A 55,415-nucleotide genomic window follows, 5' to 3' on the forward strand; every position below is an offset into this window, starting at 1 on the left:
GGACTCGGCGGAGGTGGTCGCCGGTATCCGATCGGTGGTGGGGCCCGGAACGGATACATCACCATCGCGGACCAGCGGGTCGAAACGAACGCGTCTGGCGTCGCAATCGTGACTGTGGAGCAGCCGGGAATCTACACCGCCCGGTATCACCCTGGGTCGTGGCTTGGCCACAATCCCGCTTACGTGAGTGATACGGCGACGGCCCGCTGGCATCCACTCGGGACGATCGAGGGCTGGTTTGCCCTCTTCGTCGAGGTCGGATGGCAGCTGCTCCCCTTCTTCGTGATGTTCTACGCCGGGAAGCGGCTCCTGCGAATGCTCGGCCCCGAAGACATCTTCCAGAACAATCCATGACTCGAGACAACCACCACCTCAGCAGACGGACCGCCCTCCGAACAGTCGCCGGCGCCGCGCTCGCGAGTGTGGCCGGGTGCCTGGACAGTAACGGAAGCACCACCCCGAATGGGAGCGAGAGCCCCGCAGATGGCTCGGGTGCGTTTCGGCAGGTGACCGTCGATGGAACAGCACTCGTCGTCGAGTTCGCCGCCGACTCAGAGTTCGACCAGATCAACCTCATTCAGCCGAATGGGGAGCTGTACGGTCAGCGGGAAGTCGCTACGGGGTCACAACAGGTGTCCTTCGATCTCGGAACGAGCTACGCACCCGGCGAGTACGAGGTTGTCGCACTGAAAGGCGAAGAGGAAGCGGGGGATGCGACGGTTGCAGTTCAACCAGATCTACAGATCCGAGAGGTCGGACTCTACCGAAACAACCCCGACAAACCCTGGGATGATGTCTACGGCGATACCGAAACGGACCGGCTAAAGAACGGGGAGGCTTTCGTCACAGTTGAAAATACTGGTAGCGGCCCTGATGCTGCGATTAAACTGATCTTCTCGGGAGACGTCCCTAATCCAGTTGATGATCCCCGCGGAAGTGGGATGTACGAGACTGAGCAGGTCCTCATCCCTCCGGGAGAAACAAGGGACTTGTTCAGCAATTCGTACCCCTTCGGTTCCGAATCTGACGAAGGGATGGGATGTTCTCCCGAGGGGAACTCGGGACAATTCACCGTAACTGTCGAAACCCAGATTGGGGGGAATCAGGTCTCCAACTCGTTCGATGTACAGTACTCTGGATCGACTGAGATGAGCGATTGCGAGGTCAGCATTACGGAGGCCTAACGATGGTAGACCTCATCGACGTCGTCCTCGAAGGGATCAAGGGCGTTGTGGACTGGTTCATCGGCCTGTTCATGGACGGGCTTCGGTCGGGGTATCAGACTCTGACTGAAGAGATGTTTGGGACTCCCACTCCCCACACTGATGGAGCGTTCATTTTCGGACAGCCGAGCAATGCACCGTGGCCGGCGATTCAGGAGGGGCTCGTGGGTGGCGAGATAATGCTAATCGCCCTGTTGTTGCTCGTGATGAGCGTTCAGGGACGCCACACTATCCGAATCTTCAACATCGGGAGCGCATACGAAGCTCGGAAAACCAAGAAGACCGCGTGGGTGGGTGCGTTCCTAATAATCACTTGGTACTGGATTGGTGCCCTCACCCTCTATCTCGTCGATGGATTCACAATCGCGTTGATGCCCGAACTGTCCTCCCTCGCAGCAGCGATGCTGCAATTCATCGCTGGTTCAATCACTAATCCTGGGTTGGGTCTTCTCTTTGCTCTGCTTGGCGGTATCTCCATGTGGGCGCTTGAGGCGCTGTTCTACATTCGACGGATTCTCCTCTACGTATATCTGTATGGGATGCCCATCGCGTTCGCTCTCGCATACGGAAACATCCCGGTAATATCAGACGTAGCGATGGGGTTCAGCAAACGGTTCGTTCCGCTTGCTGTTCTCCCATTGCCTGCAGCGATGGTTCTGAAGGGGTATGATTTGTTGTACTCCGGCGGAACCCTAACACCAGAGACAGCGTTCCTCAAGTACTTAGTCGCGGCTTCGCTCCCGCTGGTTGCGCTGTACGTCACCTGGAAGACGTTCAAGTACGCGACCCCGGTGACCGCGAAAGTTCTAGGTGGCGCTACGAAGGGAGTTGCTCTCATCGGCGGCGTGGCTGCCGGGGCCTACGTTGGTGGGGCTGGCGTCGCGACGACCGCAGCCCGATGGGGGCCCAAGGCCGCCGCAGGGCACGCGGTCGCCCAGAAAGCAGCAGCTCGAGGGACGAACGGTGACGAAGACAACGGGACGCCGTCCTACCGGCGGACCGAGAACGACCCTGGAAGCTACTAACAACCCATGTCGATAGATCAAGACGCAGCCGCACGGCGCATCATGGACCAGTTCGGTGAGGAGAGTCGTATCCCCTACCTCAACATCGAGGAGGGCGACGTGGGCGTCCTGATCGCCTTCCCGATCGTCGGCCTGTTCATCGCCGGCCTCACGGGCATCGAATCACTTGCGCTTCCGTTCGTCGCCGGCGGCTTCGGCTTCGGCGTCGCCATCGTCTACGTCTCTCCCGATCACCTGAATGCGTGGACGTGGACCAAGGACGTCTATCGGTACGTCAAGCGGCCGCAAACCACCTTCAGTGCTCCCGAAGACGCCGACGGGAGCACCAACGAAACAGAGCGCAACGAGGGCGGCCTAGCGAACTACACGCCATTCAAGCCGGACGAGCGAACACAGGACCTCACGAATATCGAGCGGGCGTGGCCGGGCGCAGGAGCCATTCAGCGGGACGACGGGACGATGGAGGCGTTCATCGAGATCGACCCCGACAACATGGATTTCGCGATGTCCGACGACTGGGCCCAACTCCAAGACGCTGGCGAGGACTTCGCCAACAAAGAGCTGGACTCGAAGCTCAAACTCCACGCGACGACCCGCTCGTTCCCGGTCGAACAGATTACGGAGAACATCGAAGACCGCCTCAACGACGAAGACGTCACGGAGAACCCGATCTTCAAGGAACTCCTCGAGGAGTACCGGGAGACCCGACCGAAGGAGATGCGGGAGCGCGGCATCCAGCAGGTGCGATACTACATCGGCGTCCAGGTCAGTCCGTTAGAGGTCTACGACCGCTTCCGCGACGAGGGCACGCCCGCCGAGAAGCTGACGCAGTTCCCCGTCATCGGCTTCCTGTTCAACCCGTTCGTCACCCGTCGCGAGGACCTCACTGACGTCGAACGTCGCGCTCAGATGTTCGAGAAGCTCGACAGTCGGGTGAACGACGTACGATCCGAGTTCATCCAGCAGGCGTCGGGCTGGTCTGCACGCCGGCTCAGCACGGTCGAGTTGTTCGTCCTGAATATGGACTTCTGGAACGGTCGCGAACACGATTACGACGAGGCAGAGCGTGTCGTTCGCGAACAACCGATCATCGGCCAGTCGCGCCGGGAGGATGCGTTCGATGCGTAGCGCGGTCCTTCAAGCAGGGGGCGGCGTGGGCAGCCAGCTCGTCAGATGGCTCTCCAGTCCGACCTCTACGGAGGGCGCAGCGCTCTATCTCCTCATCGTCGTCCTGCTCGGTATCGGTGGGAAACTCCTCTGGGACTGGTACACCGAGGACGACACTGAAGAAGTCGAGTTCTCGGATGTCCTCAACGAGGAGACACTCGAACAGGGCGAGGCCGAACGTCAGCTCCTCGACGACATCGCCGAGTCACACAAGACGGTGACCGCGCCGGCTGCCGCCGAGTGGGAAACGCGAGCCGCACGAGTCGGCGAGCAGTGGACGACGACGCTGTACATCGCCGACTACCCGGACTACCCCAACGACGGTTACCTCAGCGATCTCTTCGAGATGACCGACGTGCAGTTCGACCTGACGGCCCACATCACGCCGAAAAACCAAGAGCGGGCCCGGAATGAACTGCAGGACATCGCTGACGACCTCCAAGTCGACGCTGACTTGGAACAGAGCGTCCGGAGTGCCTACCTCCAAGAGCGGGCCAACGAGGCCGCAGCGACGTACACAGCTGTCGAGAACGGCGCGAGCGTTTTCGACCAGGGGATGTTCATCACCGTTCGGGCCGACGAGAAAGACGACCTCAGAGACGCCGTCCAGAAGGTCAAGAGTGCGCTTCGTGACGACCCGGCGAACCTCACGCCGAAGACGGCAATCTGTCGGCAGGACCTCGCCCTTCAGTCCGCCGCGCCCATCGGCGACAACGAGTTCGGCCGCACGTCAATCGCACTCGGCGGCGCCGTCGGCGCATTACTCTCCTCGCCGCACAACGCGACGATCCTCGAGGAGGGCGGCGTCGAGTTCGGGATTCACAAGGACAACCAGAGCCCTGTGGTCATCGACCCGTTCGCACGAGACAACGGGTACGCGATGTTCACCGTCGGCGACACGGGCTCGGGGAAATCGTTCAGTTCCAAGCAGAACTTTATCCGGTCCATCGAACAGAGCAAGGACCGTATCGGGATCATCCTCGAACCGCTGAACAACTGGGCCGGTGTCTCGGAAGCCCTCGACGCCAAACGGATCACGGTCGGCGGGACGCTCGGTCTGAACCCGCTGGAGATCCGGGAGACCCCGGAGCACGTCCAGCGGGCGATGGGTGAGGACGCGAGTCCGTTCAACGAGAAGCTCGACGACGCGATGAGCTTCCTCACGAACTTCTTCGCGCTCCGCGGTATCTCGCTTGGCGACCGGCGGACGACGCTCGAACTCGGGCTCAAGCGCGCCTACAAGCGCCAGGACATTACTGACGACATCTCCACGCACAGCAATCCGAGCCCGACCATCCGCGATATGATGGACGTCTTCGAGGACATGATCGACGACCCCGAGGAGTTCGTCGTCCGGTCCGACGAGGAAGCCGGGAAGATCAAAGAGGACGCAACGTGGCTGCTCGACCAGCTCCGCCCCTTCGAAGACGATGGTCGCCACGCGAATCTCGGCCAAGAATCCGACTTCGACATCCGGGACGAGAAGGTCATCTATCTCGATCTCGCCCAGCAGGAGGGGAGCGTGGACAGCAGCACGGCACTAACGATGCAGCTCCTCATCTCGCTGGTGTACGAGCGAGCGAAGGTCTCGGACAAGGAGGTCGTGTTCTACATCGACGAGGCCCGCTACATCATGCAGGACGCCGCCAGTCTGGCGTTCCTCGAGACGGTGTTCCGCCACCACCGCCACCACGACCTCTCGATCCGGCTGGTCACCCAGACCGTCGACGAGTTCTTCGAGCACGCCGAATCCGAGGCGATTCTCGATCAGTGTGCGGTCAAACAGTTCCACCGTCTCGACGGGATGGACGAGGAGTGGGCCGACGAGTTCGGTCTGAACTACGCACAGATGCGGTTCGTCCAGGATGCGGTGCCCGGCAACGAGGACGCCGGCTTCTCCGAGGCCTTGGTGGGCGTCGACGGCGAGTGGCGCGGGATCCAGGTCAAAGCGATGCCGAAGGAGAAACAGGTCATCGACTTCGACCCGACATCCCAGGTTCGGTCCTCGCTCCCCGGTGCCGGCGACAGCGCTGTCGATAGTGAGATGGAGGAGTTCCAAGCGGAGCTTGAAGAGCGAGTAACGAACGGAACGAACGAAACGAACACCAGCGAGGATGAATCCGACGCCGTCGCTGCCGAGCCAGACGGCGGGTCAACGGAGGAGACCAACGATGGCTGACTACCTGCGCGTCACTCCGACCTCTGAGCAACTCGATGCCGAGAGCATCCCCCGCGTCCTCGACAGTCTCCACAAACTGACGACGCCAGGGTCGTCAGGCCTCGGGGCGAAGCTGAACCCGCTCAACAGCGAGACACCGCCTCGGTTCGAGTTCCTCGCGATCAGTGATGGACCGGATGAGCCGGTGGAGTTCTTCTACGGCGCCGATGCTCACCTCGATACAGTCGAAAAGCGGCTCCGCTCGATCTACCCTTCCACGTTCGATATTGAACGCGTCGACGTCGATGTCGCCGCCCGGCTCATTCAGCCGGTCGAGTTGACACCTGAGGAATTCGTCGAGCACTATGAAGCCGGGCGGCTTCAGTACGAGTTTGGCCCAGGGGAGCAGTACGAGCACGTCGACGAAGAGCCGGCTGACCGCGACGCAGCCAATACGGACCCGGTCGTCGACGGCGGCACGGTAGCCGCCACAATTCCCGACCATCACGTTGTCCTCGGCGACTCTGTTCTCGAACTCGCCCCACCCGAAACACTCCCTGAGGACGAGCAGCGGCCATCGATCGAGAAACCGACGATGACGCCGAGGGGGACAATCCTGGCACGGCCAGCCGAGGACGCCGTCTCCCCGCTCGGTGTCCAGTGGTGTGGGTCCGCATCTCGGAAGCAGGATTGGATGACGTCGCTGACGCCGTTCACAGCGGACGAGTCAGACGGGAATCTCTCCTCGGTCGACCAACCCGGTGCCGCGCTCGCGACGCTCATCGACCACCTGATGGAGGCGACAGCACCGACTGCGTTCCAAGTCGTCTTCCAGCGACGCAGCAGCTGGCAGTCCGACGCGGAAGTGCGGAAAGAGGACCTCGTCGACGGCCGAGACACGTTCTTCCAGGAGGTCGTCGGCTCGTTCCTTGAGGTCGAGGACCATCGGAGCGACCAGGACGAACGACAACTCAGTGAGTCCGTCGAGAAACGGATCGAGTACATCGACGCGAAGAACGCCAAACGGTCGTTCACAGCCAACATCCGCGCCGTCGGCGTCCCTGCTGATGGCTCTCGCGAGGATCTCGATGCTCGCATGGATTCGCTCCTCCCGGTGTTCGATACGCTCGATGGGCCGTTCTACGAGGTGGAGGGACAACGGCTCCGGGAGAGTGGTTTTCGTGAGAAAACGAAGGAGAAGAACGCACGGGCCGCGCTCCAGCGTCTGCTCAATCGCGAGTTGACGACGGGACGGGGGAAGGCCCGGCCTGAGCTGGTCCTCAGCGGGACGGAGCTCGCGAACTTCGTCCTTGTCCCTTCCTCCGAACAGTTGACCGTTGAGGGAACCCGGGGAACCAGAGCCGAACAGCAGAGCCGCAATCCGCTCCCGTGGCCGAATCCCGACCTGATCCAGCAGTTCCAGGACGGGATGGAGATCGGGTACGCCCTCGACGATAACGGGGAGCCGCGACCGGATCCGATCCAAATCCCGCCAGATCTGTTGCCCACGCATTACGGGCGGTTCGCGTCGACTGGGGGCGGGAAGTCGAAGGCCATCATCAACGACGCCCTCTCCCTGCGCGAGTCGACCGGTGGCCCTGTCGTCCTCGTCGATCCGAAGGGTGACGGGATGTGCGAGAACTACCTGCGCTGCCACTACGAGCGGTTCGGTGGCCTGGACGACGTCTACCACTTCCGCGTCCCCGAGACGATTCCCGCGTTCTCGTTCTTCGACATCCGCCCCGCACTCGAGGCCGGTCGCAACCGGGAGGACGCGATTCAGGACAAGGTCGACCATTTCCACGATATCCTCCGGATGATTATGGGACGCGAGCAGTACGGGCAGGCGTTCGTCGCGAACGAGATCCTCAGCTACCTCATCAAGGCGCTGTTCGACGAGGAGTACGGAAGCGACGTGTTCGGCCTAGACGACCTCTTCGCCGCCTCCCTCCGGATGCAACGCGAGCAGACGATCCCTCCGGTCTCGGCGGACAACCAGAACATCGAGGAGTCGCTGACGCGCCACTTTGCGAAGGACAACCACCAGTTCCAGGTGTCGCTGGACGCCGTCGGGAACCGCCTCGACAAGCTCAAAGAGGACGCGCATCTCCGGCGGATCTTCAGCCACGTTCCCGAACAGAACGACGCCGGCGAGTACGTCGACAACCGGTTCGACTTCCGCGAGTTCCTCGATGAAGACGCGACGATCATCTTCGACTTAGGGGACCTCCGTCCGGAGGCCCAGCGTGCGATTACACTCCTCTTGCTGAGCAATCTCTGGGACGCCGTCCAGGTGCGCCGACGCGACGGCCAGACGGACTACGAGAAGCTCACCAACCTCATCATCGAGGAGGCGGCGCCGGTCGCGTCGACGAAGCTCGTCTCCGAACAGTTGCTGCCACAGGGCCGGTCGTTCGGCCTGAGCATGGGCCTCGTGATGCAGTTCCCCGAGCAGGTCCGGAATCGGAACGAGCGGGCCTACGACGAGGTGCTGAACAACATCAAGACGAAGCTCATCGGCAACATCTCGATCGAGCGAGACCTCGCGGAGTCGCTTGCCCACGAGGACCTCAGCCCGACCGAACTCCGCAACCGGATCAACACGCTCCCGAGTGGGGAGTGGATCGCCCAGCTCCCGAGCCCGTCGTTCGGAGAAACTGGGCCGCCGCCGTTCTCGCTGAAGCCGCTCCCGATTGCGCCGGGGCATCCAGAAAGCGCCCAGCCGCTCACAGAGCCGCAGGAAGACCATTTCGAGTCCGTCTCCCGGCCACGGATGGTCGAGCGCACAGCAGCCCAGTACGGACTAACAGCGACGACTGAATCGAGCCCTGCTCCGGAGGAGACGGGCTGGGGAAGTTCAGGAGCCGACCCGGCGGTCTCGTCGGCTGATGGAGATACGGGGAACGACCCGAACCAATCCGCGTTTATCAGCCAAGCGACGAGCGAGGACGGGTCGACGTCGACGACTCAACCCGAGACGGACAGCGAGTCCGATGGAGACCACGGGGAGTTCAGTTCGTTGTTCGGAGACCCCGCTGCTAGCGACGAGGACCCAGCTGGCAACCAGCCGGAGCAACCGGCGAACGGATCGACGCCCGTTCAGGACAGCGGCGTACCCGTTCCCGATGACGAGCTTCGAGAACGCGGGCTTAGTCGCGATGACGTGCGATTCCTGAGCCGAGTCCTCGACGTGATGAACAGAGAGGACGACGAGTACACGCTCTTGAAGAGTATGCGCCAGCTGCGGGACGACTACGAGGACCTCAATCTGGAGCGGCTCACGGAACAGGAGCTACTGGACGAGGGATCTGCAGCGGGGCGCAAGTACTACACCGTGCTTCCGGCCGGACGAGATCTCCTCGGCAAGGAACTGAACGCCGGCCCCGGCGAGGGTGACCTCGGCGAAAAAACCCCGCACAAGGTCGGCGTCCGGCTCCTCGAGTCGTGGCTCCAGCAGCAGGACGACGTGGTTCGCGTCGAACCGTACTACGAATACGACGATGGAACGGTACTGGATGTAGCCGGGGTCGACGATGAGGGCAATCTGGTCTGGGCAGGTGAAGCGGAGCTCGCGAGTAACAACAGGCACGCCCCAGTCGAGGATTACGACAAGCTCAGCGCCGTGGACGGCGACGCAGTCTGGGCGTTCAACACTCGGGAGACGGCCATCGAGGTGCTTGGCGCGCTGGCTGACGCCGACAGGATCGACGAGCCTGTCAGTGGGCGGTCGGCGCGGTCGTTCGCGAACATCAGAGACGCCGTCGACGAATTCGATGCTGACGGCCTGACCACCGTTCGAGGTTTCAAAAATCTCAAAGAGGAACTCGAGTCATGACGTGGCGACAGGCAACTCGTGAGGAGATTTACGCCTACTACGCCGAGGAGTTTCCCCGCTATGTCGATGACCTGCCGGACTTCATCTCGGCGACGGGCCCGAAGCAGTACGCCGTCGCCTTCCGCGAGGCCCACCCGGTGCGCACCGACGAGGTGCCGGATAAGGACTTCATCCGGCGAGATACGTGGCAAACGGATCCATCGGGAGATCGAACGACTGCCGAGTTCAGCAGCTTCGAGGAAGTCGTTGAGTTCATTCGCCATCCCGCACGGAACGACCCGCTCGGTCGAAGCGAATTCGCACTCGCTGACCCAGAAGTCTTGGAGCAACCGGATCCACGCCCCGACGCTGTCTACTACGCACTCGATCACTGGGAGCGACCGTGGGTCCTCCTCGTCGATATCGACGCCAAGGAGATCGCTCGAAAACGAGCCGCGGATGCCGTCTCGGACGACGTCGATGATCGAGATGACGAGGCGCTTCTTGACGCCGCCGGCATCCTCGACGCCGAGCCAATCGGGTATCCGTACGCCTTCGAAGACGTCGACCAAGCCATCGAGTACGGGTTCGAGGTGCGAGACATCTTTGAGGACGATTTCGACGCCGAGGAGACGATGGTCGTGTACAGCGGGCAGGGTGTCCACGTCTACCTCCTCGATACGGACACGGCGCACCGGTACGACGAGCAGAGCCGTGAGGTGTTGAACGACCTCCTCCTCGAGACGTACGACATCCCGATCGACCCCGTCGTGACGGCCGACCGCCGGCGCGTCGCCCGCCTGCCCTACTCGCTGCACGCCGACGTCTGTAGCATCGTCCAGCCCATCGAGAGCCCGGCGTTCGACGTGCGGTCGGCCACACCCGAGGTGATCGACGAATGAGCCCCAGTACGCCCACTGACGACGAGGACGCAGCGTATCGGGTCGCAGCACTCCCGTTGGAGTACGGCAACACCCGCATCAATCAGCTGTTTACGCGTGGCTACAACCGATACGTCGTCGAGGGTGAGGATCAGCCCGAGGACCTCGTGAACGATCTCGAGCGGTTCGGTACGGCGGCGTTCAAAGAGCAGGTTCGTGCCGACGCCGCGAAGGAGCCGTTCGTCGACGAGCCCGGGACGCTCGCCGTGCTTGCAACGCTGAGTGCGATCTGTGTAAAGGAGCACCCGAAGTTCGAGCACGCGTCGCCACGGAACATCCAGGTGCTCTACGACATCCGGGAGCTGTACGTCAACAACCTCGCCTCCCTCATCCGTGCTCGCGGTGATGGGGCGCTCCAGCAGGACATCGCCGACGTGCTGTACAGCAAGGAACCCGGCGAGGATGGGCCGCATCCCGGCCGGGTCTGTACGGGCATCACAGAGATGCCGGAGTTCGGGGAAGGCCTCTACCTCGAAATCCCGATGGCCGCAGCGTCACGCAAATGTCTCGTTCGGGAGGACCAGGGGTCGACGGGGAGTGACGATGGCGGGGAGATACTGACGCGAGTGAAAGACAACAAGCTGTACGTCCCGGTCGGTGATTTCGACAGCAAGTATCGGGACTACGCCGAGCGGGCGTTCAAGAAGCTCCTGCGGGTGCAAGAAGACGGGCTCTCCGACGACCAGCTGACGTGGTTGACCACGAACCAGTCGGCGATCACGGAACGGATCGACCGCTTTCTCGAAACCGGTCATCACGAGCGTATCTGGCGGAACTGGGACCGTGGGGAACGAACGATCCGAGTGCTTCGTCGGGCGCTGAGTGACGCCCCTGACGACGTCGCCCAGAAAGGAGAGTTCCATTCGGCGAAAGAGCTCTATCGAGCGGTGGAAGCGTACGAGACCGAGGACGACTGGGAATCATCCGTGACGGATTGGATATCGAGTCCGAGCAGTCTCGCGAAGACGCTAGCCGACCACGAGTCCCACTCGGCCGTCACCATCGACCGCGATGGGCGCGTCAATACGTACCGAATCGGGCGAGCCGGGACTGGTGCCGAACAGATCGAGGTGCGGGAGATTGAGGATCTCTTCGAACTCCCCTGTATGGCGAATATGGAGGAGCGGTTACACGAGAAGAAGCCCGTACGGAAGGACCTCTACAACTTTGCGCGGATGGTGATGTGGCTCCCCCAGTATCAGGACAGCAGCCTCGGCGAGATCGTCGCAGACCTCAAGGATGTCTTCTCTCGGTGGCCGTGGTACGACGAACAGGAGACCGAGTACCAGGTTCGATACGAGTTCTCGAACACGATCGACGGCGACACGCCGTTGCCGATGAACTGCGATAACGACGATCTGCAGCGCTACTGCATCGGCCAGGACCAGTGTCCCTACTCCATTTGGGGCAGCCTCCCGTTCCCGGACGAGATGTACGATCAGGTTGAGGAGGAATCCGCTGGGCCTACTGAGCAATTCTAATTCATAGGCTTCCCTCGGGACTCTGATAACTGTGGTACAGCCTATTGCCAGACCCTTCTGGTTCCCCGTCGAGCAATTTCAGTGGCTAACACGACCATAATCGAGTGAATCGGGGTATTTCAGGATTCGAGGCACTGAGTTGAGGAACTTCGAGCGATCCAGAGTGGGTAGAGCAGCGACCCAAAGAAATCCAGATGTGCGCGATATTACCGTCGTCACCCAGTCGTCGAGCAATTTTAGAACTGGCAGAATTAATCCCGAACTCGTCGAGGTATTTTCTACCGCCTCAAATCAGCCCGACGGAGTTCTTCTGCGATTTGAGGCCGTCATAGCGTCTTGCATATCGCGGATTTCGTCCAAAGAAAGAGGCGATATGCAGTGTGCGAAGGCCGCCGGCTCTCTCAGGCCGAGGGACCGTCATCCAGAGTTTGGATTCAGAAATGTATCAGATTTAACGCATAGTTTCAGCGGGTGTGTTCAGGTGGAGTCTGTTGCCCCCGCGAGGGGGTGGCGGGGCGCATCAGGTGCCCCCGATAGACGATGGCTTCGGAACGACGCAGCAAGACACGAGCAGCGCATCAAGCGGCAAGTACCCCAGACGACCAGGCACCGTGGGCGGACCTCGAGATGACGGTTCCGACCGACCGGGGTCACGCGTCAGTCGTCGCCCTCGTGGAGTGTACTCTCGTCGAACTCACGCACGAAGCCGTGGGCGCCGTCTTCGTCTCCCGGCAGGTCGGACGGTCGTCGCGGACGCAGTACGTCGCCGGCGACGACATCGGCGAGCAGTTTCAGAAGCGGCACTTCGACGACCGGCTGGGCCGGCACGAGACCACCGTCCCTCGCCGAACCGTTCGCGACGAGCTCATCACTCAGCTCACGCGGTCGGCATCAACGACGGCGGAGCGGTCAGGTGAAGAAGCAGCCAGCGAGCCAGATACCTTCGTCGTGAAGCCAGTTCGAGAACTCCGAACGCCGTAGCGGCTAGATTTAACCAACATTCCGAACCGATACCGACACACTGTTGGTTAACGTTGAAGGTGGGTCCACTCCCTCGCCCCCACCCACCGCCCTATACCCCGAGTGAGTGTATCCTGGCGGCCGGTCCGCTCGAACGGCAGTCCCGACGGGTTTTATCGGGCCGCTGTTCGTCGAGAGCGAGTATGGTCGTCGTCGAGGAGGTCACCAAACTGAGCGAGCGCCGCACCCAAACCTCGTCCGAGGCGTTTCCGGATGAGTCGCTGGCGTCGATTCAGACGGCCGTCGAAGCCGTTCCGACAAGCGTTTTCGACGGCTCGACGAAACACACGGAGGTCGGCGGGTTCGATGCTACAATCGCCGATGAGCTCTCGCAGTACGAGTACGAGGGGGACGCCGCCGGCGGCTACAACCCGAACTGCAAACTCTGGTCGCATCAGGGGTTTAACTACAGCGTCGACCTCTACGACGCCGACGCTCGCATCGCCATCGAGGTTGAGAAAAGCGAGCGGAAGAACGTCAGCGACGACCTCCTCAAGTTCCAGAAAGGGTACCGCACCCAGAAGGATGGCCGGCCGAAAATCGAGTTCGGCTGTCTGGTGGTGCCGGTGAACTACCTTGGCCGGCATAACCTCTACCAGCACAGTCTGACGAAGCTCGACTTCATGAAGGGCGTCTTGTTCATCGACGATGTCGCCGTCATCGGCTATCGCGACCCCCGACCGGACTGACGCTTCTCGCGCAGACTATTTATCGGCGCCGGGAGGCGTGCAGCGCGCGACAGTGTGCGCGCCGTGACTCACCATGCCTGGTCCCGATCCTCACGACGACACGAGTCGTGACTACGAACAGTTCGAAAAAGCACAGCTCGCCCAGGACCGCGACGCCGCCGGCGTCGACACGGCGGACATCGACGACGCGACGGCCCAACGGCTGGTCAACGACCTCGTCGACGCGGAGGTCGTCACTCCGGTTCCCGAGGACCACGTTCTGGTTCACGAGCCGAGCGGCGCCGCATTCGACTCTTCGACGCAGCTGGCCGTCTTCCACCGTGGCTGGACGGCCGGCCGCGACGCCGACGCGGAGGGAGAGTGATGCAGCAAACGCTCGTCGGCTGTGCGTTCTGCGACGCTCCGCCCGGTACCGAGACTGGCGAAGCCCACACCTGGGGACAGGACGAACGGGTCACCCACCCGATCTGCGTCGACTGTGCGATTCAGACGGAGCCGAATCCCGAGGAGCGCGATCACGTCGCCTGTGACGGCTGTGGCCTGGTCGTCGACACGCTTGCGGCGCTCACCCGGTTCCGGGTGGAACTCGGGCACCTCGAAGGACCGTTGCAGCTGTGCGCCCGCTGTAGTCCGGGCGGGCTCGCGACGTACTGGACGCGCGACCTGGAGGAGCATATGGTTGAGCAGTAGTTAGCTTCTCACCCGATAGCCCCGCGCACCATCACGTTGAAATACGCCGATACACCTAATACACTCACCGACAAAGAAATACATATGCCCATCGACATCGAGACCTTCGAAGCCTCCCCCGAGGATCACCTCCAGCGCTCCGGGGAGACGAACGCGGACCGCGTGATGCGCTTCCTCGCTGCGCACCCTGACCAGGCGTTCACGCAGAGCGAGATTCGCGACGCAACTGACGTCAAAGCAGGGAGCATCAGTGTCGTCCTCTCCCGCCTCGAAGACCGAGGGCTCGTCCGGCACAAGGGCAATTACTGGGCGCTCGGTGAGGTCGATGATGTCGCCGCGTACGCCAGCATGCTCGAGAGTACGCGAGCGGCCAACGACCGTTTCGGTGAAGAGGACATAGACGAATGGTTGGAGCACGCTGTCGACGACGAGGACGAGGCGACTGAATGAGCTATCAGCGTGGGGATGTCGTCTGGGGACCTGACCCGTTCAAGTCGGGAGAGAACCCTCGTCCGTGGCTGATTCTCAACAACGACACGCATCCATTCGGTGACGAGGAGTATATGACGGTCACACTCACGACGACACCCCACGACGAGGGGATTCCCCTCGACGACACCGACTGGGTCGAGGGCGGGATGCCTCGGCAGAGTTACGCCTCGCCGTGGGCCATCGCGTCGCCGAAGCACGCCGCGATTGTTCGACGCCAGGGCCGCCTCGAGGAGTCGTTCGTCCAGACCGTCGTCGACGCACTCGAAGCGTATCTCGAATCACCGACCGAGGACTGACCGATCACACGACCGTGTACGACGTCCAAGAACGAACTGGCAATTCCGCGCATCCATCTGTCGACAGGGTTTGTGAGCGGCTGCTCGACCGTGCGGCTACTCCGCGAACGGATCACCCGGATGCACATCTCGATGAAACGATGGCCACGGTTGTCGATCGATACGGGGACGCAGTCGTCCAGGCGGTCATCCGTCGGATCCTCGTCGACGGCGTCCCGTTTCGGACGGCTGCTGCAGATCACGATGTGGCGGCACTGGATGGTGTTCGGATCGGAACTGTCGCAACACAGGTTCTCCGTGAACTGAACACGGACTCGTAGGCGTCTTTGAAAGCCCTCGGCCGCTCGACGTCCCGCGACCGCCGCTGCGCGCCTCGTGCCTGCGGTGCTTGCGGGGTCGGGGGACGATCGAGACGGCCTCGCCCTTTCTGAGTCCGCCAGGACTGTAGATGGCCCACCGAGCGACCTAGCCGGCTGGACAGGTGCGTACGTGACGGCCCGCCCCGCTCGCCGCTGCCGCCCTCCGCGTCGCTCGCGACCGACCATTCCGGGCGTGCGGGCGCTCTCCGCACCGCCCGCGCCCGTTCCGGGCTATAATGAATCTGGTCTCGACGCCAGCGGGTAAGCGCGAGGGGTTGCGCGGCGTGGCTGCTCACCCCCCACGCTTACTCCGCTGGCCGCTCGCTCCGGGCGGGTCGGCGCGCGGTGCTGGTTGGGGTCACCTCATGCAGGCGCGCTCTCGCTCGCGCCCGGTAGGGCGCTCGCGAAGGCGCGAGCGAGAGCGCGCAGATGGTTCTGTCGGTCGTTGTCGTCGGAAAACCGCGATGTAGTAGCATCGCGGTGTCGGCGCGTGAGCGCCTTCAGTGGTACCTTGGTGTGATACCAATGTCTAGTAACAACGCAAGCGGAAAGGTCGTTTCGGTCGATGAACAGGCATTCGAGAAAGCGGGCGGTCAGACGATCGATGAAGACGGCTTCCCGGTCGTCGACGAGACGCCGGAGTTCGAGGCGGCGGTCGAGCAGGAGACGCAGGCGAAGGTGGATGCGAACCACCCGGACGGGATCGCGGACACGAGCGAAGACCGGATTCACGGCGTCACCCTCGAACAGGAAGAGCGCATTCGGGCGCGGGAAGCCGAACTGGAGCGCATCAGTGCCCAGGCCGAGCTGGGAACGCAGGAGGGCCGGGAACAGCGCACGCGAGAAGTCGTCAGCGAGCTGTGTGGCCGTGACGAACCGGCGCCGGCGGAGCGCACGGATCCCCGTGAGAAGCTGACGCAAGACGTACTCGCGAAGGTGAACAAGCAGGCGATGCGGATCAGCGACGAAGTGAAAGGCGGCTGGTCGAGAGCGGTCGTCGCGAAGCAGCTGGCCGAGAAGGTGGCACGCGGTCGGGACGTCACGAAGGCGGTGCTGGAGACCCTCGAGGAACTGAAGGCAGCGCCGGGGGCGATCGTGCCCATCGCGGACGTGCCGGACGTCCCGGTCGGTGAAGTGACGGTCGAAGGAACAATCGAGACCCTCTGGGAGCCTTCCTCCTCAAGCATCCAGCAAGTCGGGCTGATAGCGGATGATAGCGGGAAAATCAAGTTCACCTGCTGGGAGAAATCCGGGCAGACAGTGGTGCGTGAAGGTCAAAAGGTGCGGTTCCGGGCAGCAGCCAAGAACTGGTACGAAGGTCGGTGTTCAATCGCGCTGACCGGGTGGTCCCGGATTGAGTTCCCGGAGCGCGGTCGGTGGTGGGAAGAATAGCCAGTCGGGGCGATCCTCTTTTTTTGCTGTGTGCCGGACCGGCCCAGACCCCGCCGCCCCACCCTCCGCTCCGTGCTCGCTTCGCTGCGCGCGCAGCCACGACCGGTCATTGAACGAAAACGAAGTGATGTAGTCTACCTTTTTAGTGCGAATATCGAAAAAGGGACTTTGAAGCCGGTACCGTATTCTAACCCAAATTAATTACTCCGGAGGACCTCCGAGGCGATTACACCAAGGTATGTCTATAGGATTCACTCGCCGTCTCGTCGAACTCTTGTGGTTTGGACGGCAATCAGCCGTCATTGCTCAGACATTAGTTGCAACAGTTCCTATCATTATCACACTCCTCCTCGGTCAACAGCCAGTCTTCTTCCCTTCCTACACAACCTATCAGTTGACTATTCTTCTTGTAGTGGCGGTAAGCGTTACTGTGTCTATCAATTTCTGGCTCTTGTCCAGGGCAGGAGCGAGTACGTATTCCCCACTCCTACATTCCCCCAACTATATTCTCAAATCAGTAGTTCTCAATCTTCTTGTCGGGTGTGTGATTGTATATATCGGATATCTTCTCTTGATATATCCAAAGACAGAGCTTATCATCCCCACGAATGATGACCTCTTGGCGGGGGGTATACTGTCATCGATATATTCAGTCCTGTTGGCTGGTGCAAATGCCACAGCTTCCTTATCAAGGACGGACAAAAACAGGAAGAAAAATTTGATTGACAGATTTCTCTCGGAGTGTCAAAAGCTACAGTCCTCAGCAAAGGGGGCAATCGAAGCAGACACCGACGCTATCGACGGGGCCGTACTCTCACTCAAAACTGAGTTCTCTAACGAGCCTATGCATGATGCCTTGGAAGTTGAGCAACGTCTTAATGAGTGGTATGAGGAATTTCAGAAGTATAACACAGGCGGCCAACGAAAAATGGTTGGTGCGGATGTTGGTTCGGTTACTGAAATGAACGAAAAGTGGGAGACACTCAGTGAACAATATCAGTTTGTGAGGAAGCAATTAAGTGACATGCAGACCTCGGCCTTTAACAGCGTCACAAATGGCCAACAGAGCAACGATTGACCCTGTCGAGGAAGGCGAAACTGTCGAATTTCATCCGGAAGGAGTTGCTCTGTTCACGCCGAATAGTTCGTGCTATGGGATGTCGCTTTCCGAGATCGTGAATGAGGTACAACCACACGTTACCAATTACGGAGATAGTGTGATTCTTGAGCCTCATGCTGGGTGTCTCTCTCAAGCTATTGAAGGAGGAATTGATGACCACCGTCTTCTATACGAGAACAGCATCTGGCTGATCGACTGTGACTGTGTAGTTGAACAAGACTTATTCTCGGACTTCAAGTACCTCATACGCACGTTTCCGTGGGAAGGGAATGTCATAATCTGGGTGGACTCTCAGATTCACGATTTAACCGATGCCGATGAGACCGAACTTGAGACCTTCTCAACTAAGCCAGACATTGTCTATAGTGAGCAACGCCTACTCACTAAGGTTGAAGACTACTTGGAGTACAGCGCTAACCCCACCTTTGGCTGTGGGAGCATCATCGAGTGGAGGAATGAAGTTCATCGAATCCAGAACAGCCTAGGATAATGTCACGAAACTGGAGAGCCCCCGAACGAGTGGGCGAGCAACTCGGTCTCTCAGGCGACGATCTCTCCAGCTTCTTGTCCATTATTCGCGAGGTCCATCAGGAGCAACGAAACGCAGACTCATATGATCTCAGCAATGATTATTTTGAGTTTCTCAACAGCGAGGTCTTCTCTCATCATCGTGTGGTCGGATATCTTCAAGAAAAAGATATTGCGGAAGAGACGATAGCCACGTTTCGGGAGGGCGCCGTTGATATTGAAGGTGCGTTCGACTCCTCGTATAAACTCAAGTACAGGCTTGACCAGATCGTGGACTTCGTACTTCTCATTAAATTGGTTCGGGATTACCTCGATTACACGGGGAACGACAGTCTGGAGCCAAGCAACCGTCTTCATTATTTGGTGTACCTCACGAACAACGAGCTAAAGGAAACACCAGTCCATTCCGCCCGCCACCAACGGACAGACCTTGGCTCGTTGGAGTTCACGGGTTATCGGTACACATTCCGCAAAAAAGAGGACGGACTACACTCGACACGGCTCTCTCGTGACAAGGACAGGCTACTAGCTTGGACGTTGTTTGAACAAAAAGTGAGCAATGAGTACGACCCAAATCAGTACACGCCATTCGAACTCCAGTTGGGGAGTTCTGGGGAGATGATTACAATGAGGTATAATTCAAAATTCGATGGGCTGAGGAAGGCAGAGAGTGACCTACTTCGAGAATGGGTCATCAGTCAAAGAGACATCATAGAGCGTTTCGGGGATATGCCAATCGATGAACTAAAAGACCATGTCACAAGCATTAATGAGTTTTCTACGACCCCGAATGGTCGCGTGCTACTGACTGGACGTCCTCGGTTCTTCGATCCTGAAGAGGGGGATATACTCAGTACTATTGCAGGGGGGATGCAAATTGCCTGAATTGAATCCTATTGAAGAAATTGAGTCCCGTCTTGAGGATGAAGAATCACTGGACGAGGAGCAGGTAGACGAGTTTCTGGACTTTGTCTCCGAACACTACTCTGAACTCTCATACGGACCGAGATCGGTGAAGCTGCGAAGTTTGTCAGCCCAATCATTCCAGAACATTTCAAGCAGATCTGTCTATTTCGGTGGAGAGAGTAAAATCATCCATGGGTTGAATTCGCAAGGGAAGACTAGTTTCATAAATGCGATACAGTTCAACCTCCTTGGACTCCCAGATGACAAGCAGGCCCACCGAATGACGGAGTTGATTCGAGATGGGGCCGACGAATTGTATACGCGCGGAGAGTGGGTTACCAACACCTCGTCATTCCTGATAGACAGGAGCATGACGAGGCGAGGTCGAGGCGGGGGGCTGTATGACTATGATGAGCCTACTATCACAGAAACGTCGGGGGAAGATGTAGTTCCTCCTGAAGAGCGTGATGTTCCTCAGGATAGACATAACCAGCCGAGTGAGGTTTTCGAGCGAATAGGCATCTTGCCGTTCGTGAACCGAGGATACGAAGTCTATGAATTGATGTCACTGTATTTCCTGATGCCACACGACTTCCTCCACTTCCTCAATTGGTCGAAAGCACCTGAAGTGATTGACATCAGTTTCGGAATCTATCTTACAAACGTACTAAATGCAATCGAGAATTGGCGGGAACAGGAAGCCGATATCTCTAATGAAATGGCGGAGGCCCCGAGCCAAATTGAGCAATTGGAACATGAGTTAGAAGACGCTCGGGAGAGACTAACTACGTTTCAGCGTCAGAGAGAACAGCTGGAGAATCAAATAGCAAGCAAGACCGAACGTCTTGAATCGCTCAAACAAGGCTCAAATGCCGAAGAGCGGCTGAACGAACTGCGGTCACGTATTGGCGTCTTACAGTCTAAACGTGCCGACTTGAAGACGCAGCGGGCAGAAAAAGTCTCGGAGCTGGGGGAAACTGAGCGTAAGATCCAGCGATACGAAGACTCCGAGCTGATTGACGATATCGGAGATATCGGTGAAGAACTTCGCTCACTGATGACTGTACCAGACCGATGCCCTGTCTGTACGAATACAGTGGACGGTACGCAGCGTGAGCGCCTTCTGCGAGACCAGCAATGCCCTCTTTGCGATAAGGATGTTGATGATGAACTCATTCGTGTCGAAAAGGAGCATCAACCAGACGGTTCAGTATTCGACAGACGAGAAGAGCAGCGTGAGGAACTGGAGGAGTTAGAGGCACAGAGAGACGATCTTGAATACGAGATTGAGCAGCTAGAACAGCAGATCCAATCCACAGAAGAAGAAATTGAGGAGGTGAGGGAAGATATTGAGGAGCAGGACTTCGAGGACGTGATTCAGCAAAGAGAGACACTAGAGCAAGAAATCCGAGATCTCCGCGAAGAAGCGGCTAGTACCGAGGTTGATATCGAATCAACTGAGAATGACATAGAACGACTGGAATACGAACTCCGTGCCAACCACCATCTAGCCGACCTCTTGGAAGAGCGTAGAGAATTGGACGAAGCGCTGGAAACGTTACACGGCATCGTGTATAGAGTGAGGAAAGACCAGCGAAGGGAACTCAAAGCAAGGCTCCGTGAGGAGATGGAAGAAGAGATTCTGCCTAAGTTTGAGCGTGGGACTTTCGCCGAAGCGAGGGGCGTCACCTTTGATTCAGAAAACAACTTCCATTTCACGCTTCACTCTCCGGAACAACAGTTCAAATCTAATAGAGCAGAGCGTGAAACTGCTGAAGCAACGCTCCACTCATTACTCTTCCACTCGGCGGTACTGAACCTTCTCACAGAAGAGTCGAATGCACCGGCGATTCGGATGCTGACAATTGATTCTCCCATGACGAATGACATGGATGAGAACAATCGCCACGACGTGACTAACCTGCTTACGAGCCTCCCCGAATATCTGGACGAGTACCAGATAATCATATCTATGGCCGAGTCGGATTCGTCCCTCATGAGAAGGCTCGAACAGAGCCGCATCTCAATGAAGGAGTTCAGCAAAGCGGGGGAAGGCGACCGTGAGGAATCCGAGAGTATGGGAAGTGATGAAGAGAATTCTGCGGGCAGTGGGGTGGCTACCTAATATTCAAGATACGGATGTGTCGGTAAAGTGTCTCTAAGACTGCAAAAGACGAAGCGAAGATGGCCTGAATGATTCGATAAGTGAACTGCGCGACGACGAACATAAAGTAAAGTGTAGTAATCGCTGTGCCTGGATGATCTAGTTCACACACTCGACTAGCGTTTATTGCCCCCTCAATGGGTGAGGGGCTCGCTGTACTGGCGGGTTCCCGAAACACGGTGAGAACGATGGCAACTAGAGACATCTACGAGAGCGGATTCGACGAAGACGTCCGAACGGAGTCGAGCGCGAACCAATGTCCCGAGTGTGACGGCCGGGTCACCACGAACACGGTCGAAACGGTCTGCGAGGACTGTGGCCTGGTCATCGACGAACAGCGCATCGATCACGGGCCGGAGTGGCGGGCGTACGACGACGAGAAGCGCGAGCGAACGGGTGCTCCACTCACTGCGGCCCGCCACGATCGCGGCCTGTCGACGGAGATCGGTCGCGGTACCGACGCGAAAGGGAACGAACTCTCGGGGCAGAAGCGACGGCGACTCGCGCGGATGCGCCGTGAGCAGACCCGGGGGCGCTGGCGGTCGAAAGCGGAACGAAATCTCGCCCACGGACTGGGCGAGGTGCGTCGGTTGGCGAGTGCGCTCGAACTCTCTGATTCGGTCCGCGACCAGGCGTGTCAGCTCTTCCGGAGCGCTCAGAACGAGGATCTGCTTCGGGGCAGATCCATCGAGGCCATCGCCGCGGCCAGCGTCTACGGAGCCTGCCGGTGCAACGGCCTCTCGCGGTTGGTGGGCGAGGTCAGTGAGATGGCCCGCGTCGCGGAGTCTCGAGTCACGAACGCGTACAAAACGCTGAACGAAGAGCTGGGCCTCCCCGCTGAACCCGTCTCCCCCAGCATGTTCGTGCCGCGCCTCGCCTCGGATCTCGAGTGCGCGGACGAGATCCGACAGCGGGCCCGAGCCCTCGCGGAACAGGCCGAGGAGCGCGGCGTCACGACGGGCGTCCATCCGGCCGGGTTCGCAGCGGCCTGCCTCTACAAGGCCGGTCGCGAAGAGGGGCGATGGTTGACGCAATCCGAGGCCGCGGACGTGGCGAACGCCTCGAAGGCGACCGTCCGGGCACACCGGGATACGTTGGAGGAACAGGTCGCCTGAGGCAGCCTACTGTTTCTCCGTCTGTATTGCATATCGTTCGACCCACGCTACGATTTAAACACGAAGACGAGCGAAGTTCTCTGTAGACTACTCTGTAAGCTAACCCACCTAAAGAGGCGGACTTTCACCATGGACTCCCGCTCTAACCGAATCTGGTACGGGTTTGACCCCGTTCGCGTTCAGCATCCCGGTGTTCAAGCGCACGCCTACGGGTGCGCCTCCTTCGCCGCCAGTTTGGTTGCGAAGGAGTCGATAGCCGATGTTCTTCGCTGCGTTGTAGTCCGCGTGGTTCTCGTATCCACAGGACTGACAGCGGAAGGTGTCCTGCGACGGGCGGTTGTCCTCGTGGGTGAACCCACACGACGAGCACCGTCGGGACGTGTTCTTCGGGTTTACCTGCTTAACCTGAATCCCGCGTCCCTCGGCCTTGTACGAGACGTAGTCGTACAGACGATTGAATGCCCACTCATGGAACTGGCGGGCGTCGGGCATCCGATCGCGGATATCCGTCAGGTCCTCGAAGGCGATAACCGTACAACCACTCTCGCTCGCTTCAGCGAGGATGTCGTTCGCGATACGGTGAAGATACTGCTCGAAGCGCCCCGTCTCCTTGCGTCCGACCGCTTGGACGTTCTCGTGGGCCCACCGCGAACCACACTCCTGCAGCGATTTGCGGCGCTGGACGTACTCCGTTCGCCAGTGGTTGAGTTCGTCGGCAGACCAGAACGCGCCAGTCGAGGTGACGGCGATGTTCTCGATCCCGAGGTCCACACCGAGAACCGTTCCGTTCTCGGCCGGTTTGGGATCGTCCACGTCCGCCTTTGTTCGGACGTGGAGGTAGAAGTCACCACGGCGATAGTGGAGTGTCGCGCCTGTCGTCTCCCATCGTTCAGAACGCAGGTACTTCGAGTGGGGCGTGTCACGAGTCTTGTCGGGCAAGACGTACTCGGCGGTGACACGCCCATCGACGGTAGACAACACGGCGTGGTCGTCATGGAACGTGGCGTTGCGCTGGTTGTATTCGCAGAACGGCGAGGAGAACGTCGGAATCGAAGCGTACTCGCCGTTCTTCCACTCGGCGACGACGCTCTTAAGCGCGTCAACAGCACGGTTACGAGCCGATTGGACGTGGTTGCTGTGGAGTCGCGTCTGCTCGCGAACCTCGTCATAGGTCATCTCATGCAGGACGGACGAACGGGTTTCAGCCCATTCGCCGTCCCACGCAGCGTCCACGACGTAATTGGCCGCCCACAGGAACTCGTCAATCGTCTCGTGAAGCAAGTCCGCCTGCTCGTCGGTCACCTCAAGTTTGACCGGGACAGTTCGACGGACCTCCATACAGCTCACAACTCGATCTATGCTTAAATGTATTAATATAGTCCGGTGGAGAATGGAGCCTTCCACCGACAACGGCAGTAGCGTAGGCAAGCGAACACACTCCTTCTCTCAGCTGCGGGGATCGGTTTCCAGAGGGTTGTATCTATGAACGGTCGTTACTCCGACTTTGAGGAACTACGGCCGACCGGCGAGGCGTCCCACATTCCGGACACGAGGCTGGACGACGGCTGTGAGGGTGCCCCCCGGCGGCAACGCGTCGCGACGAGCTCTGGTGGCTACCCCGATGCGCCGACGGTAACCGACGGCGAGTGCCGGTCCTGTGGGGCGTCAGTCCCAGACGGCCAGACGAAATGCCGGTTCTGTCTCTCTAACCATCTCGGAAGTGACGCCACTAGCACGAACGAGGCAGCGTCGACGACGTGCCTCGGCATCGTCCACCTGGTCGTCGAGTCGACCACGTTCTACGGCGCCGTGGCGAAGGGCGGCGCGGCGGCGAACCTCCTCTCCGCTAACGAGGCGGAGCCGGCCGTCGACGACTATACGCTCATCTACGATCTCGACGAGGCGCCGGCGCGCCAGCTGGCCGAGCAATGGCCCTCACTCCCCGACGCGGTACAGGTGTCGTCAGCGGAGGGAGAGCGGCTTCTCAGTGCCGCCCGTGACCGGACTGGGTGGCACGGGCAGGAAGCGCCGGAGCGTCAGGAGCAGGCCACGACGCGGCTCTACGACCAGCGTGGGGACGGCATCCGCGACGCGTCGCGTCTCGACGCGGTCCTCGACGACGCCGTCGACGCGGTGTGGCTGGTTCCAGCGATAGCGCTGACCGAATCCGCCGGCGAAGCTGGGGCTGATCGGCAGGCGTCGTCGGTACCGACGTCGCAGGAACTCGACTGTGAAACCTGTGGACGGGGGACCGACCATCGGTTCAAGACCCGCGAGTCGGTCCCGGATGCGGCGTGGACGGGCCAACCGATCTGGGAGTGCCGGGTGTGTGGCTCGGGTCGCTACGGGCCGAGTCCATCGACGCACCGTTCGTCTTAACCAACAAAATGGCTATATGATTCTCAATGTTGGTTAATAGGCGCACTCAGTTCCACAGCTACCCGCAGCCGGAGAGGTTTCTCTGCGCCGTGAATCGGCGAGGCGCTTCAAATGGACCCACGCAACACACCCGGATATCGACTGCATCGCTCACTCACCAATCTCAAGCGCATCGAGACGGCCGGACTCGACGACGCAGATCAGGAGCGGATCGAGGCAGCGAGAGCTCTCCTGCAGGACGTGAGTCTGCTCACCCAACCGCAACACAGCGGGGACGCCGATACACAGATCGAGTCCTGATCGACGTCGCAGGCCGGAATTCGGGTATCTCGTTCCAGAGGCTGTTTATTGCCCCCCAGAAGGGGTGCGGGGGAGAGAACCCCGAGGCCAACAGATGACCCACCTCACTGAACAATTCCATATTACCGAAAAGTAACAACGAAGGTGAATCACAAATGGACGACACGCTACGACGTACGGTACGAATCAAACTCGACGTACCCAGAGAACATCGTGGCGATCTCCATCAGACCAAGACTCAATTCCTCCACTGCGCTAACCGAACGAGCGAGTGGGCGTGGCGGTACGACGACGACTGTATCACCAGCAAGAGCAGGGCCGAAGAGGCCCTGTATGACGAGTTGAGGGAGGAAACCGAGCTCACCGCTAACCTCGTTCAGAAAGGTATTCGTCGCGCTATCACAGCCGTCAGGGCCGGCGTCGAGAAATTGACGCAGGGCAAGAAGACCAGCCAACCAAAGTTCGACTCGTGGAGCATCGTGTACGACAAACGCTCCGCGACGTTCAACGACGACCACGCTACCCTCTCGACGCCGAACGGAAGAGTCACCGCCGAATACGTTCTCCCACCTGAAAATCAGCGAGAGAACACGCCGTTCGGACGGTACTACGAGAGTGACAACTGGAATACGTCAAGTGCCACGCTCCAATATGACGAGAACGAGGACACGTTCTACCTGCAAGTTACGCTGAAAAATCCCGATTATGGGAGTGACGGACCGGAACGCCAAGAAAGCGAGTCATGTGATGATCTCCCCGAGAACGGAGTGGTTCTCGGCGTGGACTTGAACGTGACTGGCGCGTTCGTCGTCACCTCCACAGGCGAGTTCATTGGCAGTGCAGACTTCCTCACCCACAAGCGCGACCAATACGAGCAACGCCGCGGCTGCCTACAACAGACGGGTACTCGATCGGCCCACCTCACGATTCAATCTATTGGTAGTCAGTTCAGCGAGTGGTCATTAAACTGGCTCCACAACCAGGCCAACGACCTCATCGAGGAAGCCGGTGATGCGGATGTAGACGGGATTATTTTCGAGGACCTCACTCACATCCGCGAGAACATTGCGAACGGGAGCAAGTTCCAGCAGTGGGCCTACGCGAAGTTCGTGGAACTCGTTGAGTACAAGGTCGAATCTACTGATTTGTTCGTCGATTTCGTGAACCCAGCGTACACGAGCCAACGTTGCTCATATTGTGGGTGTACCCACGAGGATAATCGCGACGACAAGCAGTTCGAGTGCCGGTCATGTGGGTATGAGGTGAACGCTGATTACAACGCGGCGAAGAACATTGCAAACCGATACTGCAAGTATATCCATCGCGGGCAGAAGTCTCGCGGTGGATGGGCCACCAGTCAACTGGCCCTGAAGTCAGGGATGCTGAACGTGAATGGTGAATACACGCCTTCCGCCTAGCGCGGATAGAGCGGGAGTCCACTGACAAGTCTCTGGGCTTGACCCGGAGACGGTTGACGAAGTGCCGCTTTCCCATACTGCCAAACCAGTACGTCGTTCGCGACGGCGAAGTCCTCCACGCGGACCTCAGTTCCCCCGCCCCGATCGACGAGTAGCGTTGTTCGTCCCCCGGAAGGGGTGCGGGGCGATCCAGTCGCGGTCGCCCCGTGAGGTGATTGCTCGATGGGACATCGCGCACTCGTTGCGTATGAACGCACAGACGGACAGTACACGCTCCACTACAGCCATTGGGGTGCAGCGAACCTGAAGCTCAAGCACCGAATCTCGGCTGAGTCGCCGTTCGGTGGCGACGACGCCGACTCCAAGTGGGCGAAACAGCTGCTGGCTGAACTGGTCGATGGCCTCGAGGCAGATGCGGTCGACGGCTATCTCGCCGACGAGGATCGACCGTCGACGGTCGTCGAGCCGAAGCCCCGCGCCACCGGGCTCACCCTCGACGAGATCGTCGCTGACCATCTCGACTACCTCCACCACGAGGCGTTCTTCGTGGTGTCGACGACGTTCGAAGTGACCGCCTATCGGACGCTGTGGTTCGGGCTCCAGTACGAGTCGGAGACAGTCGAACAGGGGGAGACGGTCGGGAATGGCGCGCTCGCGACCGTTTGGTGGCACGACGGCGAGCCGGTCGGTGACGGCCACCTGCAGGGACAGTTCGCGGCCCTCAAAGACGTCGTCGGCGATATGCTCGACAAGGGCGTCTTCACGCCGTCGACGGCGAGGCAGTACCTGAAACGGAAACTCGCCGAGCGAGTCGGAGACCGACAGGAGCTGCTCATTCCGACCGGAGAATCACCCTTCGAAAAGGCGAGTCTGAACCACTTATAGTTGGCTCTGTTGAAATCCTTAGCCGCTGATAGTTTGCTGAGGGCCTGCTGCATACAGCGCGCGTATCTTGAAACCGTTCGTTGTCGAACGCCCGTTTTCAAGGACTATTATTGCAAAAACGTAACACCATCGGACAGCGTATGGATACAGTTGAGGAATCATGGAGATCGTCATCTCAGCAGACGGCACGCCCATTGCCTACGAACGAACCGGCAGCGGCCCGCCCCTCGTTCTTGTGCACGGGAGCGCCGATCTCCACACGTTCTGGGATTTGGCCGGGGCCCGTTCTGCCTTCGCGGAAGACTGTACGGTGTATGCGATGGACCGGCGTGGACGGGGTGAGAGTGGTGACGCTGCCGAGTACACACTAGAACGAGAGGCCGAGGACGTGGCAGCAGTCGTTAATGCGATAGACGAACCAGTAACGTTGCTTGGTCATTCCAGTGGAGCGCTTTTCTCTCTGGAGGCAGCCCTGCACACCGACAATTTGCGCAAACTCATCCTGAACGAACCTCCCGTAGCGGTCGGTGATCACGAACTCAACGTTGAAGAGACCGTCACTGAAATGAGAAGGTTACTGGAAGACGGTGAGCGCGAGCAGGCGCTCGTTCTGTTCCTGCAAGAAGTCGCCCAGCTCGCGCCGGAGGAACTCGACGCGGCTCGCTCGGCATCAATCTGGAAGGAGATGGTGAATGCTGCCAATACATTGCCCCGCGAGTTGCAAGCGATCGCTGAGTACGAGTTTGATGCTGCCCGGTTTGTAGAAATGACCACGCCGACCTTGGTGTTATCCGGCGGTGAAAGCCCGCCGTTCTACAAAGATGCAACGGAAGTGGTCACCGGCGCGCTTCCAAACAGCCGACTCGTTACCTTCGACGGGCACGCCCACGAACCCATGAACACCGCACCGGACCGCTTCGTTGACGAGGTACTCGCATTCGTCCGTGAATCAAACTAGCCGGGCCACAACCGGTCTCCGATCCATTTTCCGGCGGAGTTATTGTGACGAGCTGGCGTCAGCAACGAGAGGATCGCCGACGATCTCGATCCCGTACTGTTCGAGCTGCTCGATAACGCGGTTCATCTGTGCTTCCACCTCTGAATCATCTGGAATCGTCCATGTGTCGGCTGGGCTCCCGACCGACGCCCAGAGCTGTTCGAGGCCGGGTTCGTGGACGAACATAAGCCACCGCGTTTCTTCTTCAGTGAGGTAGCTGTGTGGCCGTCCGTGAGGTGCAAAGACTGTCGAGCCATTCGTCGCGGTGAAGCGCTCGCCATCAACTTCGAACGTCACTGTCCCGTCGATGATGTACCACATCTCATCATCAGATTGGTGTACGTGCATCGGCGGCGACTGTCCCGCAGGGACGTGCTCTTCGATCATCGAGAACGAGCCGTTGGTATTCTCCGCTGTGGCCTTCAGGACGGTGAGCGACCCGAGAGACCAGTACGCATCACCTTCTTGGGAGTCGAGCATCCACGCTTGCGGTTGTTCGTCCGTGTCCATGCGTCCATTACGTCTCCTCATAGTATAAGCGGCTAAGGTGGCTATTGCTGAATACCAGCCTCTATATTCAGCACGCTACATCTATCCGGTCCTGAGGGTTTCAACAGAGCCTACTAGTTCGATCTGCTTCGTGGCAACTGCTGTTTTTCAGGGGTCGGAATGGGTGAGCCCCGCCATAGGCTCGTGATTCGATGACCTCAGAGGACGACCCGTTTCACGACTGCGAGTTGGGTCCCGAGGCAATCCTCGGGACACGCACCTTCGAAGGCGTCCTGTTCACCGACAAGACGGAAACCCCGGTAAACGTGCTCACCGGCGAGACGCCCGCACATTCGCAGGCCACTGTCGAGGAAGCGAAGGCGTTCGCTGCGAGTATCGACACGGAGACGCCCCAGATCGCGCTCCCCGCATCCGTCGAGTCGCAGATCGAAACACAGAGCAAGCCCTACACGGCGGCCGCATTCTTCCACTTCAAGGCGACTGGCTCGCTCGAACGCCACCGCGCCTACCACGCCGCCTATGAGGCGGATGCGTTCGCGGTCGACTTCGAGGCAGATTACGCGTCGGGCGACCTGACCATCACTGTCGAACGAGCGGACGAAGCCTAAGAATCCGCCGTCACGAGGAGAGTTTTTCGAGCGCCGGCGATGGGTGCCGGCGCAGCTGGAGCGAGCAACGATTCCCGGTGCGTCGGCGTTTCGAGGTGTTCGAGATGCATATGGTGATTTACGCTCTGGTAGAGGCATCGGCGCACGACGACGCGCTGGCCACCGGAAAGTCAGTGTTCGACCGCTTGGTCGGCGCGGACCCACACGCCGGCGCCGTCTTCGATTACTATGTGACCTTCGGCGAGGAGGACACGTCCGTTGCGGGGAAGGCACGATGGGGGGAGTTGCCGACGGCAGCCCCCGTCGACTCCGATGACGGCCAGGACCTGCTCGAGCGTGGCTGGGAGGCGACGAAGGAGGAATTCGAGCGTAATCTCGACCGGGTGAAGGAGGCCATCGACGAGCTCTCCGACGAGGAGATCATGCGCGACGAGGACCTCGCCCGGCACGCCTTCCACCAGGTCGGTGCGTACGACGGCCCGACGGTCTTCCTGTACACCGAACACGGAACCGGCATTCGTCACCGTGGACAACTGGATCGACTCCTCGAGGAGAGTGAGGAGCTCTGGATCGTGCCCGCTGACGTCCACTTCTAAGAATGTCCCGTATCACCAACTGGCGACGCGAGAGCTGCTCGCCGACGCTCGCGTATCGGAACACCGAGACCGGTGCGCGAGCCGTCCTGCATCGAGCCCCGGATTCCTACCGGTACAAGTGGCGCGGAGCAATCATCGTCGACGGCTACCCGGTCTGGTCGCGGGGATACGAGACGAAGGACGCGACGTCATTCCGTGACGAACTCCGGGAGCGGCCCGCGCCGGACCTCAGCTGTCCGGAATGTCCGAACAACGACGTTTGCGTCGGCGAGAAGGCGGCAGACGGGGCGAAAGTTCAGCGGTGGTACGACTGCCCCAACTGTGGGTACGAAGCCCCCTCACGTATCATCTACGGCGCCGAACGGTGAGTGGGTGAGCGCTGGGCGCTGTTTTTCGGCCGGGCACGAGGTGGTGGCCCGGGACAACCGGGTGAGTCAACCAATGAGTCTCGAAGTACTTGACCGCCACAGCGAAGCACTGTTCGAGTTCCTCTGGTGTCCCGTCTGCGGGCAGGAGGTCTTCACTCACATTCCGTTCGAAGGTGTGTTCTGCAAGAACTGCAACACACAGGTCGAACTCCAAGAGTCCCGAGAGACACGCGGCTACGAGGAGGCCGTCCTCGCCTGCTTCGATTCGACCACGACCTGGAACCTCCACGTCGACGAGAAGCTCCGTCGCGACCTACCCGATGGGTCGGCACGGGTGAAGATCCTCGGCGCACCGGGTGCCTACAAGGTCGACTGGTGGAGTCCGGAGCCGGGTGAGGACTGGCAGCCGGTCGAACAAGGCGAGTTCGACGATGTCGACGAACCAGCCGATATCTCCCATCTCGCGTAGGGGAAAGCAGTCCCTGTGGCTGTTTTTCACCCCCTGAGGGGTGCGGGGGTGCTCGAACGAGTAGCTCCCGAACAGACCGATGAGTAGACCTAGCGACACACACTCGATTGAACAGACACACCCAGCGAGCGACTGCGACATCGCCTACGTCGGGTATCGGCAGAGCGGGCAGGCTATCGTCGAGAAACGTCCCGGTCAAGAACGGCTCACGCCAGAGCGGAGTCTCGAACTGGCGAACCACAGTCCCTCGGGATTCGAATGGGGATATGGTGGTAGTGGTCCGGCACAACTCGCGCTCGCACTCCTCCTCGATTACACGGATGACGAAGCGGTCGCCCTCGACCACTACCAAGAGTTCAAAACCGAGGTCGTGAGCCAACTGGACTGCGCAGGGTCTGCTGGAAGCTGGCGACTCACCGGAGCCGAGATCGACGCAGTCCTTCGCGCAACACCCGGCGAGCCGGCCGCACCGTCCATCTAAATACCAATCACCGAAAGTAACCCATGTCAGAACATACCCAACCATCTCGTGCAGATGATGAACCGGCTGAATCGAGCGAACAGACGACACGAACGGAGTACGTCGAACGCAGTGATGTCGGCGTCTCCCTCACAGTGAAGCTCAAACGTGGAACCGGTACCAGGGATCAGGACGAGGTAATCGCGAAAGCGAAAGGCAAGACCCTCGAAGACGCTCGCGAGGACATGGAGAATCTTCGGGAGTATATCCATGATCTCGCAGAGGATGCCCGCCAGATCCAACCCGAGGAAGAAGACGGGTAACGGCGAGGGCTGTTTTTTGTCGCCTCAGTAGTGGTGGAGGCGATCATCAGTGAGCAATCCAGATAGTCAAACAACAGACGCAAGCGAGCTTTCGCCAGAACAGCGGCTCGAGCCCCCGAATACGCGACTCATCAACGCTGGTATCGCGACGATTCACGACATGGAGACACTCCGAGCCTGCGTCGCCTACGAGAATGCTAACCAGAACCGGACGCATATTCTGCGACGCCTCGAGTGGAAGGCTAAGGAGCTCCGTGAGGACAAGGAGTAGATCCCGGTCTTAACCAACAATCCAGAGTTGTATCACTAATTGTTGGTTAATATGATGTAGTCCCGGTTTTTCGAGCCCCTGAATGGGTGCGGGGCGGCCAGCAGCGGCCTCGCAAGCCCAGTCATGTCCCTTGATCTGAGTGCAACTTCCAACACGGCAAGTGAAATCTCTGCCGCCAGACAAGCCGACGTCGTGGCCTTCCTCCATCGAGCGCCGTTCACCCCTGGATGCCTATAAGGTCGGATTCCTACCCGGGTTCCGAGAGGACTGTGGATACCAGCAGACCCAGTATCAGGACCTGAATATCCCCGTCGGAATGCTCGACAACGACTTCCGGAACCCCGATCTGGATCGATTCGTCGATCGGTTCTTCGAGTACGAACCTCAGGTCGGTGTCATCGGGGACGTCGACGAAATCGACGACGTCGACGCCCACGTCGCTGCTGCTCGTGAGATCCAAGCGAGCTATCCAGAGGCCGAGCTCATCGTCGTTCCGAAGTCCCAAGCAGTAATCGACGCGATTCCCGAGACCCTCGTCCTCGGGTATTCACGGGGATACGCCGACCGCCTGGCCCACGAGTTCTCCGACCCTGCCGATTGGAGAGGGCGGCGCGTCCACATCCTCGGCGGGAGTCCGCCCAAACAGCTCGATGCCATTCGACAGCTGACCAGACCGACACTCACGGACGAGCCACCAGCCGACATCGTCGGCGTCGACTGGAACGGGCTGCATCGCGGCGCGCAGTTCGGTGAGTTCTGGACGGCCGACGGCTGGGACGCCAGCGGTCGCGACGCCGACCACGTCACTGTCCGAAAGACGGTGCGCCACAGCCTCGCTCGCGTCCGTGAGTTTTGGAGGACCCACGGAATCTGGCCCGAAACGACACCGCGAGACGAGGGGCTCGACGTCGAGTACGAGGGCCCGAGTCCTGCCGATCTGGAGGACGCCGCCTGTACCGAGTGCGGGACGAACGTCTGGCGAACTCGCCGCGGCCCGTACGTCGCCGAGTACGATACCGGCGCAATCTGTGGATACTGCAGTTACGAGTGCTACTTCAACCACCGTCACCGGAACAACCTGGAGGAGATCGTCGGCGAGCAGAGCGTCTACCTCCCGCCGACGTGACTTCGCGACCTGTTTTTCGTGCCCCCCGAGAGGGCGAGGGCTCCTTCGAAAGCTCTCAGAGGTGACTTCCAGTGAGTCAACAACAGAGTCCCGACAACGTCTCGATCGACGAGATCCCGGTCGATATCGACAACACGCAATCAGCGGAGGTCGATTCCGCCGACGTGCCCGACGAAATCGAGTCCATCACCCGTGGGCTCGCCGGTGAGCAGCCGCCGACGAATCCCATAGTGGTTCTCAAAGCGGCCCGGTGGTGGTACATTCACGGCAAGGGTGGCACGGATCCCGCCTTCCAGTGGGCCATCGAGTGGGCGCGTCATCTTGCGACCGACACGCCCAGTGACGTCGAGCGATTCGACGAGTTCCTCGAGTACCTCGTCTCGGTTGGCTTTGCGGACGAACGTCACGAGCTCCGCTGACCGACAGAGCGGTTTTTTGAACGCCCCTGAGGGGTGCGGCGCGGTCTGAGCAGACGCAGTTGCCGTGAACTCGATTCGGTGAACACAATGGCTACGACTAGTGACTCGTCGGTCTCCTTCGACCAGACCGACACGCGATCAGACGAGATGAACAGCACTATCGAACAGTGGATCGACGACCTCGTCGCCGGCGTCGACGACGCGCAGGCTAGCGCGGAGTTCCAGGAGTGGCTGGACGTCCAGAGTCGCTTCCACGACTACTCCTACCGGAACACGCTCCTCATCAAGCAGCAGTGCCCCGAGGCGACGCGCGTCGCGGGCTACCGAACGTGGCAGGAGGAGTTCGATCGGCACGTCCAGGAAGGGGAATCGGCCATCTGGATCTGGGCGCCGATCATCACCAAGCAGTGCCCGGAGTGCGAGAACTCGCCGAGCTACCACGAGGACAGCGACTGTGAGTACGACGAGACGCCGCCCGAGGAATGGTCGGAGGGGCTGGTCGGGTTCAAGCCCGCGCCGGTGTTCGACATCTCCCAGACCGAGGGCGAGCCGCTTCCTGACCTGGACACGGAAGCGACCGGCGACGCAGGCGACCTCGTCGAACAGTTGACTGCCGCCGCTGATGAGCTCGGCGTGACGGTGCGAATCGTTCCAGCCGAGGAGTGGACCCACGGCGAGGCGAAGGGCATCTGCGAGCAGCTGAGCCTCGTCGACGTCCAACCGCTCGTCGAGGTGCGTGATCGGGAGAACGAGGCCGACCTTGCGCGAACGCTGATCCACGAGTACGCGCACGCCCTGCTCCACTTCGACGTCGACGACGACACCGAGCGGGCGAAACGCGAGGTCGAGGCCGAAGCCGTCGCGTACGTCGTCGGACGCTACTGCGGGCTCGACACGAGCGGATCGGCGTTCTACCTCGCTGCGTGGGAGTCGGACAATCCCGAGGTCGTTCGCGACCGACTCGGCCGGATTAGTCGGACGGCAGAGGAGCTCATCGACGTCCTTGAAGACTAATTCTCACGCCAGTTAGTTAACCAACAGATAGCTACGATTCCGCCTTTTTGTTGGTTAAGTCTATCAGACTCGCCTATAGTTATCAGTTGGTCGTCGATATTTTCGGGGCTGATCGAAAGTCCTGTACGCCGCAGTGAGGGTGAGAGAAGTAATTGACTCGGCCATAACTGTTGGACGCCGTCACCTCACGAACCGAACGTCGCCGGAATCCGGAAACGGACCTCCACAACCCCCGGTGCACCGATGGTGGTCACTCCCGTCAGCCGGAGAGGACGACGACGGGAGAGCCGGTCCGGTTACGCGGCACAGTTATTCGGTCCTAGTTCGAGTTCAGTCGCCTCGCTCTCGTCGTCGACAGTGTCTTTGCCCGTGTTGATGGCGATGACTGCCTCGTAGTTCGGGGGTTTCTCCGGGACGTCCTCGGTCAGACGCTCAACGAACGCGTCGCGGTCCAGTCCGAGAAAGTCGAGTTCGTTACGGAGGTCCCCGAGTCGGGCCTTAAGGGGATCCCCTGGTGAGCCGTTCTCGTAGCGACCATCGCTCGTGACGGTGAGGTGACCCGGCAGGATCGTCGTGTCGTCTGGAAGTTCGAGAATCGTCTCGTGGAGCGAGTCGTACAGCAGTTCCGCTCCTCGCGAGGCGTCGTCCTCACCGAACTGGAGTTCGGTCCGTCCAACGGAGTCAACGAACAACGTGTCGCCCGTCAACAGGAGTTCGCCGTCAACGAGGTAGTTCAGCATCTCGGAGGTGTGCCCGGGCGTGTGCAATGCCTCGATTTCGACCTCGCCGACCTCAATGGTCTCTCCATCCGATAGTGGTTCGTATTCGTACTGGACGCCACGCTCGCTGGCTGTGTCGCCGAGGTGGTAAGGCACGCCGATCTTGTCGGCGAGTACCGGGCTGCCAGAAATGTGGTCGGCGTGGACGTGCGTACCGAGTACACGAGTTATGGAGAGCCCGGCGTCCTGAGCGGCGACTTTGAACTGGTCGGTTTGGCGGCTCGCATCGACTACGACAGCCTCCTCCGCCTCCTTCGAGCCGACGACATAGCCGAGACAGCCCTTTGCTCGTCGCTGGACCTGCCGAACGATGAGATCGTCACTAGCCGTTTCGATGGGGACGGTCTCGTAGAGTTTGCTCCATGCCTCCATACCGCCAGTGACCGCGGAGACATCGTCGTAGCCGTACTCTTCGAGTTCGAATGCGAACGCCGTCGACGTTAGGCCCTTGCCACAGATGGCGACGACCGGCTGGCTGGCGTCCAGTTCGTTTACCCCGTTCAGTGGGTCTTCACTCAGTCCGTCGGCCGGGTCGTAGGGGACATTCTCTGCGTCGGGCACGTGCCAGGCCTCGAAGCTGTCTTCGGGGCGTGTGTCGATGAGTGTGAACCGTTCGTTCGCGTCGGTCTTCTCCGCGAGTTGTTCCGCGGTGATAGTTTTGACCATTATTTCTGACCTGTGTCTGGGTTCCGCTTGTTACCCCTCCCCCGTACGCCGTCACTGCCTAGCGCGTTCAATTACGCCCTCCTTCGGGGAAAGTGTTCTTGCGCGGAATCGTGGCCGCCTCGCGGTACGCCTCGCCGGCCGTGTAGTCATCACTGCGCTGGATAAACGGATACAGCGCGTCTGCGGGCGTGTTCTGGGCCCAACAATCGTCGCCGGCGGTCTCGACCAGGCCCATCAGCTCGTCGTCAGCAGGCGAGTGTTCCGCGATATATTCGACGATGACGTCGACCGGTATCGTCGCGACCTCGACGTCCTGAAACGGGACGCCGCAGTTGCTGAACTCACGCTGGAGTAGCCACGTCGAGAGCCAATTTTTAGCGCGCTCGCCTCTATACTCTCAACGATGCTCGAACTCTACCAGTCCGAAGGCTGTCCGCACTCCGGCAAGGTCCGCGAGAAGCTCTCCGAGCTCGGCGTCTCGTACGTCATCCACAACCCGCGGCTCCCTGGAGACCAAGGTGGCGACGTGACCAATGAACTCACACACGACGAGCTGGTGGCCGGCGGGAACGACCAAATTCCGTACCTCGTAGACATCGACCACGCTGTTACGGTGTACGGTAGCGACGACATCGTCAACCACCTCGAACAGCACTACCAGTAGCACCCTGGAACGGTGCTCCCGGCATCGAGCCGCTAACTCGGCGTCCAACCGTTCGTCGAGGTGCGTGATCGTAAGAACGTTGCCGACCTTGGGCGGACGCGGATCCACGAGAACACGCACGCCCTGCTTTACTTCAGCGTTGTCGATGACACTGAGCGGTCGAACGCGACGCCGAGGCAGAGGCGTCTAGCAACGTCGTCGGTCGCTTTTACGCGCTCGACACCAAGTGAGTCAACGTTCTATCCTGCCGCGTAGGAGTCGGGTGATTCGGGGGTGGTTCGTGACCGTTTGAGGTGCTCAGTCGAACGCCAGAAGAACTCGTCGACGTCGTCGAAGGCTACTCATCGCGTCCTTCGAATAAGGAACAGTAGTCATCACAAGAGGCGGATTTGGTTGGACGGTTGTCCTCAAATTACTCCTCAAGTCGGCGACGACGCTCTTCGAATTCCTCCTCGGAGAGCTCTCCACGAGCGTACCGGGAACGTAGCGTCGACAGTGCAGTATCCGTATGAGTTTGCTCATTAGCCGGGGTACGCCCGTGTGTGTAAACCCCATAGCCAACAATGAGAAGCACACTCAGTAGAATGAGTGACCAGAGAAGTGGCCACCAGCCGAAGCCACCCATTCCGCCGCCCATTCCACCCATCCCACCGGAGTGACCACTGCCGGCCTGTGCTGTGGCGATCCCAGTAAATGCACTCACTAGGATGGAGCCAACAGTACCGCGAGCGATTGTGGTTGTTAATTTGGAGGTCATGGTGCAGATTGTTCCGGACGGGATATCGCAGTAGCGGTCGATTCGCCTGCGTTATGGAGTGTCTCGAGGAACTCCTCGGCGTCAAGGGCAGCCATGCTCCCGGTGCCAGCGGAAGTGATCGCCTGTCGGTAGCGGGGATCAGCAACGTCGCCAGCAGCGAACACCCCATCGACGGCCGTCTGGGCTGTGGGCCGCCCAGCGTCGTCCGTCTGCGTGAAGACGTAGCCGCTCTCGTCCCGTTCGACGCCGGTGCCGTCGAGGAACTGCGTGTTCGGCGTGTGGCCGACGCCGTAGAACACGCCGCCGACATCGACGGTCTCCCGTTCCACGTCGACTCCGGACTCGGCCTTCTCTCTGGGATAGCCCTCGGGATGGGACACGAGCGTGGCGCCGGTAACGCCCTCCGCTTGCGAGCCGTGGATAGCTTCGAGTTCCGTGTTCCAGCGGAACCGAATGTCGTCGTGTTCGCGAGCACGGTCGGCCATGATCTCGGACGCACGCAGCTCCTCGCGGCGGTGAACGACCGTCACGGAGTCGGCGAACTTCGTGAGGAACAGCGCCTCCTCCATGGCGCTGTCGCCGCCACCGACGACGAGCACGTCGTCGCCGCGGTGGAACGCGCCGTCACAGGTCGCACACGTCGACAGCCCGTGCCCCATCAGGTCGTCTTCGTTCTCGGCGCCGACCCAGCGCGCGCTCGCGCCGGTCGCGACGATCAGCGACCGCGTGTAGACCGTGTCGCCGGTCGACAGCGATAGCTCCAGCGGCTGGCCGTCCAGGTCCGCGTCCTCGATGCGACCGTGTTCGAACTGCGCGCCGAACTGCTCGGCCTGCTCTTTGCCGCGCTGGACGAGGTCCACGCCGCCGACGCCGTCGGGGAAGCCAAGATAGTTCTCGACGTCGGTCGTCAGCGTGAGCTGGCCGCCAGGCTCGTCGCCCTCGAGGACGAGGGGGTCGAGGTCGGCCCGCGCAGCGTAGACCGCCGCTGAAAGGCCGGCTACTCCCGAGCCGGCGATAACGAGGTCGTGGATATCCTGAGTCATTTACTCGGTGTAGGTCTCGATGAGCGTTCGGAGTTGGTCTTCGCCTTGGAGACCGACAATTTCCTCGACCTGTTCACCATCGGCGAACAGGATCAGCGTGGGAACGCCCTGAACGCCGTAGGCAGCAGCGAGCTGCTGGTTGGCGTCGACGTCAACCTTTGCGACGGTCGCGTCGGTATCGGCGGCGAGCGTCTCGACAGTCGGTTCGAGCATCTGGCACGGCCCACACCAGTCGGCGTAGAAGTCCGTGAGGACGACGTCGTTCTCTGCGACGATGTCGTCGAGCTCGGACTGCCCGTCGACGTGGAGCGGTTCATTTGTGGACGCGGTGCCAGCGTCGGATGCAGTATCAGTTGCCATCACCAGTACGTATGCACCAGCGCTAATTAAGGGTTTTGGGAGATATATACAATACTACCCAATACAGCCCATCACCCGAAATACCGATCGGAACCCGAGACCGCGCAAAATTCTGCTCCCGATGGGAGTCTTAGAACCAGAGATAGAGAGAAGTAGAGCGTTAGCTTTCGGCTGCAGGAGCCGCAGTTTCGGTTTGTTCGTACTTGGTTTCGAACTCCTGGATAAGCTGCCCCATCTTCGCGTACCAGTCGTTGAGCAGGCGCTGCATGTCATCGGCGATCTTGGAGGGGTCAGTCGGCGAGTAGACGTGGTAGTAGCCACCCTGGTCGTAGTTGATCTGGTCTTTCTCGATGAAACCGGTCTGCAGCAGCCGTTGGACGGCACGGTAGGCCGTTGAGCGCTCACGATCGACTGCGTCGGCGATCTCGTCGACGGTCAGCGGTTCTTCGGCCTCGACGAGCGCCTGGAAGCACTCCTTGTCGAGCTCTTTTAGGCCGTGGAAGCACTCCAGCAGCCCCTCGCACTCCATGTCACTGCGGAGTTGTTCAGACATCGAATCTGGCATTAGTATCACTGAGTCGTAGGGGCTGTGCGGTTATAAGATTTTTGTATGGATTGCACAATTTCGTGCTATAGTGGACTGAGAACCGATGATGAGACTCCGCGGCAGAGAGTTACGTCGCCGAAAGCCGGCACCAGAAGCCAGTGTTGTCGTCGCGAAGCTCGCACACCGCAGCCAACAGGATCGCACCACTCACGACGACGGTCGCGCCGAAGATGAGCACGATACTCACGGTGTTGAGTACGCCGATGTCTAAGGCGGTGCCGACGCGTTTGGCGGCGACAGCGACGCTACCTGCGAGTAGCATCGTCGCGAAGTACCCCTTAATGTCGTCCTCGTCGACGAGGTTCGAGACGCCCGCGCCGATGCGCGCACCGAGCGCGCTGCCGGCGAGCAACGTCGCCACGACGGGAATCGCGACGAACCCGTCCCGGGCGTAGACGAACGCGCCGAAAGCACCCGAAATCGTGATTTGGAGGATGTCCGTCCCGACGGCGATGGCAGCCGGTACGCCCAGCCCGTACATCATCGCGGGCATCAGCAAGAAGCCCCCGCCGACGCCTAGGAGCCCGGAGAGGATACCGACGACCAGTCCGATGCCGAAGATGATACTCGCCGACACACGGACGTCACCGCGGAGCGTCACCATCGGCGGGATTTCCAGTGCCTGCACGCGCTCTGAGAGGTCGACGCTCGTCGAGGACGTCCCCGTAGCGCGGGCGTCGCGCAGCGTGAACAGGCCAACTGTTGCGAGCAGGCCGACGTACGCGACGCTGATGACGAGGTCGGCGTTGCCTGCCGCGTGGAGGGCGTCGACGACGCGCTTGCCGGCTTCGATGCCGAGCGTCATCGCGACGGTCGTGATGACTGCGAGTTTGTAGTCGACGTGGCCGTGGTCCCGGTGGCGGAGCGCGCCGATGACGCTCGTCCCGAACACGAACGCGAGCCCGCTACCGACGGCGACCCGCGACGGGTAGCCCATCACGAGGAGGGCGGGCGTGACAAGGAACGACCCGCCCATCCCGAAGAATCCGAACAGGATACCGATGAGCAGCCCGAATCCGACAAAGAAGCCAACGAGCAGCAGACTCATCCCAAGCAGTTCCACAGCTTACTCACCTCCGAGCGCTCGCTTCACGTTCGGACCGAGCGCCTTCGTAACGACGCCGTAGCCGACGTGGAGGACCATCGCTTCGAGCAACACGGCGCCGATCAGTCCAGCTGCTTGTACGGTCGAAGGGAGCGACAGCGTGTCGATCATCTCCGCGCCCCACCTCCTCGAGACAGATTTGTGCGAATCATACTTTTCTGCACATTCACCCGTAGCCGACAGCGTGTATTAACGCTTTTGGGACGACTGCACAATACTATTTCCGGTAGTGCTCCATAACTTATCGATGCAACACGAGTAGGTAAACAGCAAAGTGAGGGTGCGGAGGAAATCGTAGATACCGTCGAAAGAGAGGGAGAGAGCTTTCGACAGTTCAGTTATCAATCGGATGCCGCAGGCGCGGGTGGCTCGTGAGTACCGAACTCGGGATGGGTCTCCTCCATCCAGAGATACACCACAGCGCCGGACACGAACATCAGACCAGCGGTCAGATAAAACGCGGCTTCAACGTTCACGAACTCCATCGAGAATCCGATCAGGACCGCGCCGACGGCGTAGCCGGAGTCCCGCCACATCCGGTAGACGCCCACCCGCCGAGCGCCACGTCGGATGGGCTGCGTCGCTCGGGACCGTCATTAGGTTGGGGTACAGCAGCGCCATCCCTAGACCGGAGACGCCAGCCAGCACGGCCCACGGGAGGTAACTATCGACGAGCACCATCCCGAGGACGCCTGCGCCTGCGAGGAACATCCCGGCGATGACGGGCGGGCGGCGACCGATGCGGTCCGCGAGCCCGCCGGTCGCAATCTGGAGGAAGTACATCGCGCTGTGGACCCCGACGATGACCCCGACCGCTGCGATACCGAGCCCTTGGCTCACTAAATAAAGCGGGACGGCAATCCAGAACAGCGTGTCGACGAAGTTCTCGATGTGGCCGGCCTGCGCCGCTGCGAACAGCGTCCGGTCGCCGTACGTCGCGCGCTTCAGCACCTCATTGAACGGGAGGTTCGCGTCGTGATGGTCGTCGTCACCCTCGACCTGCGCATACTGAACGGTTTCCTTAATCAGGAAGATCGAAATGAGGAACGCCAGCACGACGACGACGCCGAGGAAGTAGAACGGTTCAGGCCGTAGACTCCACTGGCCGGCGATGACGCCCGTGACCCAAGCGCCGACGGCGACGCCAGTGTAGCCGAACGCCTCGTCGATGCCGACCGCAAGACCGCGCTGGTCGGGACTTGCGAGGTCGATCTTCGCGTTGATCGCCATACTCCAGGTCAACGCCTGGTTGATTCCCAGCAAAATGTTCCCCACCGTGATCCAACCCCAGCTCGGGGCGAAGATGAGAATAATCGGTAGAGGAAGCGCTGTTGCCCACCCAGCGATGAGGACGGGTTTGCGACCGTACTCCTCACCCCACTTGCCGGCGTAGAGATTGAGGATCGACTTCACGACGCCAAAGGACACGACGAAGGAGCCGATCACGAGGAACGACTCGACGCCGAGGACGTCCTCCCCCAGCACGGGTACGACGGTCCGTTCGGAGCCGATTGTCAGCCCAGTCGCGAAGACGAGCAGGACGTGCAGCGAGAACTGCCCGAGGTGTTCGCGGATTCCTTGTTCGAGTTCAGTTGTCGTAATCATTGGTTCTTGAGTTCAGTAGGTTCATTTGTGGGTTACAGTAGGAGGAACGCAGTGCCGTACGCGAGCGCGAACGAGAGGAGGAACGACCCTGCCCACGCCCCAACTGTCAGGAGAATTTTTCTGGCATCCACAGCTTCCCGACCACCAACGGCGGCACCGCTTCCGATGATGGCGCTGACGACGATCTCGTTGAACGAGACCGGGACGCCAAGCAGCACTGCCAGCTGGGCGATCAAGAACGACGGCACGAGCGCCGAGATGGAACGCCGCGGGCCGAGCGACGAGTAGTCCTGGGCGAGCGACTTAATCATTCGCGGCGCTCCCGTCCACGAGCCGACAAGCATTCCAAGGCCGCCGCCGACGAGCACGGCGAACGTCGAAACCATCCCGACCTCGTCGAGCAGCGGCAACAACGGCCCGACGGCGAGCCCGACCTGGCTCCCGCCCGCGGAGAACGCCACGAGTGACCCGAGCGCCAGCAGCACCCTCCGCAGGCCGCCGCGTTCGTCACGGCTGACGTCCCACCAGACGACAGCCGCGACGGCTAGCGCTGCGAAGCCGGTAATACTGACTGCCGAGGTGAGCCCGTCAACTACGAGCACCTGCTGTCCGAAACCGCGGAGTGTTCCTGACGTGCCCCCCTCACCCAGGAAGCTGAACTGGACGTTCATAAGGACGGCTCCGACAAGGCCGGCGAGGACAGGAATGCTGTACCGCTCGGGGACATCGGGACGCGGGAGGAGGCTCGCGATTGTGAACGCGATACCACCACCGACGAACGGCGTCAACATCCAGACGGCGGCGATCTGGCGGTACTTCGGCCAGACCGGCGTGCCACCGAGGGCGAGGCCGACACCGATGACGGCGCCGGTCACGGTGAACGCCGTCGCGATCGGATAGCCGGTCGTGATACCGACCGCCATCAGCCCCGCGCCCAACACGAGCACGAGGATGACGCCGGCGATCGGCAGGCTGATGCCGCCGACGAGGCCGCTCCCGATGGCTTCCGAGACGTTCCCTCCCTGCGTGACGGCGCCGGCGAAGCCGAACATGCCGACGAGGAACGCAGCCCGCATCGTCCCGATGGCGTTCGCGCCGACAGCAGGGGCGTACGGTGTTGCGCCGCTCGAGCCGGCGCCGATGACCCACGCCATGAACAGGCTGGCGAGCGCTGCACCGACGAAGAGGGCGATGAGAGCGGGGTCCATAGAAGTGAGTTAGTCTGCGCCCGTTACGGCGGTGTCACGTGCCTGGCTGCGGCTCCGCCAGTAGCCCTGGGCGTACGCGCCGAGGAACATCCCGGCGAGCGCCCAGAGAATCGTGATGTTGCCGACACCGAGGCTTGCGTACGCGGCGCCCGGACAGATGCCGGACAGCCCCCAGCCGACACCGAAGACGGCGCCGCCGACCAGGACGTTCCGGTCGAACGGTTTCAGGCGCCGCTCGTAGGGGTCACCTGTAAGGGGTGCGGCATCCCGGATCCGTGGCAGCAGCGCGAACGCGACCCCGGAGACGATAGCGGCCCCGAACATCACGAACGGGAGGCCGAAATCGTCGAACTGGAGGAAGTTCAGCACAACCTCTGGCCGCGCCATGTGGCTGAACCCGAGCCCGAACCCGAACACGATGCCGCCGACGAAGATCAACGGCTTGAACAGCGGATGGCGGTCACTCATGGGCTCACCCCCAGCGCGGCGACGACCTGTGCGGTCCCGATGGCGACGGTCAGGAACGTCACCACCCCGATCAGCGACGTCTTCGAGGCCGAACCGACGCCACAGACGCCGTGCCCGGACGTACAGCCCTTGCCGATTCGGGTTCCGATGCCGACCAAGATGCCGCCGAGGAACAGCCGCCACGGCTGCACCTCTGTCATCCAGAGCGTCACCCCGGCAACCTCGTACAGCTGGCCGGTCGTCCCGGGTTCGTACAGCGAACTCGTGACCAGTCCGGACTGGAACGTCGCCGCGAACGCCAGCCCGCCGAGGATGATGCCGGCCGTGAACACGACCCGCCAGTCACGCGAGCCGACGTACTGCTGGAAGCGGGACTGGTCGGACACGTACGACAGCGTCGACTCCAGGAACGTACTCGCCCCGGCTGGGATACCCGTCCCGATGTAAATCAGAACGGTGCCGAGCCCGACGAGCAGTCCGCCGACGGCGTACCGACTAATCCCGTTCGGGAACAGGTCGGCGGCCGTCTGGAGCAGTACTGGATCAGTGACCATCGGCGTCGTTAGTCACCCGCGAGCGAGTCTTGGCTGGCTGCGCAGTTGTTCGGCCCGAGTTCGAGCGTGAACGCTTCCTCGTCATCGACGGCGTTCTGTCCGAGGTTCGTCGCGATGATGTCCTCGTAGTTGGCCGGCCGCGGTGGCATGTCCGAGAGGATCAGCTCGACGAACTCTTCCTCGTCCATCGTGAGCGCGTCCATCTCGTCGACGAGCTCGCCGATGGGGGCGGTGTAGGTGCCGTCGGCAGCGGGCTCGGCGGCGTCGCTGAAGTGGGCCCCGCCGACGAGCGTGTCGTCGGGCAGGGAGAGGACGCGCTCCTGCAGTGACTCGTAGAGCATGCTCGCGGCCTCGGGGGCGCCGTCGTCACCCTCCTCGAGGTCCGGGCGGGCGACGCTCTCGACGAACAGCCCGTCGCCGGTCGCGAGCAGGCTGTCGTCGACGAGGTAGGAGGTCATCCCGGTCGTGTGGCCGGGCGTGTAGACCGCCTCGATGGTCGCGTCGCCGACCGTGAAGGTGTCGCCGTCCGCGGCCGTGGTCAGTTCGTCCGCGTACGTGACGCCACGGTCGACGGCGGCCTCGGGGATGACGCCCTCGACGCCCTCCGCGTCCAGATTCCGCACGCCCGAGATGTGGTCGGCGTGAACGTGCGTGTCCAGCGCGTACTGCAGGTCGACGCCGAGGTCGTCGGCGTCGTCGAGGTAGCGGTCGGTGAACGCCCGCAGCGGGTCGATAATCGCGGCTTCGCCGTCGTCGTAGAGGAGGTAGCCGAGACAGCCCGAGGAGGGGCGCTGGTACTGGAGGAGCGTGCCGGCGCCGTCGTAGCGCTCTACCTCGACGGCCTCGTAGATACTCGCCCAGCCGTTCATCCCGTCCTCGAGGTGGTTCACGTCGTAGCCGCGCTCGGCGAGCGTGCCCGCGACGAACTCGCTGGCGCCGCCCTTCGCACACAGGACGGTCACTTCGCGGTCGTCGGGGATCTGCTCGAGGACGTCCTCGTCGATGTCGTCCTCAAGGAACTCGAAGTACGGGATGTTGATCGACGTGACGTTTTCGCCGTCGATACGCCACTCCTCGTAGTCTGATTGCATGCGCGCGTCGAGGAGTGTGACGTCCTCGCCGGCGTCGATACGATCCTTCAGCGTCTCCGGGTCGACGGTTTCGACATCGGCATCCGGAGTCGGGAAGTCATCGGCGTTCATGTTGTGCAGTCGTTTCTACTGGGTGGACGTACAAAAGCATTTGCATAGAAGTTCCCCAACTACACAATACTGACCCGAGGTATAGACGGCCTGTTTTCCCTCAACCGCCCGGAATAAGGCATATAGGCCGAAATGTAGAGGGCCTCCCGCTATCGGGTTGTTGGAGTATTCCCAAGAACCGACAATCTTTTACTTGGGTGGAGGGTATTGTGCGATAGCTCCAATACAGACAAACGGAGCAGATAACCAATGAGTGCTGAATTCGACATTACGGAGACGCTAGACGTGAAAGGTGCATCGTGTCCCATGCCAGTGGTGAAAGCGAAGTCGGCCATCGACGAGCTCTCGGAGGGTGAAGTCCTCGAAGTGCTGGCGACCGACCCCGGAAGCATGAGCGACATCGACGGCTGGGCGGCCGGAACCGAGGGCGTCGAGCTCGTCGAGCAGGAGGAGGGCGACGACGTGTACAAACACTACGTCCGCAAGACGGAGTAACGATGAGTACGGACACACCCGACGCGCCGGCCGACGACGCGCCCTCGCGTGCGGAACTGGCCGCGCGCGTCGACGAACTTGAGGACGCGCTCGCCGAAGCCACGAGCGAGGACGAAGGCAAGAAGATGAGCATCATCGCGACGAAGGGCACGCTGGACATGGCGTACCCGCCGCTCATCCTCGCTAGCACCGCGGCCGCGTTCGGCTACGAGGTGACCGTCTTCCACACGTTCTGGGGGCTGGACATCCTCCACGAGGAGCGCTCGAAGAACCTCAAACTCAGCTCCGTCGGCAACCCCAACATGCCTGTCCCGAACGCCGTCGCGGCACTCCCGGGCATGGACCGCGTGACGACGAAGATGATGGAGAAGAAGATCTCGGACAACGACACCGCCACCATCGAGGAGCTCATCGAGACGAGCCTCGACATGGGCGTCGAGTTCCAGGCCTGTCAGATGACCATCGACCTCATGGACTACGACGAGGACGACTTCTACGACGGTGTCACCACGGGCGTCGGCGCGGCGACCGCCCTCCAAGACATGGCCGACGCCGACATCCAGCTCCTCGTCTAAACTCAGATGAACAAACTCGAGAATCCGATTCCCCAGATTGTCGATGCCGTCGCGGAGGCAGAGGGCGTCGAGCCAGTCACACTCGATCCGCCGCTAGCCGAGGTCGTCGATCCGGATGCGCTCGAAACGTTGGTCGAGGATTCAACGGCGTCTGACCTCGAAGTTCGATTCGCGTATCGAGGTCACGACATCGTCGTCGACAACAGTGGTCGCGTGCAGGTCGACTGAAGCAGACAGAATTTCTTTTCGATAGCGGAATCCCCCCGACGGCCACTCCAGGAGCGCCATCCGAGTTCAACGAGTAGACGCGGAGGGAGTGTCGTAGCGGGAGGCAGCGGAGAACAGCGGTCGCGTCAGGTCCACTCCATTTCGAGTGCGTCCAGCAGCCGCTCGAGCTCAGCGTGAGTGTTGACCCCGTGGACCGACGCGCGGACAGCGTCCGGCGTCGGCAGGTCGCGAACCACGATTCCCTCCGACGCGAGTCGGTCGACCGTCGCTTCGGGGTCGTCCACGTCGATTGTCACGAGTCCCGACTCGGGGTCTGCAGGACTGAGAAGCCGGTCGTCGGGAACCCCATCGGCCAGCCGACCGGCCAATTCCTGGATTCGGGCAGCGATACGGTCGACTCCAACTTCGTCGATCGCCTCGATGGCTTCCGCTAGGGCGACGTGTGGAGCCGGGTTCGCCGAGCCGACCTCGAATCGGCGGGCGCCAGCTGCGAACTCGTAGGGGTCTGCAGTCGGCGTCTCGACGCTTCGGTATCCAACTGTGGTGGGTAGGAGGGAGTCAGCAGCTGTCCGGTCGACGTAGAGGAAGCCGCCGCCCCACAGTCCCAGCAGCCACTTGTGACCGGCCGCCGCGACGGCGTCCGCACCCCACTCGCCGACGTCCATCGGGAGCTGTCCAGGCACCTGGACAGCGTCGACGAGCGTGAACGCACCAGCCTCGTGAGCGATGTCGACGAGGTCGGCGACGGGCAACTGGGTGCCGTGCGTCCACGTCACCGCGCTGAAACAGGCTAGGCGCGCGTCCTCGACTACCTCGGCGAAGGCGTCGAGGTCGACGCGACCGTTCTCTGTCTCGACGACGCGAACCTCGACACCCTCCTGTTCTAGGCGTTGCCACGGGAGCGTCCCGGCCGGGTGTTCGAGGTCGGTTCGAACGACGGTGTCACCGGGCTCCCAGTCGATGGCGGTCGCGACAGCGTTGATGCCCGCAGTCGTGCTCTCCGTGAGCGCGATCTCGTCGTCGTCCGCACCGACGAAGGTGGCGACGCGCTCCCGCACGCGGTCGTAGGCCTCGAACGCCACCTCGTAGGGGTCGTTTCGCGTGCTCGTCTCGTACTCGTGTGACCGTACGAACTCGTCAGCAGCCTCGACAACGTACCGTGGACTCGGCCCGTGAGCGCCGAAATTCAGGTAGACGTCCTCGTGCAGCGCGGGCGTGTCGGCGCGAAGTTCTCTCGGGTTCATCTCGTTGTCGGTGAGTTAGTCCCGATACCGGGCAATCAGGTCGCGGAGCGTCTGTTCGTTCTGGCCGCCGCGAAGCTGTTTCACCGGTTTCCCGTCGGCGAAGAGGACGAACGTGGGCGTGCTCTGGGCACCGAACTCGATCGCCGTCTCGAGGTTCGACTCGATGTCGATCGTCAGCACCGTCGCGTCAGTGTCTTCCGCGAGGGCTTCGAGAACCGGCTTCATCCGCTTGCAGGTGCCACACCACTCCGTGTAGAACTCCACGAGCGCGACGCTACTGTCTTCGACGACCGTTTCGAGGTCGTCGTCATCAAGCGAAACCACGCGGTCCGTCTTCGCTGTCTGCGTTGCCATTACCAGCCTCTACGCACCCGGTGTTTAATAGTCTTGGGCCTGCCACACAATACAATACGGTACGGTCACTCCCCGTCTACATCGACCGGGAAAGTGGCCCGCCTCGGAGAGAGCGGTTAGTGTGACTTCTCCGTGGATTGCGCACGGCCGAGCGCGCCTGCAAGCGCCAGCAAATAGCCCAACCCGTACTGAACATCCGGATCACGTAATCCGCGAAGCAGACCAACGGCCCCGACCTGCTCGGGGGAGCTCTGCTCCGCCTCACCGACACTCTCCAGCAGCGTTTGGATGCCATCACGAGTATCGTCGTCAGCGGCCGTCTGCGCGACCTCGCCGACCGCAGCACCGGTACCGGCCATGACGTGACCATCTCGTCGTCGAGCGCCGCGGTCGCCAACGACCCTACCTCCGCGAGTTCGGCCAGGTCGTCGAGCGTTCCGCTTTGCTGGAGCGCGAGCAACGTATCAAGGGCCTCCCGCAGGTCGTCGCCGTTCTCCCCGACCGTTTCGGCCAGCGCCACGGTCTCGTCGGTCGCCAGCCCGTCCGCAGACTCTGCCAGTGTCGATCCCGTGGCCGAGAGCTCGCGGACCATCTCGTCGTCGAGCGCGCTCTCGCCCAGCGAGAGCACGTCCAGTAGCTCGTTGACGGCGTCGAGGTGCTCCACGAACTCGGCGACCGCCTCGGGGTTCTGCTCGATCGCCGCTTCGAGGTCGGTCGGCGCGGTAGCCTGGTTCTCGGACATGGTCAGAGCAGTCCCCGCGCGGTGAGCCAGTAGGACTCGTTGTACGCCAGTTTCGACCAGTGGAGCTTCTCCGAGGGCGGCGCCGGCGACGGCGGATTCTCGTAGTCGAACTCGACGAACGACGCCGCGTCCATCCCCGTCTCGATGAAGCACAGCGTCTTCCCGTCGTAGGTCGCGGTCGCCGGGCGGCCGCGAATCCCGCTGGCGAGGCGCTGCCCGACGACGCCGGCCTGGTAGTGGGCGACGCTGCCCGCGTTCGGGACGCCGGTGTCGGCGGTGTCGCCGAGCGCGTAGACGTTGTCGGCAGCTTCTGCTTCGAGCGTGTGCTTGTCGACGTCGACCCAGCCGTCGTCGCCGAGCCCAGCCTCTTCGATCAGGTCGATGCCGCCGTGGGGTGGAATCGTCACGAGGAGGTCGTAGTCGAGTTCGGTCCCCTCCATCGACGTGATGGTCTCCGCGTCGGGGTCGACCGACTCGGCGTTGAAGAACGTCTCCACCTGGATGTCCCGTTCCTCCATGATGGGGCGGGCCCACTCGGCGATGTGAGGGTTGCCGTGGACGCGTTGGATCGGATACGTATACGTGATATCGACATCCTCGCGGAGGCCGCGCTCGCGGAGCCAGTCGTCGGCCATGAAGACGAATTCGAGTGGTGCCGCCGGACACATGTGGGGCGTCCCGATGACGCTCAACACGAGGTCACCCTCGGTGAACTCCAACAGTTCGTCGCGCAAGTCGGTCGCGCCCGACTCGCTGTAGTAGTTGTGACCGCCCTCCGTGAGGCCCGGAATCTGGTCGGGCTCCAACGTCGAGCCGGTCGCCAGCACGAGGTAGTCGTAGCTGACTGGTGGGGCACTCCCGTGGAACTGGAGCCGCTGGGCCTCGGTGTCGATGTCGGACACGCGGTCGATCCGGAGATCGATTGCGTCGTCGACGAGGTCGTCGAGCGGGCGACGGCCGTCGTCGGGTTCGCGCTGGCCGAACGGCACGTACAGCCAGACCGGCTTATAGACGTGGTCGGGGTCGTCGTTGACGAGCGTGACTCGGACGTCACCGGCGTCGAGTTCGGGTTCGAGTCGGTCGGCGAGGTCGTTCGCGAGGACGGTGCCGCCGGTCCCGCCGCCGACGATAACGACGTGTTCAGTCATGCTTTCTCCACGTAGAACTCGTTGTGGTCGTCGAGCTCTTCGACCGCGAGTAGCTCGTTGCCGGCTTCCTCGGCCCACTCGGGGACGTCGGTGAGCGACTGGTCGTTGTCGCTCAGCAGTCGGATCACGTCCCCGGACTCGGCGCTCCGAATCTTTCCGATGAGGTCCATCAACGGGCCGGGGCATGCTGCGCCTCTGGCATCGACGGTGTCGTCAGGCTCGATGTCAGTCATAGAGAGCTCACAGGCGGCAGTTGGAACTGTCCTATATTAGTATTGTGTGCGAGTTCCAAGTTCCTGAAAATCTGTAGGCCTGGAATGAGCGACCGAGAGGTAATATTGAAATCGTAGAGGAGGAGCGTTCACCGCTCGAACACGAGCGCGTAGTGGTACGGCGGCAACTCGACCTGCCGGTCGAGCGTGAACGCTGCGGCCGGAAGCACGGCTTCTTCAGTTTCTCTCGGCGTCATCCGAAGTTTCGTCGGAGGTCCGCGGGGTTCGGTTCCGACAGTCGTCGTTTCACGTGGGCGGTCATGCCAGTTGACGATGATCAGGCTTCCGCCAGGTTCGATCACCCGGAACGCCTGCTCGACCAACCCCGACTGGTCGTCGACGCCGTGGAACGTGTTTGCCACGACGAGCGTGCTGACTGAGTCGGGGAGGACCCCAGTCAGGTTCCGGGCGTCACCGTGAGTCGGAACGACGTTCTCGATGTCCTGCTGCTCAGCGAGATCATCGAGTTCACCGAGCAGTGACGCATCAAGGTCGATAGCGTAAACAGGCTCAGGGTCGGCAATTCGGGCAGCTGGAAGGGCAAAGTAGCCGCTTCCACAGCCGACTTCGGCGACCGACTCGCCGGATTCGACGCCGAGTTCCCGGAGCGTCGCGCCGGGTGTCGGCCAGAGTTTGCTCCACCAGTCCCAGTCGGGTTGGCCGGTGTTCTGGAAGCGCTCCATCCCTAGCGGGACCCCGACGTATCCACTCCCAGCAGGCGATATAGGAGGCAGACTCGAACGAGGCCAGTCCCGGCGAGAACGAGACCCAGCAGGGCCAGGACTGTGCCAACCACCGTCCCAACTCCAAGCAGCCCTCCGAGTGAGGCCACTCCGACAGCCGCCAAACCCAGCCCGCCACCGATCCGGATTCGGCTGTCTGCCGCACCAATATTGTTCTTCATACCCACAAATACACTATGCTATTACCTAAGTGTTTCCCGACGGCTTCCCCTCACCGCCCAAGCAATCCGGTACAACCGTGCCTGGAGGGGTTACTACCCGAGCTGGGACTGCCACCGTATTGGTAGCTGAGCGTAGACGACGGCGTTGTCGACGAGGACGTCGACCGGAACGTACTCATCCGGCGCGTGAACAGTGTCGGTTCCGAGCGCGAACTCTACGGTCGGGATGCCCGCATTCCGGAGTTTCTTGGCGTCACCACCACCCGTAGCGCTCCGCCGGAAGACGTGATCACCTGTGGCCTCCTCCGCAGTCGACGCGACGGCTTCGACGAGTGGGCTGGCGGGTGCTTCAGCCGTACCGACGCTCCAGGAGACGTCGGCGATTGTGATACCTTCGCAGTCGGCGACGCACTCCCGAATCTCCGCGAGCACATCGGGCGTGTGGACACCTGCGGTCAGTCGCACGTCAACTTCGGCGTGCGCAGACTGCGGGACGGTGTTTATCGCGTCCCCGCCCTCGAGGACGCCGAGATTGATCGAGGGGTACCAGAACAGCTCTCGGGCGGCGGCCTCACCCATCGAGGGGGCGTAGTATTCGACTGACTCCTCGACGATCGGAGCCACGTCAGCGTCGATCTCGAGTCGCTGGGTGCCAAACCGTTCGCGCATCGTCCCGACGGCGTCGTAGAGCCGATCGATGGCATTGACGCCGAGTATTGGGCGGGAGCCGTGGGCCCCCCCACCGCTGGCTTCGAGCGTCAGCCAAATGCTGCCCCGGTCCGCGATTGTGACTGAGTGGCGACCTTCCTCGCAGGTCGGCTCGCCAATCACGCATGCGTCAGCGTCGAGCTCACCAGCGTTCAGTAACGCTGGCAAGCCGGCGTCACCACCCACTTCCTCGTCACTCACGAACGCGAATTGGAGGTCGACAGGTGGCTCAGTGTCGGTGGCCATTAAATAGCAGTGTATGGTCAGACTCACCCGGTAGTCGAACGAGCAGATTCGGCTTTGCTGGACCGACTGCAAAACGCTCTACTTCGACCGGAAGCGGGTCGAGGAATTGTTCGATTCTGTCGACGATTTCGCGCGTGTCGCCGGGCGGGTTCGACGTCTCAACCGCGAGAAGGTCGAGGGCGAGCGCGACCAGTTCCTCTCGGTGGGCTCGCACGTACTCGGTAGGAGTGTCATTACTCATTCAGGAGCGGGTTTGCTGTCGAGCGGTCCTGCCACCGAGAGCGGCGAGAGCCAGTGATGGCCAAGCGTCAGTGCAGAAGCCTGGTTTCCGTCCCGTATCCCGGCCGTTACCAAGTTCGCCACAAACGACGTCATGTTCGTATCGCGCAGCTTTGGTCGGTATCACCAGAAGAGTAAAGCCAATACAAGGCGCCAATCACGCCAGCTGTTAGCGCAGTCACGACGATTCTGACGAGCCCACCACCGAGTGCAGCCGCCGTTCCCCCGGCAGCCGCGGCACCAGCCGTCGGCGCCGCGAAGAGACAGCAGAGACTCAACGCGCCGCCAACACCGAGTAGTCGCCACGGCGGCGTCGACGCATCCTCCGAACTCGCCTCCGTGTCCGAACCAGTCATCGATTAGTCCCTTGTTCGCCTGATTGGCCCAAGTGCGTTTGGGTCGTCACGACCGTCGGTCGCACTGTCAGCACACCTCGCAACGCCGGCGCTGGTAGACCAAGAGCGCGGCGAAGCACGCAACGCTCACGACACCGAGGATTGGGCGGATCGGGTCGAAGTACGTCGAGCGCCGACGAGCTGAACAGCGCGAGCAACACGGCGTTACAGATCGGACAGCCGAACGCCAGGAATCCGCCGATGATTCCACCGGCAGCGAATCGATCGCCAATTGGCTTCTCGGCTAGCGAGCGCTGGTAGACGAACGCGCCGGCGAAGGCAGCGGTCGCGACGAGGAACAGGTAGTCCGCCGGGGTCCGAGAGACCATCCGCACGTAGACCGGGTTCGGCAGCAGGCCGGTCACCGCCCCGAACAGGACAAACACTCCGATGCTCACGCCGACACTCCGGAGCAGACGCGGGCGCGGCAGCGCCGTCATGCACGCCCACCTCCGTCGAGCGAACACGTTTGTGGGTCGCCTGCGCGACCGAGGAAGAAGAGGAGTAGGGCGATTCCGCCGAGTCGAAGGAGGTTGCCGTCGAACGGCAGCGCCGCCATCGCACCGACGAAGCCCAGTGCGCCGAGCACGCCCGCACCACAGCTCGCACAGCCGGCGGCGAGCAGTCCGGGGAGTACGCCGACAATCGTCGACACACTCCGGCGACGTGCGCGCTGGACCAGCGCGAGCGCGTTGGTTACCGCGACACCGGTCAGGACGGCGTACGTGGCGACTAGCGCGAGCCCAAGGTAGCCGGTAGTCAGATACACTTCGCGCGTGAGCGCCGTAACCGCGTAGCCGACATCGGTCAGGTCGGTCGTAAGCACCTGAACCGAGAACTGGGGGAATGAGCTCAACACCAAGACGACGTACGTGGCGAGTGTCACAACGGCGGTAGATAGCAACCGGGCGTCCGACGTGAGCGGATAGCCGAGCGCGTCGCGGAGGTCGCGAGTCCAGTCGCGACTCGTGGCGGTGCGGTTCCCGGTCACGCCTCCATCACCTTCTCGATCGCCTCGGCGAAATTCTCGTAGGGGTGGGCGCCGACGAGCTTTCCAGCCGCCCCGGAGTCACGGTTGTAGAGTACGAACCCGGGCGTCCCCTGGATTCTCGACTCCCGGGCCACGCCGACGTTCGGCTCGATTCGCTCCCGGATCGACACGCCGCGTTCCTCACGGCAGGTCTCGACCGCGGACAGGTCAACGCCAGCTGTCTGTTCGGTGACCGCCGCGAACGTTTCGTCGTCGGCCCAATCCGTGCCGGACTCTGGCTGTTCGGCGAAGACCGCCGCGTGCCAGTTCCAGAACGCGTCCGGGTCGCTGTCGGCGACCTGCGACCACACGCAACGCCCCCAGACCGCCGCTGGCGTGGAGTATTCTCCGATGTTCGGGTAGGGCAGCACGGCCAGGCGCGCGTCGCCGGTGTCGAGGTGCTCTCGGCCGAGTTCTGGGAGTGTCTCCGTCTCGAACTGCTTGCAGAACGGGCACAGATAGTCCGTCCAGTAGTAGATGTCTATCGGCGCGTCGCGTTCACCGGCGATGGGGCGGCCGTCGAGGTCGACGTCGAATCCGGTCGTCCCGGAACCAGCGTGCGTGGTGTCGGGGACGTAGTGCTGTCCGCTCGCACCAGATCGTGATCCCATGTAGGCGACACCACTACCGAACGCGAGCACCGCGCCGCCGGCGATGAGTGCTCTCCGCCGAGTGATATTGCCCTCTTCGTCCATCTATATACAATACCACTTCGCATCGGCTGATAGACGTTGTGGTCCTAATAGAATTCCAAGACCTCCCTCTATGGGCACCTAGACCGCGTTTTCGACTGTCTCAATTATCGAATACGGATCATGTGTGTCATCATTCCGTACCACGACAACGAGCCCGGTCGTCTCCTCGACTGGTACGGTGATGGTGACCAGTGTATCGTACACGCGGACGGTCGCATGCAGCGACTCTCCGTGGTACTCCTCGTAGACTGCAGTGCCGATCGCCTCCAGCTGAATGTGCTCCAGAATCGCCCGGATATCCGACGCTGCGTACTGTGAGGACGCCGCCTCGTCTCGGTACAGGACATCGTACTCGCCAT

The 55,415-nt window shown here is 61.2% G+C and carries 62 protein-coding genes and 5 pseudogenes (2 of these 67 running past the window's edge); 40 read left to right on the forward strand and 27 right to left on the reverse strand.

What is annotated here, in order from left to right; translation table 11 throughout:
* The 21 genes from P0592_RS19660 to P0592_RS19760 all read left to right on the forward strand — a co-directional run.
* On the forward strand, positions 1–354 hold the end of the coding sequence (locus tag P0592_RS19660; RefSeq protein ID WP_276274192.1) for a DUF8186 domain-containing protein. The gene continues 1,383 nt to the left of window position 1, outside the view; the window shows 354 of its 1,737 coding nt (coding positions 1,384–1,737); its start codon lies beyond the left edge, outside the window; its stop codon occupies positions 352–354.
* Positions 351–1,184 carry a hypothetical protein gene (locus P0592_RS19665; protein ID WP_276274193.1) on the forward strand — a complete coding sequence of 278 codons (834 nt, stop codon included), beginning with the start codon at positions 351–353 and terminating at the stop codon, positions 1,182–1,184. Before P0592_RS19660 ends, P0592_RS19665 begins: the two co-directional genes overlap by 4 nt.
* A gap of 2 nt (positions 1,185–1,186) precedes the next feature.
* Positions 1,187–2,248 (forward strand): TrbL/VirB6 family protein, encoded by a 1,062-nt coding sequence (locus P0592_RS19670; RefSeq protein WP_276274194.1) that lies wholly within the window; start codon positions 1,187–1,189, stop codon positions 2,246–2,248.
* A gap of 6 nt (positions 2,249–2,254) precedes the next feature.
* Positions 2,255–3,376 (forward strand): TraC-like domain-containing protein, encoded by a 1,122-nt coding sequence (locus P0592_RS19675; protein WP_276274195.1) that lies wholly within the window; start codon positions 2,255–2,257, stop codon positions 3,374–3,376.
* Positions 3,360–5,594, forward strand: a complete 2,235-nt coding sequence (locus P0592_RS19680; RefSeq protein WP_276274338.1) for a VirB4 family type IV secretion system protein — start codon at positions 3,360–3,362, stop codon at positions 5,592–5,594. The genes P0592_RS19675 and P0592_RS19680 overlap by 17 nt, the downstream gene beginning before the upstream one ends.
* Positions 5,587–9,408 carry an ATP-binding protein gene (locus P0592_RS19685; protein WP_276274196.1) on the forward strand — a complete coding sequence of 1,274 codons (3,822 nt, stop codon included), beginning with the start codon at positions 5,587–5,589 and terminating at the stop codon, positions 9,406–9,408. Before P0592_RS19680 ends, P0592_RS19685 begins: the two co-directional genes overlap by 8 nt.
* The gene (locus tag P0592_RS19690) at positions 9,405–10,289 is read left to right on the forward strand and encodes a bifunctional DNA primase/polymerase (protein ID WP_276274197.1); all 885 of its coding nucleotides are present in this window, start codon (positions 9,405–9,407) and stop codon (positions 10,287–10,289) included. The genes P0592_RS19685 and P0592_RS19690 overlap by 4 nt, the downstream gene beginning before the upstream one ends.
* The gene (locus P0592_RS19695; protein WP_276274198.1) at positions 10,286–11,809 is read left to right on the forward strand and encodes a primase-associated protein; all 1,524 of its coding nucleotides are present in this window, start codon (positions 10,286–10,288) and stop codon (positions 11,807–11,809) included. Before P0592_RS19690 ends, P0592_RS19695 begins: the two co-directional genes overlap by 4 nt.
* Before the next feature lie 540 nt (positions 11,810–12,349).
* Positions 12,350–12,790, forward strand: coding sequence for a DUF8030 family protein (locus P0592_RS19700; protein WP_276274199.1), 441 nt, complete (start codon positions 12,350–12,352; stop codon positions 12,788–12,790).
* A 182-nt stretch (positions 12,791–12,972) separates the two neighbouring features.
* A complete protein-coding gene (locus P0592_RS19705) occupies positions 12,973–13,518 on the forward strand; it encodes a hypothetical protein (RefSeq protein WP_276274200.1) in 546 nt (181 codons plus the stop codon).
* 73 nt (positions 13,519–13,591) lie between these two features.
* A complete protein-coding gene (locus P0592_RS19710; protein WP_008458005.1) occupies positions 13,592–13,882 on the forward strand; it encodes a DUF8069 family protein in 291 nt (96 codons plus the stop codon).
* Positions 13,882–14,208 (forward strand): DUF7558 family protein, encoded by a 327-nt coding sequence (locus P0592_RS19715; RefSeq protein ID WP_276274201.1) that lies wholly within the window; start codon positions 13,882–13,884, stop codon positions 14,206–14,208. The genes P0592_RS19710 and P0592_RS19715 overlap by 1 nt, the downstream gene beginning before the upstream one ends.
* Before the next feature lie 84 nt (positions 14,209–14,292).
* Positions 14,293–14,658 carry a MarR family transcriptional regulator gene (locus tag P0592_RS19720; protein WP_096396394.1) on the forward strand — a complete coding sequence of 122 codons (366 nt, stop codon included), beginning with the start codon at positions 14,293–14,295 and terminating at the stop codon, positions 14,656–14,658.
* Entirely contained in the window at positions 14,655–14,996 is a 342-nt protein-coding gene (locus P0592_RS19725) for a type II toxin-antitoxin system PemK/MazF family toxin (RefSeq protein ID WP_276274202.1), read from the forward strand. Before P0592_RS19720 ends, P0592_RS19725 begins: the two co-directional genes overlap by 4 nt.
* A gap of 14 nt (positions 14,997–15,010) precedes the next feature.
* Complete coding sequence (locus tag P0592_RS20315) at positions 15,011–15,316, forward strand: DUF8158 family protein (protein WP_473092246.1); 306 nt, start codon at positions 15,011–15,013, stop codon at positions 15,314–15,316.
* A 564-nt stretch (positions 15,317–15,880) separates the two neighbouring features.
* On the forward strand, positions 15,881–16,747 hold the full coding sequence (locus tag P0592_RS19735; RefSeq protein ID WP_276274203.1) for a DNA-binding protein: 867 nt from the start codon (positions 15,881–15,883) through the stop codon (positions 16,745–16,747).
* Positions 16,748–17,291: 544 nt separating this feature from the next.
* Positions 17,292–17,825 (forward strand): hypothetical protein, encoded by a 534-nt coding sequence (locus tag P0592_RS19740; RefSeq protein ID WP_276274204.1) that lies wholly within the window; start codon positions 17,292–17,294, stop codon positions 17,823–17,825.
* Positions 17,803–18,357: a hypothetical protein gene (locus tag P0592_RS19745; protein WP_276274205.1), complete on the forward strand. Its 555-nt coding sequence runs from the start codon at positions 17,803–17,805 to the stop codon at positions 18,355–18,357. Before P0592_RS19740 ends, P0592_RS19745 begins: the two co-directional genes overlap by 23 nt.
* Positions 18,358–18,386: 29 nt before the next feature.
* Entirely contained in the window at positions 18,387–19,280 is an 894-nt protein-coding gene (locus P0592_RS19750; RefSeq protein ID WP_276274206.1) for a hypothetical protein, read from the forward strand.
* The gene (locus tag P0592_RS19755; protein ID WP_276274207.1) at positions 19,273–21,426 is read left to right on the forward strand and encodes a hypothetical protein; all 2,154 of its coding nucleotides are present in this window, start codon (positions 19,273–19,275) and stop codon (positions 21,424–21,426) included. Before P0592_RS19750 ends, P0592_RS19755 begins: the two co-directional genes overlap by 8 nt.
* Positions 21,427–21,653: 227 nt before the next feature.
* A complete protein-coding gene (locus P0592_RS19760) occupies positions 21,654–22,580 on the forward strand; it encodes a transcription initiation factor IIB (RefSeq protein WP_276274208.1) in 927 nt (308 codons plus the stop codon).
* A gap of 108 nt (positions 22,581–22,688) precedes the next feature.
* Here P0592_RS19760 and P0592_RS19765 read toward each other — a convergent pair whose 3' ends face one another.
* Complete coding sequence (locus P0592_RS19765) at positions 22,689–23,918, reverse strand: RNA-guided endonuclease InsQ/TnpB family protein (protein ID WP_276274209.1); 1,230 nt, start codon at positions 23,916–23,918, stop codon at positions 22,689–22,691.
* A gap of 144 nt (positions 23,919–24,062) precedes the next feature.
* Here P0592_RS19765 and P0592_RS19770 point away from each other — a divergent pair, with 144 nt between their 5' ends.
* The 5 genes from P0592_RS19770 (at position 24,063) to P0592_RS19790 (ending at position 28,520) form a co-directional block, all read left to right on the forward strand.
* A complete protein-coding gene (locus P0592_RS19770; RefSeq protein WP_276274210.1) occupies positions 24,063–24,959 on the forward strand; it encodes a biosurfactant protein 1 in 897 nt (298 codons plus the stop codon).
* A gap of 111 nt (positions 24,960–25,070) precedes the next feature.
* A complete protein-coding gene (locus P0592_RS19775) occupies positions 25,071–25,259 on the forward strand; it encodes a DUF8012 family protein (RefSeq protein ID WP_089767350.1) in 189 nt (62 codons plus the stop codon).
* Positions 25,260–25,414: 155 nt separating this feature from the next.
* The gene (locus P0592_RS19780; RefSeq protein WP_276274211.1) at positions 25,415–26,677 is read left to right on the forward strand and encodes an RNA-guided endonuclease InsQ/TnpB family protein; all 1,263 of its coding nucleotides are present in this window, start codon (positions 25,415–25,417) and stop codon (positions 26,675–26,677) included.
* A gap of 222 nt (positions 26,678–26,899) precedes the next feature.
* Positions 26,900–27,562, forward strand: a complete 663-nt coding sequence (locus tag P0592_RS19785; protein WP_276274212.1) for a DUF6735 family protein — start codon at positions 26,900–26,902, stop codon at positions 27,560–27,562.
* A 160-nt stretch (positions 27,563–27,722) separates the two neighbouring features.
* On the forward strand, positions 27,723–28,520 hold the full coding sequence (locus P0592_RS19790; RefSeq protein ID WP_276274213.1) for an alpha/beta fold hydrolase: 798 nt from the start codon (positions 27,723–27,725) through the stop codon (positions 28,518–28,520).
* A gap of 39 nt (positions 28,521–28,559) precedes the next feature.
* Here P0592_RS19790 and P0592_RS19795 read toward each other — a convergent pair whose 3' ends face one another.
* Positions 28,560–29,069 (reverse strand): cupin domain-containing protein, encoded by a 510-nt coding sequence (locus P0592_RS19795; RefSeq protein ID WP_276274214.1) that lies wholly within the window; start codon positions 29,067–29,069, stop codon positions 28,560–28,562.
* 191 nt (positions 29,070–29,260) lie between these two features.
* Here P0592_RS19795 and P0592_RS19800 point away from each other — a divergent pair, with 191 nt between their 5' ends.
* The 10 genes and pseudogenes from P0592_RS19800 (at position 29,261) to P0592_RS19845 (ending at position 34,723) form a co-directional block, all read left to right on the forward strand.
* On the forward strand, positions 29,261–29,677 hold the full coding sequence (locus P0592_RS19800; protein ID WP_276274215.1) for a DUF8025 family protein: 417 nt from the start codon (positions 29,261–29,263) through the stop codon (positions 29,675–29,677).
* Between the two features lie 104 nt (positions 29,678–29,781).
* Entirely contained in the window at positions 29,782–30,273 is a 492-nt protein-coding gene (locus tag P0592_RS19805) for a DUF7995 family protein (RefSeq protein WP_276274340.1), read from the forward strand.
* A gap of 2 nt (positions 30,274–30,275) precedes the next feature.
* Positions 30,276–30,641, forward strand: coding sequence for a DUF7568 family protein (locus P0592_RS19810; protein ID WP_276274216.1), 366 nt, complete (start codon positions 30,276–30,278; stop codon positions 30,639–30,641).
* Positions 30,642–30,714: 73 nt separating this feature from the next.
* On the forward strand, positions 30,715–31,110 hold the full coding sequence (locus tag P0592_RS19815) for a DUF7567 family protein (RefSeq protein ID WP_276274217.1): 396 nt from the start codon (positions 30,715–30,717) through the stop codon (positions 31,108–31,110).
* 79 nt (positions 31,111–31,189) lie between these two features.
* Positions 31,190–31,591 (forward strand): DUF6166 domain-containing protein, encoded by a 402-nt coding sequence (locus tag P0592_RS19820; RefSeq protein WP_276274218.1) that lies wholly within the window; start codon positions 31,190–31,192, stop codon positions 31,589–31,591.
* 23 nt (positions 31,592–31,614) lie between these two features.
* Complete coding sequence (locus P0592_RS19825; protein WP_276274219.1) at positions 31,615–31,893, forward strand: DUF7389 domain-containing protein; 279 nt, start codon at positions 31,615–31,617, stop codon at positions 31,891–31,893.
* Positions 31,894–31,942: 49 nt separating this feature from the next.
* On the forward strand, positions 31,943–32,164 hold the full coding sequence (locus tag P0592_RS19830; protein WP_276274220.1) for a DUF8129 domain-containing protein: 222 nt from the start codon (positions 31,943–31,945) through the stop codon (positions 32,162–32,164).
* A gap of 123 nt (positions 32,165–32,287) precedes the next feature.
* Positions 32,288–33,290 (forward strand): annotated as a pseudogene (locus P0592_RS19835) (DUF6610 family protein).
* Positions 33,291–33,361: 71 nt separating this feature from the next.
* Complete coding sequence (locus P0592_RS19840; protein ID WP_276274221.1) at positions 33,362–33,709, forward strand: DUF8013 domain-containing protein; 348 nt, start codon at positions 33,362–33,364, stop codon at positions 33,707–33,709.
* A gap of 87 nt (positions 33,710–33,796) precedes the next feature.
* On the forward strand, positions 33,797–34,723 hold the full coding sequence (locus tag P0592_RS19845) for an ArdC-like ssDNA-binding domain-containing protein (protein WP_276274222.1): 927 nt from the start codon (positions 33,797–33,799) through the stop codon (positions 34,721–34,723).
* 296 nt (positions 34,724–35,019) lie between these two features.
* Here the strand turns inward: P0592_RS19845 and P0592_RS19850 are convergent, their stop codons facing one another.
* Positions 35,020–36,168, reverse strand: a complete 1,149-nt coding sequence (locus P0592_RS19850) for an MBL fold metallo-hydrolase (RefSeq protein WP_276274223.1) — start codon at positions 36,166–36,168, stop codon at positions 35,020–35,022.
* A 67-nt stretch (positions 36,169–36,235) separates the two neighbouring features.
* Positions 36,236–36,403, reverse strand: a complete 168-nt coding sequence (locus P0592_RS19855; protein WP_276274224.1) for a hypothetical protein — start codon at positions 36,401–36,403, stop codon at positions 36,236–36,238.
* Between the two features lie 168 nt (positions 36,404–36,571).
* On the opposite strand from P0592_RS19855, the gene P0592_RS19860 reads away from it, so the two are divergent.
* On the forward strand, positions 36,572–36,832 hold the full coding sequence (locus P0592_RS19860; RefSeq protein ID WP_115864202.1) for a glutathione S-transferase N-terminal domain-containing protein: 261 nt from the start codon (positions 36,572–36,574) through the stop codon (positions 36,830–36,832).
* Positions 36,833–37,244: 412 nt separating this feature from the next.
* Here the strand turns inward: P0592_RS19860 and P0592_RS20185 are convergent, their stop codons facing one another.
* The 11 genes and pseudogenes from P0592_RS20185 to P0592_RS19920 form a co-directional block, all read right to left on the reverse strand.
* Positions 37,245–37,589: an SHOCT domain-containing protein gene (locus P0592_RS20185; RefSeq protein WP_336406687.1), complete on the reverse strand. Its 345-nt coding sequence runs from the start codon at positions 37,587–37,589 to the stop codon at positions 37,245–37,247.
* A complete protein-coding gene (locus tag P0592_RS19875; protein WP_276274225.1) occupies positions 37,586–38,632 on the reverse strand; it encodes an NAD(P)/FAD-dependent oxidoreductase in 1,047 nt (348 codons plus the stop codon). Before P0592_RS19875 ends, P0592_RS20185 begins: the two co-directional genes overlap by 4 nt.
* Entirely contained in the window at positions 38,633–38,992 is a 360-nt protein-coding gene (gene trxA / locus P0592_RS19880) for a thioredoxin (RefSeq protein WP_276274226.1), read from the reverse strand.
* Between the two features lie 160 nt (positions 38,993–39,152).
* Entirely contained in the window at positions 39,153–39,557 is a 405-nt protein-coding gene (locus tag P0592_RS19885; protein WP_276274227.1) for a helix-turn-helix domain-containing protein, read from the reverse strand.
* A 109-nt stretch (positions 39,558–39,666) separates the two neighbouring features.
* Positions 39,667–40,647, reverse strand: a complete 981-nt coding sequence (locus tag P0592_RS19890; protein WP_276274342.1) for a sulfite exporter TauE/SafE family protein — start codon at positions 40,645–40,647, stop codon at positions 39,667–39,669.
* A gap of 18 nt (positions 40,648–40,665) precedes the next feature.
* A complete protein-coding gene (locus P0592_RS19895; RefSeq protein WP_276274228.1) occupies positions 40,666–40,815 on the reverse strand; it encodes a DUF7512 family protein in 150 nt (49 codons plus the stop codon).
* Positions 40,816–41,045: 230 nt separating this feature from the next.
* Positions 41,046–42,309 (reverse strand): annotated as a pseudogene (locus tag P0592_RS19900) (MFS transporter).
* Positions 42,310–42,341: 32 nt separating this feature from the next.
* Positions 42,342–43,517 carry an inorganic phosphate transporter gene (locus tag P0592_RS19905; RefSeq protein ID WP_276274229.1) on the reverse strand — a complete coding sequence of 392 codons (1,176 nt, stop codon included), beginning with the start codon at positions 43,515–43,517 and terminating at the stop codon, positions 42,342–42,344.
* Between the two features lie 9 nt (positions 43,518–43,526).
* Complete coding sequence (locus tag P0592_RS19910) at positions 43,527–43,985, reverse strand: YeeE/YedE family protein (protein WP_276274230.1); 459 nt, start codon at positions 43,983–43,985, stop codon at positions 43,527–43,529.
* Positions 43,982–44,539, reverse strand: a complete 558-nt coding sequence (locus P0592_RS19915) for a YeeE/YedE family protein (RefSeq protein ID WP_276274231.1) — start codon at positions 44,537–44,539, stop codon at positions 43,982–43,984. Before P0592_RS19915 ends, P0592_RS19910 begins: the two co-directional genes overlap by 4 nt.
* Positions 44,540–44,547: 8 nt before the next feature.
* Positions 44,548–45,741, reverse strand: coding sequence for an MBL fold metallo-hydrolase (locus P0592_RS19920; protein WP_276274232.1), 1,194 nt, complete (start codon positions 45,739–45,741; stop codon positions 44,548–44,550).
* 249 nt (positions 45,742–45,990) lie between these two features.
* On the opposite strand from P0592_RS19920, the gene P0592_RS19925 reads away from it, so the two are divergent.
* From P0592_RS19925 to P0592_RS19935, 3 genes are read left to right on the forward strand one after another with little or no spacing between them, the layout of a single operon-like run.
* Positions 45,991–46,236: a sulfurtransferase TusA family protein gene (locus tag P0592_RS19925; RefSeq protein WP_276274233.1), complete on the forward strand. Its 246-nt coding sequence runs from the start codon at positions 45,991–45,993 to the stop codon at positions 46,234–46,236.
* Positions 46,237–46,238: 2 nt separating this feature from the next.
* Positions 46,239–46,811 (forward strand): DsrE/DsrF/DrsH-like family protein, encoded by a 573-nt coding sequence (locus tag P0592_RS19930; RefSeq protein ID WP_276274234.1) that lies wholly within the window; start codon positions 46,239–46,241, stop codon positions 46,809–46,811.
* Between the two features lie 6 nt (positions 46,812–46,817).
* Positions 46,818–47,039, forward strand: a complete 222-nt coding sequence (locus tag P0592_RS19935) for a HalOD1 output domain-containing protein (protein ID WP_276274235.1) — start codon at positions 46,818–46,820, stop codon at positions 47,037–47,039.
* 125 nt (positions 47,040–47,164) lie between these two features.
* Here P0592_RS19935 and P0592_RS19940 read toward each other — a convergent pair whose 3' ends face one another.
* The 12 genes and pseudogenes from P0592_RS19940 to P0592_RS19995 all read right to left on the reverse strand — a co-directional run.
* On the reverse strand, positions 47,165–48,283 hold the full coding sequence (locus tag P0592_RS19940; protein WP_276274236.1) for an aminotransferase class V-fold PLP-dependent enzyme: 1,119 nt from the start codon (positions 48,281–48,283) through the stop codon (positions 47,165–47,167).
* 15 nt (positions 48,284–48,298) lie between these two features.
* Complete coding sequence (locus tag P0592_RS19945) at positions 48,299–48,637, reverse strand: thioredoxin family protein (protein WP_276274237.1); 339 nt, start codon at positions 48,635–48,637, stop codon at positions 48,299–48,301.
* A 116-nt stretch (positions 48,638–48,753) separates the two neighbouring features.
* Positions 48,754–49,379, reverse strand: a pseudogene (locus tag P0592_RS19950) (helical membrane plugin domain-containing protein).
* Between the two features lie 2 nt (positions 49,380–49,381).
* A complete protein-coding gene (locus tag P0592_RS19955) occupies positions 49,382–50,527 on the reverse strand; it encodes an NAD(P)/FAD-dependent oxidoreductase (protein WP_276274238.1) in 1,146 nt (381 codons plus the stop codon).
* The gene (locus P0592_RS19960) at positions 50,524–50,760 is read right to left on the reverse strand and encodes a sulfurtransferase TusA family protein (protein WP_123619645.1); all 237 of its coding nucleotides are present in this window, start codon (positions 50,758–50,760) and stop codon (positions 50,524–50,526) included. Before P0592_RS19960 ends, P0592_RS19955 begins: the two co-directional genes overlap by 4 nt.
* A 128-nt stretch (positions 50,761–50,888) precedes the next feature.
* Entirely contained in the window at positions 50,889–51,482 is a 594-nt protein-coding gene (locus P0592_RS19965; RefSeq protein WP_276274240.1) for a class I SAM-dependent methyltransferase, read from the reverse strand.
* Positions 51,483–51,484: 2 nt separating this feature from the next.
* Positions 51,485–51,709 (reverse strand): YgaP-like transmembrane domain, encoded by a 225-nt coding sequence (locus P0592_RS19970; protein WP_276274241.1) that lies wholly within the window; start codon positions 51,707–51,709, stop codon positions 51,485–51,487.
* A gap of 87 nt (positions 51,710–51,796) precedes the next feature.
* Positions 51,797–52,898 (reverse strand): annotated as a pseudogene (locus P0592_RS19975) (M20 family metallopeptidase).
* 461 nt (positions 52,899–53,359) lie between these two features.
* Positions 53,360–53,771: pseudogene (locus P0592_RS19980) on the reverse strand (hypothetical protein).
* Complete coding sequence (locus tag P0592_RS19985) at positions 53,768–54,322, reverse strand: hypothetical protein (RefSeq protein WP_276274242.1); 555 nt, start codon at positions 54,320–54,322, stop codon at positions 53,768–53,770. The pseudogene P0592_RS19980 and the gene P0592_RS19985 overlap by 4 nt, the downstream one beginning before the upstream one ends.
* Positions 54,319–55,056, reverse strand: coding sequence for a DsbA family protein (locus P0592_RS19990; RefSeq protein WP_276274243.1), 738 nt, complete (start codon positions 55,054–55,056; stop codon positions 54,319–54,321). The genes P0592_RS19985 and P0592_RS19990 overlap by 4 nt, the downstream gene beginning before the upstream one ends.
* Before the next feature lie 78 nt (positions 55,057–55,134).
* On the reverse strand, positions 55,135–55,415 hold the 3' portion of the coding sequence (locus P0592_RS19995; protein ID WP_276274244.1) for a DUF7522 family protein. 118 nt of this gene lie beyond the right edge of the window; 281 of the gene's 399 nt are visible here — the last part of the coding sequence; the start codon falls outside the window, past its right edge; the stop codon is at positions 55,135–55,137.

The organism is Haloarcula litorea, from assembly GCF_029338195.1.
GTDB classification, from domain to species: Archaea; Halobacteriota; Halobacteria; order Halobacteriales; family Haloarculaceae; genus Haloarcula; species Haloarcula litorea.

Bases quoted from the DNA above. Each gene is read 5' to 3' on its own strand.
- P0592_RS19665 (WP_276274193.1), top strand. From the start codon at position 351: ATGACTCGAGACAACCACCACCTCAGCAGACGGACCGCCCTCCGAACA.
- P0592_RS19670 (WP_276274194.1), top strand. From the start codon at position 1,187: ATGGTAGACCTCATCGACGTCGTCCTCGAAGGGATCAAGGGCGTTGTG.
- P0592_RS19675 (WP_276274195.1), top strand. From the start codon at position 2,255: ATGTCGATAGATCAAGACGCAGCCGCACGGCGCATCATGGACCAGTTC.
- P0592_RS19680 (WP_276274338.1), top strand. From the start codon at position 3,360: ATGCGTTCGATGCGTAGCGCGGTCCTTCAAGCAGGGGGCGGCGTGGGC.
- P0592_RS19685 (WP_276274196.1), top strand. From the start codon at position 5,587: ATGGCTGACTACCTGCGCGTCACTCCGACCTCTGAGCAACTCGATGCC.
- P0592_RS19690 (WP_276274197.1), top strand. From the start codon at position 9,405: ATGACGTGGCGACAGGCAACTCGTGAGGAGATTTACGCCTACTACGCC.
- P0592_RS19695 (WP_276274198.1), top strand. From the start codon at position 10,286: ATGAGCCCCAGTACGCCCACTGACGACGAGGACGCAGCGTATCGGGTC.
- P0592_RS19700 (WP_276274199.1), top strand. From the start codon at position 12,350: ATGGCTTCGGAACGACGCAGCAAGACACGAGCAGCGCATCAAGCGGCA.
- P0592_RS19705 (WP_276274200.1), top strand. From the start codon at position 12,973: ATGGTCGTCGTCGAGGAGGTCACCAAACTGAGCGAGCGCCGCACCCAA.
- P0592_RS19710 (WP_008458005.1), top strand. From the start codon at position 13,592: ATGCCTGGTCCCGATCCTCACGACGACACGAGTCGTGACTACGAACAG.
- P0592_RS19715 (WP_276274201.1), top strand. From the start codon at position 13,882: ATGCAGCAAACGCTCGTCGGCTGTGCGTTCTGCGACGCTCCGCCCGGT.
- P0592_RS19720 (WP_096396394.1), top strand. From the start codon at position 14,293: ATGCCCATCGACATCGAGACCTTCGAAGCCTCCCCCGAGGATCACCTC.
- P0592_RS19725 (WP_276274202.1), top strand. From the start codon at position 14,655: ATGAGCTATCAGCGTGGGGATGTCGTCTGGGGACCTGACCCGTTCAAG.
- P0592_RS19735 (WP_276274203.1), top strand. From the start codon at position 15,881: ATGTCTAGTAACAACGCAAGCGGAAAGGTCGTTTCGGTCGATGAACAG.
- P0592_RS19745 (WP_276274205.1), top strand. From the start codon at position 17,803: ATGGCCAACAGAGCAACGATTGACCCTGTCGAGGAAGGCGAAACTGTC.
- P0592_RS19760 (WP_276274208.1), top strand. From the start codon at position 21,654: ATGGCAACTAGAGACATCTACGAGAGCGGATTCGACGAAGACGTCCGA.
- P0592_RS19765 (WP_276274209.1), bottom strand. From the start codon at position 23,918: ATGGAGGTCCGTCGAACTGTCCCGGTCAAACTTGAGGTGACCGACGAG.
- P0592_RS19770 (WP_276274210.1), top strand. From the start codon at position 24,063: ATGAACGGTCGTTACTCCGACTTTGAGGAACTACGGCCGACCGGCGAG.
- P0592_RS19775 (WP_089767350.1), top strand. From the start codon at position 25,071: ATGGACCCACGCAACACACCCGGATATCGACTGCATCGCTCACTCACC.
- P0592_RS19780 (WP_276274211.1), top strand. From the start codon at position 25,415: ATGGACGACACGCTACGACGTACGGTACGAATCAAACTCGACGTACCC.
- P0592_RS19785 (WP_276274212.1), top strand. From the start codon at position 26,900: ATGGGACATCGCGCACTCGTTGCGTATGAACGCACAGACGGACAGTAC.
- P0592_RS19790 (WP_276274213.1), top strand. From the start codon at position 27,723: ATGGAGATCGTCATCTCAGCAGACGGCACGCCCATTGCCTACGAACGA.
- P0592_RS19795 (WP_276274214.1), bottom strand. From the start codon at position 29,069: ATGGACACGGACGAACAACCGCAAGCGTGGATGCTCGACTCCCAAGAA.
- P0592_RS19800 (WP_276274215.1), top strand. From the start codon at position 29,261: ATGACCTCAGAGGACGACCCGTTTCACGACTGCGAGTTGGGTCCCGAG.
- P0592_RS19805 (WP_276274340.1), top strand. From the start codon at position 29,782: ATGCATATGGTGATTTACGCTCTGGTAGAGGCATCGGCGCACGACGAC.
- P0592_RS19810 (WP_276274216.1), top strand. From the start codon at position 30,276: ATGTCCCGTATCACCAACTGGCGACGCGAGAGCTGCTCGCCGACGCTC.
- P0592_RS19815 (WP_276274217.1), top strand. From the start codon at position 30,715: ATGAGTCTCGAAGTACTTGACCGCCACAGCGAAGCACTGTTCGAGTTC.
- P0592_RS19820 (WP_276274218.1), top strand. From the start codon at position 31,190: ATGAGTAGACCTAGCGACACACACTCGATTGAACAGACACACCCAGCG.
- P0592_RS19825 (WP_276274219.1), top strand. From the start codon at position 31,615: ATGTCAGAACATACCCAACCATCTCGTGCAGATGATGAACCGGCTGAA.
- P0592_RS19845 (WP_276274222.1), top strand. From the start codon at position 33,797: ATGGCTACGACTAGTGACTCGTCGGTCTCCTTCGACCAGACCGACACG.
- P0592_RS19850 (WP_276274223.1), bottom strand. From the start codon at position 36,168: ATGGTCAAAACTATCACCGCGGAACAACTCGCGGAGAAGACCGACGCG.
- P0592_RS19855 (WP_276274224.1), bottom strand. From the start codon at position 36,403: ATGGGCCTGGTCGAGACCGCCGGCGACGATTGTTGGGCCCAGAACACG.
- P0592_RS19860 (WP_115864202.1), top strand. From the start codon at position 36,572: ATGCTCGAACTCTACCAGTCCGAAGGCTGTCCGCACTCCGGCAAGGTC.
- P0592_RS20185 (WP_336406687.1), bottom strand. From the start codon at position 37,589: ATGACCTCCAAATTAACAACCACAATCGCTCGCGGTACTGTTGGCTCC.
- P0592_RS19875 (WP_276274225.1), bottom strand. From the start codon at position 38,632: ATGACTCAGGATATCCACGACCTCGTTATCGCCGGCTCGGGAGTAGCC.
- trxA (WP_276274226.1), bottom strand. From the start codon at position 38,992: ATGGCAACTGATACTGCATCCGACGCTGGCACCGCGTCCACAAATGAA.
- P0592_RS19885 (WP_276274227.1), bottom strand. From the start codon at position 39,557: ATGCCAGATTCGATGTCTGAACAACTCCGCAGTGACATGGAGTGCGAG.
- P0592_RS19890 (WP_276274342.1), bottom strand. From the start codon at position 40,647: ATGAGTCTGCTGCTCGTTGGCTTCTTTGTCGGATTCGGGCTGCTCATC.
- P0592_RS19895 (WP_276274228.1), bottom strand. From the start codon at position 40,815: ATGATCGACACGCTGTCGCTCCCTTCGACCGTACAAGCAGCTGGACTG.
- P0592_RS19905 (WP_276274229.1), bottom strand. From the start codon at position 43,517: ATGGACCCCGCTCTCATCGCCCTCTTCGTCGGTGCAGCGCTCGCCAGC.
- P0592_RS19910 (WP_276274230.1), bottom strand. From the start codon at position 43,985: ATGAGTGACCGCCATCCGCTGTTCAAGCCGTTGATCTTCGTCGGCGGC.
- P0592_RS19915 (WP_276274231.1), bottom strand. From the start codon at position 44,539: ATGGTCACTGATCCAGTACTGCTCCAGACGGCCGCCGACCTGTTCCCG.
- P0592_RS19920 (WP_276274232.1), bottom strand. From the start codon at position 45,741: ATGAACGCCGATGACTTCCCGACTCCGGATGCCGATGTCGAAACCGTC.
- P0592_RS19925 (WP_276274233.1), top strand. From the start codon at position 45,991: ATGAGTGCTGAATTCGACATTACGGAGACGCTAGACGTGAAAGGTGCA.
- P0592_RS19930 (WP_276274234.1), top strand. From the start codon at position 46,239: ATGAGTACGGACACACCCGACGCGCCGGCCGACGACGCGCCCTCGCGT.
- P0592_RS19935 (WP_276274235.1), top strand. From the start codon at position 46,818: ATGAACAAACTCGAGAATCCGATTCCCCAGATTGTCGATGCCGTCGCG.
- P0592_RS19940 (WP_276274236.1), bottom strand. From the start codon at position 48,283: ATGAACCCGAGAGAACTTCGCGCCGACACGCCCGCGCTGCACGAGGAC.
- P0592_RS19945 (WP_276274237.1), bottom strand. From the start codon at position 48,637: ATGGCAACGCAGACAGCGAAGACGGACCGCGTGGTTTCGCTTGATGAC.
- P0592_RS19955 (WP_276274238.1), bottom strand. From the start codon at position 50,527: ATGACTGAACACGTCGTTATCGTCGGCGGCGGGACCGGCGGCACCGTC.
- P0592_RS19960 (WP_123619645.1), bottom strand. From the start codon at position 50,760: ATGACTGACATCGAGCCTGACGACACCGTCGATGCCAGAGGCGCAGCA.
- P0592_RS19965 (WP_276274240.1), bottom strand. From the start codon at position 51,482: ATGGAGCGCTTCCAGAACACCGGCCAACCCGACTGGGACTGGTGGAGC.
- P0592_RS19990 (WP_276274243.1), bottom strand. From the start codon at position 55,056: ATGGACGAAGAGGGCAATATCACTCGGCGGAGAGCACTCATCGCCGGC.